Genomic DNA, 45,736 nt, shown 5'->3' on the forward strand with positions numbered 1-45,736 from the left:
GAACCTGCGCGCCGGTATAAGCCGGTTCGCCGGATTTCGAGTCCGGTGCATTACCACTCTGCCAACTCTCCAACTACAACGTTTTATTATAGCAATTAAAAAATAAATGGTAAATACAAAATAACTAATTCTAAAATTAATCTTTAAAAAGTCATCATTCTTTCATAGTTTTTCTGTATCTTAAAGCTATACCAATGATAATGAAAGGACTCGTATTATGGCAAAGATCATTATTTACAAGCCCCGCAAAATCAAGTTGATACGCCAGGCTGTTGAGCGTTATCTAAACTATAAAATTGTTAAACATAATTAGATTTTTAGCCAACCAAAAGTGGTTGGCTTTTTTAATTTAAAACATTTCAATAATCTTTTCCATTAGTGGCGTCACTTCTCTATCTTTACGCCATACTAAATTTAAGTGGGTAATCCAGTTAGTATGCTTTACTGGGATAATCTTACTTTTTGCATAAGTAAGGGCAATCGATTCCGGAACTAAAGCTATCCCTAAGCCTTCATCGGCCCAGTGAATTGCCGTTCTTGCGTCATCACAAGTTACTGAATAGAACGGCCTTATTCCCTGGTGCCGAAAACTACGATTGAATATTTCTTGAAATCTTCGGTATAAAATTATCGGACTATCTTTTAATTCACTAAGATGTCTAATTTCTCTCCTTTCAAAAAATTCCTCTCTTGTCACTGCTACCATGGGTTCTTGATGAAAATCTTTAAAATTTAGTCCTTCAAGATTAAAAGGTGTCCTTACTATTCCTAAATCTAAGATTCCATCTTGTAGCTGTTCAACAATACCAAAAGTGTTTGCTTCATGTATTTCAAATGATACATTAGGATAGTATTTTACTAATTTTTTAAATTGTTCATTTGGAACAACTCCTCCACAAGAAGAAATGACCCCAATTCTAATTTTTCCTAATTCACCCTCTTTAATTTGATAGATTTAGCTTTGAGCAGATATACTCAGAGAAACAATTTTTTCAGCATATTTTTGAAATACTTTTCCCTCTTCTGTCAGCTCTATCCCATGAGCAGTTCTAACAAAAAGCTGCACCCCTACTTCTTTTTCTAATTGTTTTAACTGATAACTTAAAGGTGGCTGAGCAATATATAACTTTTTAGCAGCAGACGTAATCTGCCGCTCTTCAGCAACCACTAAAAAATATTTTAATTGTTTAATATTCATATTAATACCTTTTAACTTATTATCTATATTTTTAATATCTCCTATCTTAATTTGATATTTTCTTAATAACAAGAACTGCGCTAAAATATTTTAAGAAAATAGAGAATTAACGGAGGATTTTTATGGAAAATAAAGAACTGCAAGGGTTAACCGATGCCCAGGCCGAAGAGCGTCTTAAAAAAGATGGTCTAAATGAAGTTCCCGAACCTGAATTTAATTTCTTTAAAGAATTTATGTCCAAGTTATGGAACTTATCGGCCTGGATTTTAGAAGCAGCCTTATTATTAGAATGTATTTTAGGTAAATGGATCCAGTCCTTATTTGTTTTATTAATGCTTTTATTTGCAGCCTTTAATGGAGCTACACAAAAGAAAAAGTCTCGCAGAGTTCTAAATACAATTTCTCATGAGCTAACTCCAACAGTCTCTGTAAACAGAAGCGGTAAATGGAAACAAATAAATTCAAAATTCTTGGCTGTCGGAGACTTAATCAGCTTAAAACGCGGAGATGTTTTAGCAGCTGACATAAAAATTGCTCAAGGGCAGATTACAGTTGATGAAAGCTCAATTACCGGTGAATCAAAAGCAATTAAAAAATCTGTCGGTGACACCGCCTATGCCGGCACGACAGTAGTTGATGGGGATGCCCTAGCAGTAGTAACGGCAACAGGAAGCAATTCCCGTTCCGGAAAAACCATTAATCTAATCAACAATTCTGCTGCTCCTGGTCATTTACAACAGCTATTAACCAAAATTATCTATTACCTCTGTCTCTTGGACGGTGTATTAACTTTAATTTTAGTAATCGCAGCATTGATTCGAGGACAAAATGTCATCGAAATGCTCCCATTCTTAGCCATGATGTTTATCGCCTCTATTCCGGTTGCTATGCCATCTACATTTGCTTTATCTAATTCTTTTGAGGCAACTCGTCTAAGTAAAGAAGGAGTATTAACATCTGACTTAACCGGTATTCAAGATGCGGCAAACTTAAATTTATTGCTACTTGATAAAACTGGAACAATTACTGAAAACAAGACAGCTGTCTCTCAATGGGACAATCTCAGCAACCTTCCAAATGAAGAAATTCTTACCTTAGTTGGAGCAGCTACTGATAAACGTAGTCCTAGTATCATTGATTCCGCCATTGATGAATACCTAAAAGAAAAAGATATTAGTCCTGATACTCCGAAAAAATTTGTCCCTTTCACATCTGATACCGGATATTCAATGGCTATTGTTGGTAACTACAATATTAAGTTAGGTTCTTTTAAGCAACTTTCTTTAATAGATAAAAATGCTGATAAAGAAGCTAAAAATATTGATTTTACTGCTGGTCGTTCAGTTGCTGTTCTAATTAATGACAAATTAGCTGGAATATTCATTTTACGTGATAGAGTCAGGTCAGATTCAAAGAAAGCTCTAGAAGAACTTAAAAAACGCGGAATAAAACCAATTATGTTGACTGGAGATAACCGCAGAACTGCAGAAGCTGTTGCTAAAGAGGTTGGCTTAAAAGGAAAAGTTATCTCGATTCATGATTTCAATGATAAAACTGACGTTAATGATTTAGCCGGAATTGCTGACGTTTTACCGGAAGATAAGCTTAAGATGGTTAAACTATTCCAAAAAGATGGCTATATTGTGGGGATGACTGGTGACGGAGTTAATGATGCTCCAGCATTAAAGCAAGCTGAAGTTGGAATTGCCGTTTCAAATGCTGCTGATGTTGCTAAACGAAGTGGTAAGATGGTTCTCTTAGAAGATGGTTTAACCCCAATTGTTAAAATTCTTGATGCTGGTCACCGAGTTTACCAAAGAATGACAACCTGGTCATTAACCAAATTATCTCGGACAGCAGAACTAACAATGCTTTTAACATTTGGTTACCTATGCTTTAACTATATTCCAATGGCATTAAATGCAATGGTTATTTATACCATTATGAATAATATGGTAACTATGATGATCGGAACCGACAATACGCATATTACCTATAAGCCAGAAAGTTGGAATATGCTTAAATTAGCTAAGATTGCTTTCTCTCTTGCTGCAGGATGGACTGTAATTGGTTTTGGATTTGTTTGGTACCTTGTATCTCACCACTATGCTCAAGGAACTGTTTCTACAATGGTTTATGTTTACCTAGTTTTAAGTGCAATGTTGATTGTATTAATTACTAGAACTAGAAAATTTTTCTGGCAGTCAGCTCCATCAAAATCAGTTGCTATAGTTCAAATTATTGATGTCTTGCTAACTTTTGCTTTAGCATTATTTGGTTTAGCTATGACTCAAATTAGCTTTGCAAATCTTGCCTTAACCATAATTGTGGCCTTAGTTGCAGCAATTATAATTGATTTATTCTATCAACCAATTATGAAAAACAAGTAATAAAATATACTAAATCCATAGAAAAATAGGTTACTTTGATATGTTTATCAGAGTAACCTATTTTTAATAAGCTTTAGTTTTTATAAGTTTCCTTAATAAACAGCACACAAACTACTGCTAAAATACCCGAAATTCCTGCAGTCAACATCATTGCTGGCATTGAATAATTCATTAGTGGAAATAGTATAAAACTTAATAATGAAGCAATTATCTGAGGTAAGCAAATGGAACAATTAAATAACCCTAAATACGTCCCCATGTGTTTACCGGATAAGGCATTAGAAACCATAGTTAGTGGATAAGTGTTCATAGCCGCCCAAGAAATTCCAATTAAAATAAATGACACAATCAAAATATTTTGAGAATGGACAAAGAAGATAGAACCATATCCTATTGTTCCTAACAATAAACTAATACCATATCCAAACTTATGATGGTCATTTGGCACCTTTGCCAAAACATATGACCATATCACTGCGGCAATTGATTGAACAGCTGTTAAAACCCCAAACCAGTTTCCGGCTAATTGATAACCAGCCGAAGATGGGTCGGTTACTTTCCACACATTTTCTGCAATTGCACCTGTAGCATAAGTTGATAAATATTGGAATGAAAACCAACAAAATAATTGTACTAATAAAACTTGCCAGAAAACTTTAGGTGCCTTTTTTAACAGTTCAAACCAGTTTCCGCCTTCTTTGTTATCTTCTTCTTTAATACCATGATAACGAGCATAAGTTTTTGGATCATATTCATGAACTTTTGTTACGGTTAACAAACTTGTAATGACAAGTATTGCGGCTCCTACATAAAATGAAATTACAACTGATTGAGGTACTATACCCTTTTTAGCAGTGTTAGCAACTCCTAAAACTGTTAATAGAAATGGGAAAAATGCTGCAATTACTGCACCTGAGTTTGAAAGCATACTTTGGATACCATATGCATATGATTTTTGCTCATCATTAACCATATCACCAATCATCATTTTAAATGGTTGCATAGCCATATTTGCTGCTACATCTAAAATTGCAATTGCAATAGCTCCAAATACTAATGCTTCAATAGAGCCATATCCTAAGCCTAAACTCCCAATGTTTGGTAAAAATAACATCATAATCACTGCGAAGATCATCCCAATTAATAAGTAAGGTAATCTTCTTCCACCAAGTTTTGGAGCCCAAGTTCGGTCAGAGAATGATCCAATAGCTGGCTGTACCACTAACCCAGCCAAAGGCGGTAAAATAAAGAACCACCCTAACTTCGTTGGATCAGCTCCTAAGGTTTGAAAAATTCGACTCATTTGTGATGTTTCAAGAGTAAAAGCAATTTGAATACCTAAGTAACCAAAATTAATCATCCAGATCACACTTTTTGCAAGTTCTGGTAAGCCAGATACTTTGTTATTTTCATCCATAATTTTCTCCCTCACTTTTTAGCTAAGCGCTTTCAATAGTTTTATATTAAGCAAGAGTGAAAATGCTTTCAATACATGATTAATTGTTACCGGTAACCAAATACATAAAAATGCTGATACCATTACAAAAAAGTAATAGCTATCAGCATTTCTAAATTTATATAAGTGAATCTTCTTATATTCTTTTATATTCTAAAAAGTCGTAATCAAATTTATTATTTTCATCTGGATGATGACTTTCGGAATTTACTAATTTAAAGTCTTCATACTTTAGTTCCGGCATCCATGTATCACACTTAAATATATGGTGAATTTTTGTCTTTTCAAGAATATCTACCTCATCCTTAAATTCTTTAAAAACTTCAGCACCCCCAATAATATCAATTGTTTCTTCAGTGTGATCTTCGATCCAATTTTTCAACTGTTTAATTTGTGAAAAAACTTTAACTCGTGAATTATCTTGATATCTACGTTGCAAAATTGGATTAGTAGAAAGGATGATATGTTTTCTTTTAGGAAGTAATCCTGGAAAACTATCAAATGTTTTTCGTCCCATAACGATAATATGATTACTAGTCAGCTCTTTAAAATGTTTTAAATCAGCGGGCAAATGCCAGGGCAAAGCACCCTGGTAACCAATACGTCCATCTTCATCTTCTGCCCAAATAAATCTAATCATTGTTCTTTCCTCAACACTTAAACGGCTACCGGCGCCTTAATAGTGCCATGATGCCGGTAATTAATTAACTTGATATCTTTCATTTCAAAATCCTGTACTAATTTTTTATCCGGATTTAGCCAAAGCATAGGAGCGTCATATGCAGATCGATTCAGTAATTCTTTAACTTGGTTAAAGTGATTTTTATAAATATGAGCATCCCCTAAGGTATGAATAAATTCACCCGGCTTTAAACCAGTTTCACGCGAAATTAAATTTACTAGTAAAGCATAACTCGCAATATTAAACGGTACACCTAAAAACATGTCACCTGATCTTTGATACAGTTGTAAACTTAAACGCCCGTCATTAACATAAAACTGAAACAAGACATGGCATGGAGGCAAAGCGGATGTTGGTACATCTTCTGGATTCCATGCGCTAACAATTAAACGACGAGAATAAGGTGTTTTCTTAATTTGATCAATTACATTTTGAATTTGATCAATAAAGCCACCTTCACGCTTCTGCCAATGTCTCCATTGAGCGCCATAGACATCTCCCAAATTTCCATATTTTTCTGCAAAAGTTTGATCTTCCAGGACTTTTTGATCAAACTTTTGCATTTCTTCTTGATATATCCTTTTAAATTCTGGGTCCTCTTGACTTCTAAGACCAAAATTAGTCATATCTGGACCCTGATACTCACTGCTCTCTACCCAGTTTTTAAAGGCCCATTCATCCCAAATGTGATTATTATGTTCTAGCAAAAAACGGATATTAGTGTCTCCTCGTAAAAACCATAATAATTCGCTCTTAATAAGTCCAAAAGGTATTTTTTTAGTAGTTAAAATCGGAAAACCATCATTTAAATCAAATCTCATTTGGGCTCCAAACAGGCTTCTAGTACCTGTTCCAGTTCTATCTTCCTTGTCATGCCCTTCATTCATTATTTTACTTAGTAAATCTAAATATGGTTGCTCTAAAGTTGCCATTTTATTTCTTCTTTCTATTCCACGTCTTCATCTTAAAATACCATATATTTTGTGTATTGGTAAATACAAACACTACATTTTGTATATTCGTCGGTATGGTAGAATTATATATTATAAACTTTTTGGGGAGAATTCTAATGATTTTAACTTGGGACATAATTAGAAGGATAATCGAAATTCTTTGGTTAATTAATGTTGGGCTAGCAATTTGGACTGTTTTTCGTAGTCATCGTGACATTGCTTCTACTTGGGCGTGGCTTTTGATTTTATGTATCTTACCGTATGTTGGATTTGTTTTGTATTTATTTACTGGCCGACAATTATCACACGATGATATTTTCTCAATTGAAACTGAACAGAAAAAAATCCGTGATCATTTTCTTAATGAACAAAATAGGCTATTACGAATCCATGACTTGCTGCCAAGTAAATCTCAAAATCCACGTGCAAGACGGTTAGTAGAACTAAACTTAAACAATGATGATGCCCTTTTAACTTTTAATAACGAAGTTGAGACTTTTATCGACGGACAAGTTTTGTTTCCAAATCTTATAAAAAATATTGAGGAAGCTAAAAGAAGCATTAATGTAGAATTTTATACATTTTATGATGACCAATTAGGAAATCAGGTCTTACAAGCTTTAGAAAAAGCAGCCAGTCGTGGCGTTAAAATTAGAGTTTTATATGATGCAAGCGGATCGCGTGGTACACGACCATCTTTTTTTAAAAAACTTCGTCAGTTGGGAGGAGAAGCGCAGCCTTTCATTTCAACAGCTGGAAACCGCCTTTTTACTACTCCTCGTGCTAATTACCATTTACACCGTAAATTAGTAATCATTGATAATAAAATTGGCTATATTGGAGGGTTCAATATTGGCAATCAATATATTAACCGAAGTAAGAAATTTGGACACTGGCGTGATACCCACTTACGCGTAGTAGGACAAGCAGCCTTATTAATGGAAATTCGCTTTGCAATGGATTGGAATACGAGTTGCCGTAAATCTCATCTTCCAAAATATAATATTGATAACTTAATTGAAACATTTAAATTAAAAGTAGTTCAATCTAAAGACTTGGTACCAATGCAAATTGTTTCATCTGGACCAGATAATAGTCATTTTGGTATTCGGCGAGGTTATGAAGAAATAATTGCTCAAGCACAAAATTACGTTTACATTCAAACTCCCTACTTAATTCCAGGTGATTCAATCCTAGAGGCTTTAATTATTGCAGCAAAAAGTGGTGTTGATGTACGAATTATGATTCCTTCTATGCCTGATCATCCCTTTGTCTACCGGGCAACCGAATACTACGCAAAGTACCTAGTTAATCAAGGAGTTAAAGTTTATAAATATGATAATGGATTTATTCATGCGAAAACTATGGTTAGCGGTTCTAATATTGCTTCAGTCGGATCGGCAAATCAAGATTTTCGTAGTTATCAACTAAACTTTGAAGTAAATGCTTTTACATATAGCCCCGCTCTCACCAAGGAATTAAAAGAAATTTTTGAAGAAGATTTAAAAGAGTCAACTTTACTCACAAAAGAGTACTTTGACAAACAATCTCATTGGCGTAAATTTAAACAATACTTTTCAAGATTATTATCACCAATTTTATAAAAAAAAGAGACATCCTCAATTTTTAGTTGAGTATGTCTCCTTTTTTCTTATTTATTCTTCTTCATCAACTACAGTAACAGTTTTTCTTTCTTGATATGAATAATATATCCAAGCAATAATACCAAATGCCACTGGTCCAATAGCAGTCCAGAATGAAGTTGCATAATCACCAGTAAATAATGGCTCAATACAAGTAAAGACGATCCCTACTGCTACTACAAGCCAAACAACAATTGTTACAGCCCACACACGTTTTTTACCCTCAATAAAGATAAATGGACGATCGATATCTTTTTTCATCTTAAAGAATGGATATGCACCAATCAGGAATAAGTACGGGGCAGATGAAGAAACATTCATCATATCCATTAAAATAGTATAGAATTGTCCAGCTGCATTACCACCAAATGAAATAAATAAAATAATGACACTAACAATAACAGCCTGGAGCCACATTGAACGCTCTGGCATTCCGTGTCGATTTAATTTAACTAAGGATTTAGGCAGAAGTTTTGGATCACATCCTTCAATAAAGGACTTAACAGGTGAATAAACCATTAAAAATGCTGCTGAAATTCCTGCTAAGACGTCAGCTAATCCAGCAAAACGGGAAAAAGCAGATCCTAAAGCTAATGATGCTGAATGAGAAAGTCCAAATGCTTTACCTGTTTCAACTCCCAAATTGTTAATTAAAACATATTCAACATTAGCCAAATCAACATTTTTACCACTTAATTGGCTGCTCCAATTAGCAGCTACACCACACATCAAAATATTTAAAACATATAGTGCCGTCATCCAAATCATTGCAGTAATTAAAGCCTTAGGAAACGTTTTTTCAGGTTTATCTACTGAATCAATCACACCAGCTGATGTTTCTAGACCACCGTAAGCAAACAAGGCATAAACAATGAAAGACACAATGGCAATTGGAGATTGGAAAGCCGGATTAGGTGAATGAACTAGTGACTGCGCTGTTAAAGGTTCTGCTAACTTCCCGTGATTCAAAAAGAATACTAAAATTGATACCAAAGTAAAACCAATTGTAATGGCTAAAGTAAAAAAGCCTCCAACGTTACTTACAGCTGCAATTTTATCAACACCTTTAGCAGCAAAGAATGTTACGACTACTAAAAATACTACTTCTAAAATTCCTAAAAGTTGTGTTGATGTCAAATTTAAAAAGTGCCAGCTTTGAGTAGTATCATGGCCTGAAATGGTTGTTGATACCGATACTAAGAAAAATTGTGTCGATGACACAAGCCAAACTACCCAAGCAGCTAACCAAATAAAAGTACCGATAAAGGCTGTTTTTTCACTAACTGAGCCTTTAAGCCAAGAAAAAATTCCGCCCTTAATTCCTTTAAAAGCTGCACCATATTCGGCAAAAATTAAAGCTGATGGTAAAAAGAATAAAATTGCAGTTATGATATACCACACAATACTTGCATAACCCATTTGATAATAGGCTGTCAAAGAATTACTAAAGCCAAAAATAGCTGAAAAGATCATCAAAACTAGACTCTTTAATCCAATTTTGACTGATTTGTCTTTTTTCATAAAAAACTAAAACTCTCCCTCTTTCATACAAACATTAACTATTATGCGCTTTTTGTTAAATTAATACAAAAGAGATTAAAAATAAGCAAAACAAAAAGGAACTCGATTGAGCTCCTTTCAAGCATTAAGCACCATGGTATTTCACTAGTGAATATATGTCTAAATCTGGGAATTGTTCTCTTCCCTTAAGATCAGTTAATTCAATATAAAATGCTGCCCCTACTACTTCTCCACCTAAGTTTTCGATTAATTCCTTAGTTGCGTGAAGAGTACCAGCAGTTGCCATCAAGTCATCACAGATTACAACTTTTTGACCTGGCTTAATTGCATCTTTATGCATTTCTAAGACATTAGAACCATATTCTAAATCATAAGAAGCACTTTCTACTTCGCGTGGCAACTTATGAGGCTTACGAGCTGGTACAAAACCAACTCCTAATTCTGTTGCAACAGGACAGCCAACAATAAATCCACGGGCTTCTGGTCCAACAATTACTTCTGCTCCACGACTTTTAGCATAATCAGCTAATTCATGAGTAGCAGCGCGATATAATTTCCCATCTTGCAAAATTGGGGTGATATCGCGAAAGACAATCCCCTTATTTGGAAAATCCTGTACACTTGCAATGTGTTCTTTAAAATCAATTGCCATTTAAAGAGAAACCTCCATTTTAGACTCTCATTGAAAAATTAGACCTAGCGGTCTTTGACTTGTATATTTTACCAAATTTTTGCTTTAAAATCAGGCTTAAACCGAACTTTTTAATAATTTATAACTAGTAATGATCACTTCAAATATTGTTTAACATAATTAATCAATTGATTTGATGGCATCGTTCTTAACTGATTAGTAAATTTTATCTGAGCGGCTATACTATTAAAATATTTTGAAGCAGTTAGTTTTTTACTTTCAGGGTTCTTATTCCCGATAATTTTTCCATCAGTAAATGAAACAAAATTCAATTCAAAAAATACACGTAAAATAAATAAAACAGCTTGATAATCTAAGCCAAGATAAGAAGATACAGCCTGGTAATCATCAATACTTAAGTTTGGATGTGTATAGATATATTTTAAAGTTGCACCAAAAGCATCCCTACTTGGCAAAGTATTAATTGGTAATTGATCAAATAAAAAGCGTAAATAAAGCTGCTGATACTTTTTCTCCAAAGCAATATTTAGCTCCATTTGATTGCGTGGTGTATCTAGTAAAGCCACTACTTCAGAATCTCCATTGTAATCTTTTGCTAGACTAATCTTTTCTTCTGGGATCCCTAATCCATTCCTAGCCCACGGAATAATCTTTTTATCAAAAATCAAATACTTATCAGCAAATCCCATCACATAGTCTTCTTGCCGCATATCAATTACTTGATCAAAAACAGCTAATTTTGGAGCTCCATATTCAATCCCCGCTAGCATCCCTTGAACATTCGAAATATTTTTCCAACTATTAAGAGAAAGAGTAACGTAAAGTTCTTTAATAAAAGGAAGTAATGTTTGATTTAAAAATCCCTTGTTAAAACCGACAATTGTAAGCTTCCCCGCATTTTTTTCTGCTGTAAACTTTACATGATTTTTATCTTTTCCCATTTTAAATAGACTCTTAATGTGGGGCTCACTAATACTAAAAATTGGTTCAGGATTACCTGTTCCAAATGGACCAACCAGATTAATCTCAGCTATGGTATCAGTCGTTATCTCTTTTAAGTTTAATTCAAAGTCAAAATCTTTTACCTCAAGATCAGTACTTGGTTTAAAACTATCCTCAAAGCGTACTCGTAATTCTTCGATCTTGTCGGCTTTGAAAGATAAACCACAAGCAAAATCATGACCACCAAATTTATCTAAAAGATCCTCCTTCATTGGTTCTAAAGCATTAAATAAATTAAATCCCTTGCTTGATCGGCCAGATCCCTTTAATTCACCTGCTTCATCCTTAGTGAGGACAAGAGTAGGTTTATGCAACTTTTCGACCACTTTGTTTGCTACGAGTCCTAAGACACCCTCATGAAAATCAGGATTATAAATAACTAGAGTATTTCGATGCTGCCAGCCATTCTTTTCAACTTGCGCTAAACAATCTTCATAAACTTTACTTGTAAGTTCTTTTCTCTCATTATTTAATTCTTCAATCCTAGTAGCTATTTTTTCAGCTTGTTCTTCATCATCACTTAAAAGTAATTCCACGGCTAAACTAGCATTTGCCAAACGTCCAACAGCATTTAATCTAGGTGCAATATTAAAGCCAACATCTGTTGCCGTAATTTGGCCCATAGTTAAACCTGCTGGTTTAATCAAAGCGCGTAATCCTGGTCGTTCAGTTTGATTCAGAATATCTAAACCACGTTTTACAATAATATGGCCTTCACCAGTAACTTTTACCATATCGCCAATTGTTCCAATCATGGCCAAATCTAATAGCTCAGGCATTGTATCTTGCATTAATGCACGGCAAATTGTATACGCAACCCCTGCTCCACAATAATCATCAAATGGATATTTCTGACCAGGATAATTACAGTGAACAGTACTGAAAGCTGCTGGTTTTTGATCTTGAAAAGTATGATGATCAGTTAAAATTACATCGACACCATGTTCTTGGGCGTACTTTATTTCTTCTACACCAGTTACACCATTGTCAACAGTAATAATTAATTTAGTTCCATCTTCTACTATCTCTTGATAGCGAGTCATGTTTGGTCCATAACCATCTTTAAATCTATCGGGAATAAAAAAATGAACATCGGCACCCAAAATTTCCAAAGTATCCATCATGATACTAGTTGCTGTGATCCCATCCGCATCATAATCACCATATATGGTTATCTTTTCACCATTATCAATTGCTTGATTAATTCGATCAATTGTCTTTTCCATATCATGCATCAAAAAAGGATCAGCTAGGTCATTTTCATCCGCATTTAACCAAAAATCTAAGTTTTCTGCAGTATTTATCCCTCTTAAAGCAAAAAGTTTAGCTTGAATATCAGTTAAACCATAATCCTTAATTAATCCTTCATCTAAATTATTTGCTTGTCTTTGTTGCCATTTCATTATTTTCTAGTTCACCTAAATCATCTATAAACATCTAAGTTTCTATTATAGCAAAAGTTAAAAAGGATTTACTTCCTTTCATTAAGAAGTAAATCCCTTTATTTAAGCTTGAAAATTTGAAGATTTTTGTCCGTTGCTGGTTCTTCCGCAATTAATTTTCCTCTAATTGCCCAGCGATTAACCCCACCATCAGCACAGGTAATTAAAGTAACAATATTCTGCTTAGTATTATCCACTAGCCAAACTGCTGTTGGATCAACAATTTTTTTCATATATATTCGATAGACATAAATCTTATCTAGATTAGTCAAATATACTTTTTCGCCTATTTTAGTGTTTTCTAGTGGTGAAAATAATACTCCCTTAGCAGTCATATAGTGTCCAGCTAACGGATAGTTTCCCTTTCCCATCACTTGATCAGGTCTCATAGTTCCTCCGCCAGTTGACATGGCATCATCGCTTAACCCTTTCATAATTGGTAAGTACATGTTTACGCTGGGAACCGCAATCGCGCCAATTGCATCCGCTGTATTATTGACACGCGACTTTGTTACTTGACCAAAGTCGATTTCCTCTACCTTAGAAAAATCAAACATTCCTTTTTTCTTTTGATTCTTTTTAACAGTTTCTTTATTCAACTTTTTTAAGGCAGTCGTTTGATTTTGTCTAACCATCATATCTCGGATCTGACTATTGAAAATCATCCCTAATCCGATAATTAATAAAATAATTGCAGCAATTCTAATGATCCAAGTTTTCTTAGAATTATTTTTCTTTGTTTGTGCCATTTTTCTATTCCTTAATTAATTGATACCGTTATAAATTCTAACACAAATTTAGAAAAAGAATATCAATTACCTTAGCGATAGATTTTACGTAGACTTTAGGTAGATTTTATTTTAATCAAAAAAAGACGCACCAAAAGCCTTGGTACGTCTATAAAGTCATGTTATTTATTTACCTTTAATGTCGTCATCGTTCATTTTTAAAACAGCCATAAATGCATCTTGAGGCACTTCTACTCTACCAACTGCTTTCATTCTCTTTTTACCACGACGCTGTTTCTCAAGCAATTTTGCACGTCGATCAGGGTCACCGGTATGAATCTTCCAAGTAACATCTTTACGATATGGTTTAATTGTTGCACGAGAAATAATTTTAGCTCCAATGGCCCCTTGAATATCAACTTCAAAGTTCTGACGCGGAATCAGTTTCTTAAGCATTGTCGTCATTTGACGAGCACGATTTTGTGCTTCTTCACGGTGTGCAATAAAGCTGAGGGCATCGATAGGTTCCTTATTAAGAAGCATATCAATCTTAACTAAGTCCGTTGCACGATAACCGGTTATTTCATAATCAAGGGATGCATAGCCCTTAGTTGAAGATTTTAATTCATCAAAGAAATCATAAATAATTTCGGCTAATGGCATATTGTAAATAACATTTACTCGATACTTATCTAAGTAATCCATAGTTACAAATTCGCCGCGCTTTCGCTGACATAATTCCATTACTGGTCCCACAAAATCATTTGGCACCATAATTTCTGCTTTAACATAAGGCTCTTGAACTTCCTTATATGCACCAGCATCAGGCAAATCAGCTGGGTTATCAATCAACTTAGTTGATCCGTCGTTCATAATAGCATGATAGTCTACACTTGGTGCGGTCATGATTAAATCCATGCCAAACTCTTGCTCGAGTCGTTCTTGAACAACGTCCATATGAAGCAATCCTAAAAATCCACACCGGAAACCAAAGCCCAAAGCTTGAGATGTTTCAGGTTCAAATTCTAAGGCAGCATCATTCAATTGTAACTTTTGAAGCGCTTCTTTCAAATCATCATACTTTTGATTGTCAACTGGATACATACCAGAGTAAACCATTGGTGGAATTTGACGATAACCTGGAAGTGGCTTTTCAGTTGGATTTTCAGCACTAGTAATGGTATCACCAACACGAGTTTCACGAACTGATTTGATGTTAGCAGTTAAATATCCTACGTCCCCAGCAATAAGCATATCTTTTTTAACTGGATGTGGGCTTGAAACACCTACTTCTGTTACTTCAAACTCTTTTCCAGTATTCATAATACGAATTTTATCGCCTGGTTTAACTGTTCCCTCTTCAATTCGAACAGATAAAACAACACCGCGATAATCATCATATTTTGAATCAAAAATCAAAGCCTTTAATGGGGCATTGAGGTCACCGTCAGGTGCAGGTACTTTTTTCACAATTTCTTCTAGTAATTCAGGGATACCTTGACCTGTTTTTCCTGACACTTCTACTGCATCCGAGGCATCAAGACCAATCATCTCTTCAATTTCGTTTTTACACATCTCGGGATCAGCTGATGGTAAATCGATCTTATTAATAACTGGTAAAATTTCCAAGTCATCATCAATAGCTAAATAAGTATTAGCCAAAGTTTGTGCTTGTACACCTTGAGTGGCATCCACTACTAACAGTGCCCCCTCACAGGCCGCTAAAGATCTTGAAACTTCATATGAAAAGTCTACGTGACCCGGGGTATCAATTAAGTGAAAGATATATGTTTCACCATCTTTAGCGTGGTATTTTACTTCTACAGAATTTAGCTTAATAGTTATACCACGTTGCCGTTCTAGTGGCATATCGTCAAGTAATTGATTTTTCATTTGACGTTCAGAAACAGTATCTGTTAATTCTAAAATACGATCTGCAATCGTTGATTTTCCATGATCAATATGGGCAACAATTGAAAAATTTCGAATATGTTTTTGATAATCTTGTAATTTTTTTATATCCATGTTCTCACCCTTTTCGCTTTATTAATTATATCAAAGGCCTACGACTAGATAAAATTCTTAATGCATATTGAAGTAATTATTTATTACAAAAATAAAACGCATACCTCAAGACTTATAGAGATATACGTTTCACTTTTATTCTCCGTTTAACTTATCTTTTAAACGTTCGAAGAAATTCTTTTCTTGTGGGGAAATATTACCGCCACCAGCTTTAACGTAATCAACCAAAGCTTCCTTCTGCTTATCATTAATCTTCTTTGGAATAACTACTTTAACCGTTACTTCTTGGTCTCCATTGCCTGTACCATTTATTTTTGGTACACCTTGACCACGTAATTTAAAGTTAGTATTAGGTTGAGTTCCTGCCGGAATAGTTAAATCAACTGGACCATGAACTGTATTTACACGAATTTTATCCCCTAAAGCTGCTTGAGCAAATGAAATTGGAGCTTCAGTATAGATAGTTGTACCATTTCTTCTAAATTCTTTGCTTGGTTTAACTCTAAATACAATGTACAAGTCACCGTAAGGACCACCATTTTTTCCAGCTTCGCCTTGACCACTTAAACGAATCTGTTGTCCATTATCAATACCAGCTGGAACAGTAACTTGAAGAGTCTGCTTTTTGTCGACGGTGCCCTGACCATGGCAAGTTTGACATAGATGTTCAATAATTGTTCCGCGTCCTCCGCACTTGTCACAAGTAGTTTGTTGTTGAATAACACCAAGTGGTGTTTGACGAGTTACCGTCATTACTCCACTGCCATGACATTTATCACATGTAATTGGATGAGTACCTTTTTCAGCACCAGAGCCGTCACAAGTAGGACAAACTTCACTTCTAGTATAGGTAATATCTGTCTTTTTACCCTTGATTGCATCCATAAAGTCAATCGTCATTGTATAATCTAAATCTTGACCTTTTTGCGGTGCAGTTGGATCTACACGACTTCTGCCTCCGCCAAATGCTGAGCCAAAGATATCACCGAAAATATCGCCAAAATCACCAAAGCCTTGGGATGAGTATCCACCTTGGCCACCAAAACCGCCAAAACCTTGACCACCAAAGCCACCTTGACCATTTACGCCTGCTTGGCCAAATTGATCATATTGAGCTCTTTTTTGTTTATCATGGAGAACCTCATATGCTTCGTTTACTTCTTTGTATTTTTCTTCAGCACCAGGTTCATGGTTTAAGTCTGGGTGATATTTTTTTGCTAGCTTACGATATGCCTTACTAATATCACTTTCACTAGCATTTTTATCAACACCCAGCACATCATAATAATCACGTTGTGCCATCTGAAAACTCCTTTATTCATAAAAGAAAAGAACTACAATCACGCAGTTCTTTTCTTGTTTGATTTAATTATAAAACTTTTTACTTATCAGGGTCTACCTTATGAAAGTCTCCATCAACAGTTGAACCACCTTGACCGTTGTCTGAGCCATTATCATTGTTTGGTTGACCACCATTTTGTGGGCCTTGAGGGCCAGCTTGACCAGCTGCACCTTGAGCCCCACCATTTTGTTGGTAAAGCTTAACAGCTAAATCTTGAGCAGCCTTTGATAAAGCTTCTTTCTTTTCTTTCATTTCATCCAAGTTATTGTCTTTTTGAGCCTTCTTCAAAGCATCTAAAGCATCTTGAACATTCTTAGTTTCAGTTTCAGGAACTTTACCCTTAGTTTCCTTTAAAGTCTTTTCAGTAGTAAAGATTAATTGATCTACTTCGTTACGTAAATCAACTTCTTCTTTACGCTTTTTATCTTCTTCAGCATGCTCTTCAGCATCCTTTTGCATCTTCTTGATTTCTTCATCTGATAAACCAGAAGAACTCTTAATAGTAATCTTCTGTTCCTTACCAGTACCCATATCCTTAGCAGATACGTTTACAATACCGTTCTTATCGATATCGAAAGTAACTTGAATTTGTGGAACACCACGTGGTGCTGGTGGAATATCAGTTAATTCAAAGCGTCCTAACGTCTTGTCATCAGCTGCCATTGGACGTTCACCTTGTAAAACATGAACATCTACTGCTGGTTGGTTATCAGCTGCAGTTGAGAAGATTTGGCTCTTTGAAGTTGGAATAGTAGTGTTTCTGTCAATTAATTTAGTGAAGACACCACCCATAGTTTCAATACCAAGTGACAATGGGGTAACATCAAGTAAAACAATGTCCTTAACATCACCTGAGATAACACCACCTTGAATTGCTGCACCTAAAGCAACAGCTTCATCAGGGTTAATTGAGTGGTCAGGTTCTTTTCCAGCCCAATCCTTAACAGCCTTTTGAACTGCAGGAATACGAGTTGAACCACCGTTTAAAATAACTTTATCAATATCATTTACAGTCAAACCTGCATCACTTAAAGCATTATCAAATGCTACCTTAGTCTTTTGAACTAAATCATCAGTTAATTCATCAAACTTAGCACGAGTTAAATCAGCTTCAAGGTGAAGTGGACCAGCTTCTCCAGCAGAAATAAATGGAAGTGAAATGTGAGTTGAAGAAACACCAGATAAGTCTTTCTTAGCTTTTTCTGCAGCATCCTTTAAACGTTGTAATGCCATCTTATCGTTAGATAAGTCAACACCATTTTCTTCCTTAAAGTTTTGGATTAACCAATCCATAATTCTTTGGTCAAAGTCGTCACCACCAAGGTGAGTATCACCATTAGTTGACAATACTTGGAAGACTCCATCACCTAATTGCAAGATAGAAACATCGAAAGTACCACCACCAAGGTCGTATACTAATACTTTTTCATCATTTTCATCTTTATCAAGACCATATGCTAAAGCTGAAGCAGTTGGTTCATTGATAATTCTTTGAACATTTAAGCCAGCAATTTTACCAGCATCTTTAGTAGCTTGACGTTGTGCGTCATTGAAATAAGCAGGAACAGTAATAACTGCGTCAGTTACCTTTTCACCCAAATAATCTTCAGAGAACTTCTTAATGTATTGCAAAATGAAAGCTGAAATTTCTTGTGGAGTGTATTCCTTATCGCCAACTTTAACTTTGTAGCCTTCTTCACCCATATGACTCTTGATTGAAACAATAGTGTTAGGGTTAGTGATTGCTTGACGCTTAGCTACTTCTCCAACTTGAATTTCACCATTTTTAAAAGCAACTACAGAAGGAGTTGTACGGTTACCTTCTGGGTTAGTAATAATTTTAGGTTCTTTACCTTCAAGTACGGCAACAGCAGAGTTAGTCGTACCTAAGTCAATACCAATAACTTTTGACATATATGGAACTTCCTTTCTTATTGAGCCACTACAACCATTGCTGGTCTTAATGTTCTATCTTTATATTGATATCCTTTTTGTAAAACTTTAACTACGCGATCTTTTTGTTCATCATTTTCTGCTGCTACAGTTTGAACAGCTTGATGAAGAGAAGGATTAAAAGTTTCGCCCTCGGCTTTAATTTCAGTAATTCCTTGATCTTTCATTGATTTAACTAATGAATCAAGAGTCATCTGAACGCCCTTTTGGAGTTGCTTAGCAGCTTTATCATCGGCTTTAACAGCTAATGCTCGCTCCAAGTTATCCATTGCTGGCAAAACTTCTTTAGCTAAGTTTTGAGACTCATATTTTATTAACTGAGCACGTTCTTTTGCATAGCGTGCTTGCATATTTTGAATCTCAGCTTCACTACGTAAGTATTTATCTTCAAGATCCTTATTTTTAGCAGTTAATTCAGCAATTTCTTTTTCATAATTCTCTACTGGATTTTCCTTAACTTCCTCTTTCGGAGCTGCTTTTGGATCTTTTTTTGGTGCCTTATCTGGGGTCACCTCATCCTTTAAATCTTTTTCATGCGGAAACTCTTCTTTACTCACAGCTAACCTCCTTACTTAAATCTACCATAATAATCTAACAATTTCTTTGCTAGTTCATTCCTAAAATACTCGAGTAATCCGATCATCTGCGAGTATGGCATGTTTGTTGGCCCTAGTAGTGCAATTGTTCCTTTACCATATTTACCAACACTATATTGTGCAGTTAACAAACTATAATTTTCAAGTAAATCAGATGGTAATTCTGAACCTAATTTAACCTGAACTTTAGAACTAGAATCATTTTTCAGTTCATCTTCAGGATTAAAACCAATTAAACTTGAAAGTGCATCATTTTGATCAATTAACTTATAAAGTGATTTTATCTTGGTTAAATCATCATTTTCATAATTACTCAAAAGATTAATTTGACCATCAACATACATTTGCTCACTAGCCGCATCTTTAATGACATCTTGTAAGAGATCTAATATTTCCGGTGCAGATCCTCGAGCAATAAGATGAGCAGCAATTCGCTTGAGTAATACTTCATTAATTGAACTAAGTGATTTTCCAACTAATTGATCATTAATCAATCGAACAGCTTTTTCGATTTCTTCCCCGTTAGTGTGGTGAGGCAAAGTATAAATTTGATTCTTTACATTACCATCATCAGTTACTAAAATGGCCATTACTTGATGACTAGATAGAGGAACAATTCTAAAACCTGTAACTTTTACAGAATGGGTTTCAGGTCCTGCTGCAAAAGCTGTATAGTTAGTCAAATCAGATAAAATCTTTGCAGCTTCCTGCACAATTTCATTAACTTGTTGAAAGGGTTGGTCTAACTGGTAAACAATTCGATTATAGACAGATGCTGGTATTTTTACTGGATTAATTAAATGATCCAAGTAGTATCGATAGCCAGCAGTAGAAGGAATTCGTCCACTTGAAGAGTGTGTCTTTTCAAGTAGCCCTTTTTCTTCCAAAACCGCCATTTCATTTCGAATCGTTGCACTTGAGACCTTGACAGGCAGTTGATTCATCACGGTCTTGGAACCTACTGGCTCATGTGTCTGAGTAAAGTCCATAATAATAGTCTTTAAAATAAGTTCTTGCCGTTCAGTCAACATTTTCTCGCCCCCATCATTAGCACTCTTCTTTCTTCTGTGCTAACAATTTATATAATACCATATATTAGCAATTGTGCAAGTAGAGTGCTAAAACAATTTGATTTTTAACAAAAAAGCAAGTACTAAGTACTTGCTCAAATTTATTTAATTGGTAGTCTGATTACAGTTTTTACACGATCTACTCTAGTTCTTCGAGGATCACTTAAATATATTTCATGATGATAGCGTGGATTTTTTATATCAATTTGATAATTTTCTGACTTAACAAATTTATGCATATTTTCAATTGTCATCGGTTCATCATCATAACTACCAATATGCATTTGCTGGACACATAGTCCTTCGTTATATTTGAAAAATTTTACTTTCGAGAAATCTTTTTTCTTCTTTTCACTAGTGGTTTTAACTGCCCAATCCAACTATTTAGGAGTAACAAAGTCGGGTAAACGAATCATTGAAATCCAAGAAAAGTTTTCTTTATGAGAGTAGTCGATTTTGGAATCACATTTCATCCACCAGAGACCTTCAAGAGGTGGAACAACAAAATCAAAATAACCTGGGATTTTGTGTTCTCCCTTTTTACTCATTTTAATTGTATAAGCGACACTATACGGCATTTCTAGAGCATTTTTATATGTTCCATCTTCTTATTTGGATCCCCACTTCCTGAAACTGCTAGATAATTCATTTCAGGAACAGTTATTAATTCAGGTTTCTTTTTTTGGGAAATATAAATCTTTATATTCTTTTTTATAATCAAATACCAATTTTTTCTCCTTTAATTATTTCGCTTTTACATCTCCTAATTTTATTCGTTTATCTGCAATCTGACTAATAAAATACTTATCATGTTCAATTAAGAGCATGGCTGGTTGTTCTTTTCTTAACATGCTAATTAACTGATCCTGGTTAAACACGTCTAAATAATTAGCTGGCTCATCCCATAAATATATATCTGCTTCTTCCACCAATGATTTGGCAATCGCCACTCTTTTTTGCTGTCCCATACTCATTTCTTCAATTTTTGTGGCAAAGCTTTCTCTCGGAAAACCCATTTTTCTAAGAATATTTAATAGATTTTCATAAGATATTTTTTCTTTTTCTGCAAACTGAGATAAAGTACCAGAATATTCAATAAAATTTTGTGGTAAATATGATATCTTTAAGCCTTTAACAATATCAAATTTTCCTTGAGAAATCACATTTTTATCTGGTTTTAAAATATTTTTCAAAAATGTAGACTTTCCAGATCCATTTTTTCCTTCTAGCGCTACAATCACATGATTTTTAATAGTTAAATTTAAATCTTCAAACAATTTCTTATTTTGGACTGTAAGATCTAAATGCTGCGCTTCTAATAGAGTTCCATGATAGTTGGGGTGAAAGTTCATTTCTAATTCAGGAATAGACTCAATATTTGTCATTAAGCCTTTTTTATCTTGAATACTCTTATCCATTCTTCTTTCAAGATTCTTCGATTTTTTCATTATTTTAGCCGCTTTATGCCCAAAGAATCCCTTATTAATATCTGCATGCATTTCATTTTTATGAGCGCTTGCTTTTTTATTGTTTTCTGATTGAAGAGAATATCCTTTTACTCGCTTTCTACTTTCGTTCAAACTTCTAATTTGACCTCGAAGTTTTTCATTCTTATCTTGATTAAACTTATCTCGCTTTGCCTTTGTATCTTCATAACTGGCAAAATTTCCTTGATACAAATGAATTTCGGTATTTTCAATTGCTAAGATATGATTTGTTACTTGATTTAAGAAAGCACGATCGTGACTCACCACAATGTAGCCATTAGAATGTTGTTGTAAATAAGCTATAACCTGCATTCTGGAATCTTCATCTAAATGATTAGTTGGCTCATCGATTAAAGGAAAACCATTTTTATTAATAAAAGATAGTGCTAACAAAATTTTAGTCTGTTCTCCGCCACTTAAAGAATCAAAAGGCTGCCAAATAAGTTCAGGATCAACTTTCATTAAATTTAATTCACGTTCAAGCTCCCACTGTTCAAATGAAATTTGTTCTTGCAGCGCATATAAAGTTAATTGTTTTTTATCATTAACAGTAAGCGGAAAATAGTTAAAATCAAGTTTAGCTTGTATCTTTCCTGTTCCCCTTAAATTACCTCGTAAAAGATTTAAGAAGGTTGTCTTTCCCCTTCCGTTTCTTCCTACTAAACCTAATTTCCAACTACTATCCAAGTCTAAATTTAAATTATTAAATATATTATCTGAGCTATCTGGATATCCAAAAGAAAGATTTGAAATATTAATATTACTCATATTAATCATCTCACGAAAAAAGCCTACACTTTTGACAAGTGTAGACTTTCTCCTAGTTAAGCAAAAAAAGAAGATCCCCGTCTACGTTCCATCTTGTCAAAAGTGCACAGTTGTCCTTATAAAAGAAAAATAATTATTAAAATTCAACTATGCTATTTTGCAAGATTAAAAACGCAATGGAGTAACCTTCTTTCAAATATTAAATTTCAATTGATAAAAATATTCTATCACATAGATTATATAAAAGTAAGCCTAATATTAGTTTTCTAACTCATAAAAATATTGTTTAATATCACGCTTATCCTGATCTAATTGATGTGAAAGTTCTTCTATACCAGAAAACTTTTTATTTTTACGAATAAATTTATACCAGGCTAAAGTTAGCGGCTCACCATAGGCTTCTTCATCAAAATTAAAAATATTAGTTTCAATTGTCAAACCATGATTTGTTTTGAAAGTTTCATTATAGCCAACGCTAGTCATAGCATCATGCCATTTTCCATTTATCTTTGCTCTAGTTGCATAAACTCCCTCAGCTGGTAAAACTTTAGAGCCAGAGATTTCAATATTAGCAGTTGGAAAGCCAATTTTATGTCCACGTCTGAAGCCGTGAACAATAACACCAGAAGTTTCATAAGGCTGGCCAAGTAACTCAACTGCTAGTTCTACATTTCCATGCTGAATAGCTTTTCTAATATAAGTAGATCCCACTTTTATTTTATCTATTGCTTGTTTTGGCTCCACTACAATTTTAAATCTATCTTTAGCAAATTGAGGTAGATTTTCTACATTAGCAATATCTTTGGAGCCATAAGTATAATCAAAACCAACTACTACAGTATCAGCTTTAAGTTTCATTACCACCTGATCAACAAAATCTTGAGGTGAAAGCTGGCTAAATTCTTTAGTAAATTTAATAATCACTAAGTAATCTACTCCTAGCTTCTCCATTTTACGCTCTTTTTCTTGCTCAGTTTCTAAATAGACAAATTTATGATCGTTTTTATAAATTTCTTTAGGATGTTTATCAAAAGTCATTACCATTAATGGTAAGTTCTTTTGTTTCGCTATTAGCTTAGCATCTTTAATGAGTTTTTGATGTCCAATATGCACCCCATCAAAAAAACCTAGCGTTAAGATTACCTTTTTAGTCGTGATAGGTGCAGAAATAGGATAATCTAAGGTTATTACTTTCATTTTTTACTCTCACTATTCATTTTTTAAAAGCATCATTTCAGGACGATAAATTTTACCTTGTCGTTGATAAATAGCTTTTATATGTCCATTATAAACCAAAGCTACCTTAGCATAAGTGGTATTCAATTTAATGCTTGCTCCATTTGAAACTCTTTTAAACTGATCTGGTGATATTTGAAGTTGGGGTAAATCTACGAAAAAGCTATCAATTGGTTGAAGCCATTTTTCAGGATAATCTATTTCTTTTTCAATAGTTTCTAGATCCACCGCTTGACTTAAATCAAAACCTGAACTGCTAGTTCTAGTAAGACTGGTCATTACAGCTGGCGCTCCCAATTCCTCTCCCAAATCATTTACTAGGGATCGTACATAGGTTCCTTTAGAACAGCGAATAGCAAAATTAAAACTTTCAGTTTTTTCTAGTGGATCATATTCTGGATCTTGAGTTAATTCATAACTATAAATGTTTACTTTTCTTTTCGGACGTTCTACTGGGATATTTTCTCGAGCATATTCATAAAGTCTTTTACCATTAACACGGACCGCAGAATATATTGGAGGAACTTGATCAATCTTTCCAGTAAGTTTCTTCATTCCACTAATAATTTCATCACTTGTAAATGGAGTAACTATCTTTTCTTCTGCAGTGGTTGTTCCATCTAAATCATAGCTATCAGTTGCTTTACCAAACATTCCACTTCCAATATATGACTTTGGTTTTTCATGCATCAATTCAATTAGCTTTGTGGCTTGGCCAATTGCAATCGGTAATACCCCATTTACTTCTGGATCCAGCGTACCTGCATGTCCAATTTTTCTAATTTGTAAAATTTTTCGTAATTTATAAACACAGTCACTACTGGTTACTCCGCGTGGCTTATTTACTACTACAATTCCATTTAGCATTATTTAATCTCCAAAATAAAAGACGCCTTTCGGCGTCTTTTTCATTTATTTATTTTTATTCTCGCGTTCTTGATCTTGCTTCTTGACTTGATTAATTAACTTATCAATCTTAGAACCATAAGCAACAGAAGTATCACGCTTAAAAATCAACTCAGGAACCTTGTAAACAGTTAAAGTTTGACCAAGCAAGTGACGCATCATACCTTTTGCTTTATCAAGTCCTTCAGCTACTTCTTTTTCCTTTGCTGGATCATCTGTCAACATACTGTAGTAAACAGTCGCATATGATAAATCATTTGTACATTCTACAGCTGTGATAGTGACATCATTTAAACGTGGATCACGAATATCTTTACGTAATATCTTTGTCAATTCACGTAAAATTTCGCCTTCTACACGACCAATTCTATGTTTCATAATTAAGCTCCTTTTTGTGAAAAAAGATGCCTATTTAACAGGTACCTCTTGCATCTCGTAGGCTTCAAGTTGATCGTCAACTTTAATGTCATTAAAGTTTTCAATTGTGATACCACAATCAAATCCTTGCTTAACTTCCTTAACGTCATCCTTGAAACGCTTTAGAGATGCAACTTTTCCATCATATTTAACAATACCATCACGAATTACACGAATACCTGAATCTCTAGTAACATATCCGTTATCAACAAAGGCACCAGCAATCGTACCAATCTTAGATACCTTCCAAGTTTCACGAACAGTTAAGTTACCAGTAACTTTTTCTTCGTATGTAGGTTCAAGCATACCCTTCATTGCAGCTTCTACATCATCCATAACCTTGTAAATAATGTTATATAGACGAATATCTACACCTTCAGAATCTGCTTGACTCTTAGCAGTATTAGTTGGTCGAACATTGAAACCAACAATAAATGCATTTGAAGCACCAGCTAAAGTAACATCAGATTCATTAATGGCACCAACACCAGAGTGAATAATGTTAACTCTTACACCTTCAACTTCGATCTTTTCAAGAGATTGTTGCAATGCTTCTGCTGAACCTTGAACGTCAGCCTTAAGAACAATGTCAACTTCCTTCATGTTCTCTTTCTTCATTGTATCAAACAAGTTGTCTAAAGTAACATGTTGGACATTTTCACGTTGTTTTTCTAAGGCATTCTTAGCACGTTGTTCACCAACGCTTCTAGCAGTCTTTTCATCATCAAAGACAACCAATTTATCAGCTGCTTCTGGAACATCATTTAAACCGGTAATTTCTACAGGAGTAGATGGGGTAGCCTTCTTCACTCTACGTCCCTTATCATTAGTCATAACACGAACACGGCCAAATGTATCACCAACAACAATTGGATCTCCAACCTTTAATGTACCTTGTTGAACTAAAATATCTGCTACTGAACCACGGCCCTTATCAAGACGAGCTTCAATTACAGTACCAATTGCCTTTTGATTTGGATCAGCCTTAAGTTCCATGACATCAGCTTGAAGTAAAATCATTTGCAAGAGCTCTTCAACATTTTTCCCAGTCTTAGCAGAGATCTTAACAAAGATTGTATCGCCACCCCAATCTTCAGGAACTAAACCATATTTCATCAGTTGTTCCATAACATGATCAGGATTTGCGCCTGGCTTATCAATCTTGTTTACAGCAACAATAATCGGAACACCGGCACTCTTAGCATGGTCAATAGCTTCAATTGTTTGTGGCATTACACCATCATCAGCTGCCACTACTAAAATAACGATGTCAGTAATTTCAGCACCACGTGCACGCATATTTGAGAAAGCGGCATGTCCTGGAGTATCTAAGAAAGTAATTAAACGATCATCGATTCTTACTTGATAAGCACCGATTCTCTGAGTAATACCACCGGCTTCGTGTTCAGACACGTTAGTGTGACGTAATCTATCAAGTAAAGTAGTCTTACCGTGGTCAACGTGACCCATAATTGTTACAACTGGTGGACGTTTTTCTTGATGCTTAGAAGCTTTAGATTCTTCCATTTCCTTAGTGTATAAAGTATCAATATCAGAGATATCTTCATGCACTTTTTCTTCAGCTTCAATACCATATTCAGCTGCTAAAAGCTCAATAGTATCCTTATCTAAAGATTGGTTTTGGTTAGTCATAACGCCTAACATAAATAGCTTCTTAACAATTTCTGCAGGCTCTCTATGAAGAAGTTTTCCTAAATCTTGAGCATTCATGCCTTCTTCATAAACTAATGTTTCTGGCAATGGACGTTCCTTTCTTTGAGTTGGTTGCTTCTTGACCTCTTTACTCTGGTTGATACGCTTGTTCTTTTTATTTCTACGACGACGTGCTTTATCTGAATGTTCGCTTCTTTCATGTTCATAATCTAGCACTTCACGTTTCTTACGAGTAAAGTCTTTCTTACGAGTTGGCTTTGTTTCTTCTTTTTGAGGAGCAGGTACAACTGGAGCGATAGGTTCTACCTTTTTTACAGTAGGTCTCTTAGCCTTATTTCTAGCCGGCGATGGTTTAATAATCTTTGGACCAACTGGTTTTTGTGAAGCTTGAACACGAGCTTTTACAGCTGCAGCTCCTTCGAGTTTTTCTTCTTTTGGCTTACGAGTATTTTCCACTTTTTTAACCTTTGATCTTTGAGGATTTTGTTCTTGATGCCATTTACGGCGGGAAGCCTCAGTCTGAGCGTTTAATTCACTAGCTTCGGCTCTTTGTTTTTTCTTAAATTTATTTAATAAATCACGTGCTGCTGGTTTAGCAGAAGTTGTCTTTTTATCTTCATTTTCACGTCGATTATTTTGTTGTTTTTTAAAGTTATTATTTCTGTGCTTATTATTTCCGTGACGATTATCATGTTCATTTTTATTATCACGACGACGAATTGCATCTACAGAAACTTTTATTTTAGCTTTTTCTTTACGACTTGAATTTTTAGAATCCTTTTCAGTAGATGGCGTAGTATTAGTAGACTTCAAACTATCTACTAACTTAGAAACTTGCTTATCATCTAGGGAGGACATGTGGCTCTTTACATCAAAACCCAAATCTTGTGCCTTTTTTACAACAATTTTGTTTTCAATGTCTAATTCTTTCGCTACTTCATAAATACGTTTTTTAGCCATCAAATCACACTCCTTCGTTTAAATTCTTTATCATTGCTTTACTGAAACCGGAATCCGTAACAGAAACTAATTTTCTTTCTTTTCCAAGGGCCTGTGTTATCTCAGCACTAGAAAAAGTGTCTACTAGCTTGACATCTTTTTTTCTTATAAAGAAATTCAGTTTATCTTTAGTATTTTGACTTACATCATTTCCAATAAAAATTAATTTTGCTTGATTTTTGCTTAAAGATATTTTTACTGCATCAAATCCCGTTGCTAACTTTCCAGCTTTTTGCGCTAATCCAAGTAAATTTAAAGTTTTTTGTTTATTTTGCAAAATTACTTATCACCAAACAATTCTTTTCTTGCTTTTTGATGATCAACATATGCATAAAGATCATCATAAAAATCAGCTGAAACTTTAACACCTAAGCTTTTTTCTAAAACTTGATTTTTTTGTGCTTCAGCAATTTTATCAGGTTCTAAGGATACATATGCACCTCTACCTGATTTCTTTCCAGTCGGATCAACCGAAATATTTTTATCCTTATCAACAACTACTCGCACCAATTTCTTTTTTGGTTGCATAGTATTTGTTAACAAGTCTTTACGCATTGGAATTTTTCTTTTCTTCAAAGAAAGTCACCTATTCCTCATCTTTATCTGCATCATCATTTAATGCTGAATTAACGTCTTCTCCATTTGGAAACGTATCGCTTGGATCGTCTTCAATTTGTTCAGCAATAGATTCTGGTGTTTCTTCATTTGAGACATTATCATTTGTAGTCTCTTGATCTGCTTCAACATCATCACCTTCAGAATCAACAAATTCAACTTGTGATTCAGGTTTAATGTCAATCTTATAGCCAGTTAAGCGAGCAGCAAGGCGTACATTTTGACCACGTTTACCAATGGCCAGTGACAATTGGTAATCAGGTACAATTACCAATGCATTCTTATCATCTTCATCCCCGCTAAATTGAACTGCAATTACTTCTGCTGGATTCAAAGCATTGGCAATAAAATCAGATGGATTATCTTCATATTTTACAACATCAATATTTTCTCCACCCAATTCATTAACGATGTTTTGAACACGAGCTCCCTTTGGTCCTACTAAGGTACCGACTGGATCAATATCAGAATCATTACTCTTAACTGCAATCTTGGTTCTATCGCCTGCTTCACGAGCAATGGATACAATCTCAACAGTTCCATCGTAAACTTCTGGTACTTCTTGTTCAAAAAGACGTTTTACTAAAGCAGGTGCTGTTCTAGAAACTGTAATTTGTGCTCCCTTTGAATCAGACCCTACTCTAGTCACCAAGACACGAACTTTATCTTGAGGATTGTAAGTTTCGCCCGGTAGTTGATCATTATGCGGCATTACAGCCTCTACATTTCCAATCTTCACATAAACGAAGCGATTGTCACGTCTTTCAACTGTACCAGTAACAATTTCATCTTTATATTGAGAGTACTCACTAATAATATGTTCTCTTTCAGCTTCGCGTAAACGTTGCATAATAACTTGCTTAGCAGTTTGAGCAGCTAAACGTCCGAAGTCTTTAGGAGTTACTTCAAAACGAATTTCGTCACCAACTTCGTAAGCACGGTTAATTTCAAGAGCATCTTTCAAACTTACTTCGAGACGACTATCTTGAACTTCATCAACTACAGTCTTAATTGCATTAACTTTGAAGTTGCCTTTCTTTTCATCAAAAACAACTTCTACATTTTGAGCTTGGTTATAATTTTTCTTATATGCAGCTACTAAAGCAGCCTTAATTGCGTCAACAATAACTTCTTGTTTAATGCCTTTTTCTTTTTCTAAGGTTGCAAAGGCTTCCACCATTTCTTTAGACATAAGTTTTTGATCATCCTTTCTAAAATTCAACTGCAAAGCGACTAGAAGCAATCACCTTTCTAGGGATTGTGATGTATTTGCGTCGTGTTTTGATCTTTACTTCTAAGACGATCTGATCTTGATTGAGATCTTTTAAAGTACCTTCAAAAGCCTTTTCACCATCAATTTTTTGATAAAGACTAACATGAATGTAGGATCCCTTGGCACGTTCCCAATCTTTTTCATTCTTGATTGGACGCTCTAAACCAGGAGATGAAAGCTCTAAAATATACGGTTCAGGAAAAGGATCAGGATCTAATTCATCTAGTTTTTCTGATACCAATTCACTTAAATTTGCGATCTCTTCAATATCAATTCCGCCTGGGCGACGATCAACATAAATGCGAAGATAATATTGCTTCTTTTCCTTTACATATTCAACATCGACCAGTTCATCGCCTCTTGCTTCGGCTAAAGGCGTAACTACGTCTGCCACCAATTCGGTAACTTTTGTCAAATCTCTTCCTCCGTAATAAAAAGAGTGAGCATTACTGCTCACTCGAATTTGCTATTCGAACTTCGTTTTTAGGATAGCATATTTACTGCAATTTGTAAATTATCCCACTAAAATAGTGACAATTGATTCTGATCAGGCATTCCCTCAAGAACACCATTATTTTCAAAATACTCCATAATTGTTTGTGATACTTTGCCGCGAGTGGCAAGATCTTCTTTTGAAAGAAATTTCTGTTCCGCACGTGCAGTTACAATTTGCTTTGCAGCATTGTCACCTAACCCAGGAACAGCATTAAATGGTGCTAAGATTGTATGGTCATCAATAATCTTAAAGTCTGTGGCTTCAGATTCGTTTACATCTACCATCTTAATCTTTATTCCACGCTCTAAACATTCATTTGCAATTTCAAGTACAGTAAGTAATGACTTATCTTTTGCAGAAACATCCATTCCCTTATCCTGAATTTCTTTCATTGCAGCTTTAACTGTATTCTTGCCGTGACTCATTGCTACCAAATCAAACAAATCAGCACGAACAGAGAAGTAAGAAGCATAATAAATTACTGGATAATATACTTTAAACCAAGCAATTCTAAGTGCCATCAGGATATAGGCTGTAGCATGGGCTTTAGGGAACATATACTTAATCTTAAGACATGAAGGAATGTACCAATCAGGGATCTTATCGTTCTTTTTCAAGATTTCCATATTTTCATCGCTAATTCCTCTACCATGTCGTACAGATTCCATTGTAAAGAAAGCAACTTCTGGTTTTACACCCCAGTGAATCAAGTCCATCATGATATTGTCACGACAACCAATTACATTCTTCAACTTACAAGTCCCATTATTAATTAAGTCTTCTGCATTTCCTAACCATACATCAGTACCGTGAGATAAACCTGAAATTTGCAATAATTCTGAGAAAGTAGTTGGTTTTGTTTCTTCAAGCATCCCTCTAACAAACTTTGTACCGAATTCTGGTACACCAAGTGTTCCCGTTTTTGATTGGATTTGTTCAGGGGTAACACCTAAAATTTCAGGACTTGAGAAGAGAGACATTACTCCCGGATCATCAGGAGGAATAGTTAACGGATCAACTCCGGATAGATCCTGTAGCATTCTGATCATGGTAGGATCATCGTGACCCAGAATATCAAATTTCAAAATATTATCATGGATAGAATGGAAATCAAAGTGAGTTGTAAGCCAAGCTGCACTTAAATCATCTGCTGGATATTGGACTGGAGTAAAGTCATAAATATCCATGTCATCGGGTACTACAACAATACCTGCTGGGTGTTGTCCAGTTGTTCTTTTTACTCCAGAAGCACCGACTGCTAGACGATCAAGCTCGGCATTTCTTAAATGTAGTTCATTTTCATCTTCATAATGCTTAACATACCCATAAGCAGTCTTATCAGCAACGGTCGCAATCGTCCCCGCTCTAAATGAATTGTCTGGACCAAACATAACTCGAATGTAGTTATGAGCTACTGGTTGATAGTCTCCAGAGAAGTTTAAATCGATATCCGGCACCTTGTCTCCATGGAATCCTAAGAAAGTAGCAAACGGAATATCTTGCCCATCTTTAACTAATGGAGTTCCACATTTTGGACACTCTTTGTCAGGTAAATCATAGCCTGACCCATATTCTCCATTCTCAAAGAATTTAGAATACTTACAATTCGGACAACGATAGTGAGGAGCCAAAGGATTTACTTCAGTAATTCCAGACATCGTCGCTACTAAACTAGAACCAACTGATCCACGTGATCCTACTAAATATCCGTCTTTATTTGATTTGGCAACAAGCCTTTGAGAAATTAAGTAAATAACTGCATATCCGTTTGAAATAATAGAATTCAATTCAAGCTCAATTCTATCTTCTACAATCTTTGGTAAAGGTTTTCCGTATAATTCGTAAGCTTTATTATAGGTTAAATCCTTCATTTCTTGATCCGCATTTTCAATATGCGGTGGATATAGTCCACTTTTAATCGGAGCAATTTCCTCAATTTGATCGGCTAATTTATTGGTATTATCAATTACAATTTCTTTAGCTACATCTTCACCCAAAAAGCTAAATGCATCAAGCATTTCCTGCGTTGAATAAAAATGTAAATCCGGTAAATTCTTATTGCGATTAGGATTTCCCTTTTGAGCCGCTAATAAAATTTTACGATAAATTGCTTCATGTGGTTCAACATAGTGCGAGTCACTAGTAGCTACGACTGGTTTATTTAGCTCTTTACCTAATTTATAAATATTTTGAATAATTTCATGCAGCTCGTCTTCATCTTTAATTAGATCATCTTCAATTAAGGTTTGATAAGCTGCTGGCGGTTGGACTTCAAGATAATCATAAAAACGTGCTTTTTCACGAGCTTCATCATATCCTTTTTGCATCATTGAAATGAATACATCGCCTTGCCAGCACCCACTACCAAATAATAAACCTTTATGATATTTTCTTAATTCCGACTTTGGGGTACGTGGAATACGATAGAAATATTTAGTACTTGCAAGCGATACAAGCTTGTACATATTTTTTAGCCCTTCTTGATTTAGAGCAAGAACACTCATATGACTTGGCTTAGCTCGCTTATAAACTTGCCCATATTTAGCATAGTCATTCATTTTGCCTAAATCTGCTTCATGAAAACGTTCATTAAAAGCATCTAGCAATTTAAACATTAAATATCCTGTAGCTTCGGCATCTTGATTAGCGCGGTGGTGATGTTCAAGAACAACATTGTATTTCTTAGCTAAAGAATCAAGAGTGTGGCGAGTTTGTTCAGGATGCAAAAGTCTTGAAACTTCAAGCGTGTCAACAACAGGTTGCGTAATTTCTTCTAGACCTGCACGGCGTAAAGCCGCATTTACAAACCCAACATCAAATTGAACATTATGTCCACAGAGAGGACGATCACCATAAAATTCTTTAAATTTCTTAATTACATCTTTTTCATCATCAGCTGCACCAACCATTTCATCAGTAATTGATGTTAAGTTAATCGTTGTATCACTTAAGGGATGGTGGGGATTGATAAACTCATCGAATCTTTCCAGTACTTCTCCATTTTTCATTTTTACCGCACCGATTTCAATAATGGTGTCGTAAACAGAAGATAGTCCTGTTGTTTCAACGTCGAAAATTACATATTCACGATCTCGATAATCCATTTCAGTAGGATTAAGTACAAGCAAAGCATGATCATCAATCATATTGGCCTCATAGCCATATAAAATTTTCATTTTTTCGCTTGCACCAGTATGATAAGCTTCTGGGAAAGATTGCACATCTGCATGATCCGTAATTGCAATTGCCTTTTGACCAAATTTTTTGGCAGTTTTGATAAAGTCACTAGCCGTACTAGTTGCATCCAATTGACTCATATTTGTATGAAGATGCAATTCTACACGCTTTTTCTCTCCTTCATACTTTTCTTCTCGACCCTTATGTTCAATTAATTCTAGGTTTCGAATATTAAAAACAACGTCATGTTGATATTGATCATCAGCTGCATAACCTTGCATTCTAGCCCAAACGCCAGGTTTAATTCCCTTTAGATAATCAATTTGATCTTTGTCAGAAACAAATTTTTTAAAGCTAATTGAATCTGTATAGTCAGTAATCTCACCAGTAAAAATTATACTTCCAGATTTTAATTCATGAATATCAGTATTAAAAATATGGCCTTCAATAGCTACGTTTCCACTGCCATCTTCCAAGTCTTTAATTTGAATAAATTTAGCTTTTTTATCGACCTTTTTGTTGCCCATTCTTGTGCTCTTAACAGGCATTTTTTTCTTAGGTTCTGCCGGTTGTTTTTCATAGAATTCTTGCATAGCAGACTCATGTTGAGCCTGCTCTTGTTCTAGACTTCTTAAATTTTCATCAATATTAGTTTCATCAACTTTCGTTGTAAACTTAATATTGAAGAAACCATAACGTCTGAATTCTTTATTTAGTTCTGCTAAAACTTGTTCTGAAAGCAAGCCATTTACTACTTGGTTTTGAGTTGGAATTAGCCATTTTTCTTTTTCTAAATGAGGAGCTTGTCCTTGTAAAAATTCCCGAACAGCTGGTTTTAGGTTAGTTGAATTCTGAACGGCATAAGTCCAGTAGGCCGGTAGTTTTTTACTACTTCCATCGCGTGTTTGAACTAATAATTCAACATTCACAAATGGTTCAAAAGTCTCATGAATAAGTTCATTAAGAGAGCGATAAGTTTCAAAATCTAATGGTGTATCAAAAAAAACGTGGATTTTCCACTTTCTTTCATTAGCGTATACATCCACGTTTTCAATTTCACCATTTTGGACAATATCGTTATCTTCAAACTTATCAGGAAACTTGATTTGATCTAATAGTTTTTTGAAAAGTTCGTTCTTTTTTGTCACAAAAATTATCCTAACTCTTTTGTAATCACAGCATCCAAATCAGAAATATTAACTTCAGTAGCCTTTTCATCCATTGGACGCTTTACTTCTACAATACCATCTTTTGCTTTTCGACCGATTGTAATTCTTAATGGTGCTCCGACTAAATCAGCATCATTAAATTTAACACCTGGTCGTTCATTTCTATCATCGTATAAAACATCATACTTGGCTGAAAGTTCTTTTTCAAGTTTTTCAGCTAATTCAGTTTGAGTTTCATCCTTCATTTTCATTTGAATTAAATGAATGGCAAATGGAGCAATTTCTTTTGGCCATGCGATTCCATTTTCAGTTAAGTGTTGTTCAACTGCAGCTGACAGCATTCTGGTTACCCCAATTCCATAGGAGCCCATGATTACTGGCTTAGCTTTACCATTATTATCTAAGAAATCAGCACCCATAGTATCAGTATAGTAAGTACCTAATTTAAAGATATGACCAACTTCAATACTAGTAGTAAATTTCAATGGTAAATGATCAACTGGATCTGGTTCTCCTTCGTTTGCCGTACGAATATCCGCAAATTCGTCAACTTTAAAGTCGCGATCTAAATTAGCATTTTGATATTGATAGTCGGTTTCATTTGCACCTACAACTACATTGTACAAATCTTTAACTGTTTCATCCGCAATAATCTGATCAGCCCAGTCAGCATTGATTGGTCCAACGCCGCCCTTTTCTGAACCAGTAATTTCTACTAATTCATCAGCATTTGCAGTTCTAACTTCATCTGCATCTAAGATATGACCTAATTTAACTTCGTTAATTTCCTTATCACCACGGATAAGAACTAAGACCTTTTGGTCATCTGCAATGTATAAGATACTCTTAACAATTCTAGTTGAAGGAACTTTAAGAAAATCAGCTAACTTTTCAATTGTATCCATTCCTGGAGTAGCTACTTTAGCCAAGTCTTTTGCTTCTTCTGGTTCTTGTTTAAAAGTATCAATACTTTTAGCCATTTCAAGATTAGCAGCGTAAGTGCCATTTTCATTAGTAGCAATTGTATCTTCACCAATTGCAGCAGGAGCTTGAAATTCAGTTGAGTTCTTTCCACCCATTGTACCTGAATCTGCAATAACCGGGTGAACAGTAACACCAGCACGATTAAAGATCTTTAAATATGCGGATTTTTGATCATCGAATTGTTCATCTAATTGTTCACGAGTTGCTGCAAAGCTGTAACCATCTAACATGACAAATTCTCTACCACGAAGCAAACCGAAACGTGGACGATTTTCATCACGGAATTTAGTTTGAATTTGATATAGAGCAAGTGGCATTTGCTTATAACTCTTTAAGTTCTTAGCAACAATTTCAGTGAAGGTTTCCTCATGTGTTGGTCCAAGCAAACTTTCACGTCCATGTCGGTCTTGAAGCTTAAACATTTCTGCGCCATATTTTTTATAACGACCAGATTCTTGCCAAAGGGTTGCAGGCAAGAGATGAGGCATGATCATTTCAGGTACATTAATATTATCCATTTCTTCTTCAATAATATTTTCCGCCTTGCGTAGGACGCGGTAACCCAAAGGTAAGTATGCATAAACCCCGGCAGTTACTTGACGGATATAGCCACCTCTAAGCATTAATTGGTGACTTTTTGCTACAGCATCAGAAGGTGCCTCTTTTAACGTTGGCATAAAAAATTTTGATTGACGCATTTATTCCTCCAAAAATTTACTTAATAAAATAGCGATAAATATCATTTCCAGTTACTGCAACGATTAACAGTAAGAGAATGACAAAACCGATTACATCTACAATTGCTTCCTTATCTTCAGGAATTGGTTTTCGAATAATGAGCTGAATCAGGTTAAGTAATAATTTTCCACCATCTAATCCAGGGATTGGAATCAAATTTACAATTCCCAAATTAATAGAAATCATTGCTAAAAATGCTAGCAAGTATGTAAAGCCCATGTTTGAAACTTGAACGGTTTGCGAATAAATCCCTACCGGTCCAGAAAGTTTGTTCAAACTAAAATGTCTAAACAAATTGCCTACGGCATTAAAGATTAAACCAGTTGTACTAATACTTGTATTCCATCCACGGCTAATTTTTGCACCAAGACTATTATCAGGCTTTCCATAAAAGCCAAGTTGATAGACTTTTTGACCATCTATCTTATTAACTTTAGGCTTTATGGAGAATTTTTTAACCTTATTATCTCTTTTTACCTTTACTTCAACAGTCTTACCTTTACTTTCAGCCAGTTCAGCAGCAATTTGATTGAAATTACTAATTCTTTTATTATTAATCGCGATAATTTCATCATTAGCTTTGATCCCAGCTATTTGAGCAGGTTGATGAGCAATAGTGCTACCTACCGTTGTAGTCGGTGCACCAGGAGCTGCTAATGACCAAATAATAAATACAACAAATCCTAAAACAATATTCATGAATGGACCAGCAAAATTAGTAGCTAATTTTTTACCAACACTGGCCTCTTGAAATTGTGTATCCCGGGGTGCAATTAACAATTCAGTTCCATTTTGTTCAATGATCGTGGCATCATGATCAACAGAATAAGTTTTTAGTTGATCTTCATCACCATTTTCATATCCTTGAATAGTTAATGCATCTACTAAATCAGCGGCATTGACTTGTACTGGAATTCCTTCAATTGGCACTTGAGATCCTGATGCATCAATTCGTTTAACTTTATTTTGATCATCTAACTGCAATACTACTGTAGTACCAGGATCAATCTTTGCGGCATCATCAGGTCCCGCTAAGCGCACATATCCCCCTAAAGGAAGCCATCTAATAGTATATGTGGTTTTAGCACGCATCTTTTGAAACAATTTTGGCCCCATACCAATTGAAAATTCACGAACTAAAATACCGCACTTTTTTGCAACAATAAAATGTCCAAATTCATGAACAAAAACAAGTATCCCAAAAACAACTAGAAAGATTAAAATACCTTTCATTCAGTAGCTCTCCTATAAAATACCCATAAATGCAACAACAGGCAAAACGAAAAGCATGCTATCAAATCGATCTAAAATTCCTCCATGACCAGGCAAGATCTTACCTGAATCTTTCACACCATAAAAGCGTTTATAAGCTGATTCAACTAAATCTCCCATCTGACCAATAATTGATAAGAAGAAGGCTAGAACAATCATCATAGCATTATTCCGACCAGTAGGAACTAAGGTAACGTAAATTGCTGCGATAATTACTGCACAAATTACTGCTCCAATAGATCCTTCCCATGTTTTATTAGGACTAATAACTGGCCATAATTTATGCTTTCCAATCTTACGTCCCACCATATACGCTGCAATATCAGTTGACCAAACAACTGCGAATACATAGCCTAAAATTGCTAATCCAAGATGGGCATTTCTAATAGCGGCCATGAAGTGAAAGCCAGTTCCGATGTATAAGGCAGCCAAAGTATAAACTCCAGCATCATCAAATGTAACCTTATTCTTAGACAAAACCGTTCTTACGAGCATCAACATTACGAAGATATAAAAAATATCATACTTATTTAAAAACGCAGGTAAAAATTTAAAGAATGAATCAGGGACTGCCATAGTCAAGGTTGCTAATAAGGCCAAGATAAAATCCCAAGAAACAATAATTTGCTTCTTCATAATAAAAATTTCGCTAATTCCAACTGCTGCAAACGCACAAACTAGGACATCAATCCAAATGCCGCCCATTAAAACAATCGGAATAAATAAAATTAAAGCTACAATAGCTGTTATTACACGTTGTTTCATTTAAAATTCTACAGTTCTAATTAAAATTATACTTTTCCAAAACGACGATTACGTCCTTGATAATCTTTAACTAATTCTTCTAAATCAGTTTTATCAAAATCTGGCCATAATTTATCTGAAAAACTAAATTCAGTATAGGCCATTTGCCACAATAAAAAATTTGATAAACGTTCTTCTCCAGACGTTCTAATTAATAAATCAGGGTCTTCATATGGAGCTAAAGAATGAGTCAGCAAGTGATCTGAGACCATTTTTTCACTAATATCATCAATATCAATTTCTCCGACTTTTACCTTACGGGCAATTTCTTGTACTCCAGCCGTTATTTCTCTATGCGATCCATAGTTAAAGGCAAAATTCAATACCATCCCTGTATTATTAGCTGTTTCTGCCATGGCTTTTTGGGTTACTAAATATGTCTTCTCAGGTAATTCGTCTACAAATCCCATGATATTAACCCGAACGTTATTTTCCATTAGTTCCGGCATAAACTTATCAAAAAAGTCAATTGGTAAACGCATCAAATAGTTTACTTCGTCAGTCGGACGAGCCCAATTTTCAGTTGAAAAAGCATAAAGTGTTAAAACTTTTATTCCTAATTTATTGGCGGCAAGAGCAATATTTCGAATATTATCCATACCATGACGATGTCCGACAAAACGTGGTAAATGTCTTTTTTTTGCCCATCTACCATTTCCATCCATAATTATGGCTAAATGATTAAGTGGTTTTTTTGATTCTGACATATCTTATCAAGTCCTAAACTAACCCTGAGTAATTTCTTGACTCTTTTGATCTGCTAATTTATCAATTTCTTTAGTAGCATCGTCAGTTACTTTTTGAACTTGTTTTTCTAAACTACGTTGTTCATCTTCAGTAATATCGCCATCTTTTTCTTGACGCTTCAAAGTATCCATTGCATCTCGACGAACATTGCGGACAGCAATCTTACCTTTTTCAGCAAGCTTGCCTACTTGTTTAGCAATTTCTTGACGACGTTCACCGGTTAATTGTGGAATAACAATTCTAATTACAGTACCATCATTAGCTGGAGTAATTCCAAGATCAGAAGCTAAGATAGCATGTTCAATGTCATCTAAAGTTGATTTATCATAAGGCGTTACCATTAAAACACGAGCTTCAGGAATGCTTACACTAGACATTTGTGTAAGTGGAGTTGGAACACCGTAGTAGTTCACCTTAATTCCATCCAATAAGCTTGCATTTGCAACACCGGCACGAATACCGCCTAATTCCTTTTGGAATACAGCGATAGACTTTTTCATATTATCTTTTGCTTTTTCAATTACTTCATTAGCCATTATTTATCACCTTTGATTACAGTACCAATATTTTCACCCATAACAACTTTCTTAATGTTACCAGGCTTATTTACATTAAAGACAACTAGTGGAATATTATTATCCATAGACAATGAACTAGCTGTACTATCCATTACCTTTAAGTTCTTTGAAATCAAATCAAGTTGAGTTAATTCAGAGTATTTCTTAGCATTTGGATCAACTTTAGGATCAGCTGAGTAAACGCCGTCAACTCCATTTTTAGCCATCAAAATTACATCTGCATTAATTTCAGCTGCTCTTAAAGCTGCAGTAGTATCGGTTGAGAAGTAAGGATTACCGGTACCACCACCAAAAATAACAACACGACCCTTTTCTAAATGACGAACGGCTTTACGACGAATATATGGTTCCGCAATTTGGCGCATTTCAATTGATGTTTGTACTCGTGTTGGAACGCCTAAGTTTTCTAATCCATCTTGTAATGCTAGACCATTCATAATCGTTGCTAGCATTCCCATATAGTCTGCTTGAGCTCTTTCCATACCCAGATTTGCACCAGTTTCACCACGCCACATATTTCCACCGCCACAAACAATACCGATTTCAACACCCATATCGTGAACAGACTTAATTTCTTCAGCTAGATGCTTAATAACCTCTGGGTTAATACCAGTACCTTTTTCACCAGCAAGAGCCTCACCAGAAACTTTTAAAATAATACGTTTATACTTAACTTGACTCATAAATTTACCTCCTCATTGCTTTTATCATTTTACCATAAAATCACTGCAATATATTATACCGAAAAAAAGGAGCAACGCCTAAGCGTTACTCCCATTTTTAAGTAAATAATTACTTCATTTGTTCACGTACTTCAGCAGCAAAGTCTTCTTGCTTCTTTTCAATACCTTCGCCAACTTCATAACGTTGGAAAGCAACTAACTTAGCTCCCTTTTCCTTTAAGAATTCGCCAACAGTCTTGCTGTCGTCCATAATGTAGTTTTGTGATAAAACTGCAAATTGCTTATCAACTTGAGTATTATCATCAATAAAGCGTTGCATCTTACCAGGAATAATCTTATCCCAAATCTTTTCAGGCTTGCCTTCTTCTTTAAGTTCAGCCTTAATATCTTCTTTAGCTTTAGCTAAGATATCATCGCTTAATTGTTTTTCTGAACCATAAACAAGGTGTGGCAATGGTTTCTTGTTTACCAAAGCACGACTTTCGTTATCTTGATCAATCTTGTGGTTCATAACAGCTAATTGATCAGTGATGAATTCATCATCTAATTCATCAGGTGAGATAACTTTAGGACTCATAGCAGCAATGTGCATAGCTAAATGCTTAGCAGTAGCTGCATCAGCACCTTCTAAAACAGTGATAACACCAATTTGGCCACCATTGTGTTGGTATGCACCAAATTCTTGGTCATCAGTTTTTTCTTCTAAAGCGAAACGACGTAAAACGATCTTTTCACCAATAGTAGCAGTTGCATCTACGAATGACTGACCCAAAGTAGTACCATCAGCCATCTTTAATTCTTCAGCTGCTTCCATGTCAGCAGGTTTACCTTCAGCAATAGTTTTAGTAGCTTCATTAACTAATTTAACAAACTTATCGTTTGAAGAAACGAAGTCAGTTTCTGAGTTAACTTCAGTAATAGCTGCAACATTACCATCAACGTAAACGCCAGTTAAACCTTCAGCTGCAACACGATCAGCTTTCTTAGCAGCCTTTGCCATACCTTTATCACGAAGATATTGAACTGCCTTATCCATGTCACCGTCAACTTCTACTAATGCTTTCTTGGCATCCATAACACCAGCACCAGTACGTTCCCGTAATTCTTTAACTAATTGAGCAGTAATTTTTGCCATTAATATGTCCTCCTACAGAACTAACAGTAAAAACAAATTAGTCTTCTGATTTTTCAACAACTACTTCGATGGATTCTTCTTCATCATCTTCAGCTGCTGCTTTATCAGCCATTTCTTTTTCAACATCTTCGCTGTCATCTTGGCCTTGCTTACCTTCGATAATTGCATCAGCCATAGCACCTGAAATCAAACGAATTGCACGAATTGCGTCATCGTTTGCTGGGATAACAACGTCGATTGGATCTGGATCAGTGTTAGTATCAACCATAGCTACTACAGGGATACCTAAAATGTTTGCTTCGTGAACAGCGATCTTTTCTTTCTTAGGATCAACAACAAACATAACATCTGGGATTCTTGGCATATCTTCAATACCACCTAAGAATCTTTCAAGTTTTTCCATTTCCTTAGTCAAAAGTGCAACTTCCTTCTTTGGTAATACGTCGAAAGTGCCATCTTCTGACATTTGCTTTAATTCCTTTAATCTCTTAACACGGCTTTGGATAGTAGTCCAGTTAGTCAAAGTACCACCTAACCAACGTTGGTTAACGTAGTATTGACCTGCACGTGTAGCTTCTTCTTTAACAGCGTCTTGTGCTTGTTTCTTAGTACCAACAAACAAAAATACGCCACCGTCTTGAGCAACTGCCTTAACGTAGTTGTAAGCGTCATCTAACATCTTAATAGTCTTTTGTAAGTCAATGATGTAGATTCCGTTTCTTTGAGTGAAAATGTAAGGAGCCATCTTTGGATCCCATCTTCTAGTTTGGTGACCGAAGTGGACACCTGCTTCAAGCAATTGCTTCATAGTAACAACTGTCATAAAAAATTCCTCCTGGTTAATTCCTCTCAAGAGGTCGTATTAAATTCTGACCATAAATGGCACCTAGGAATTTAATCGCTCTTGATGTGATATAAATTTAATATGCGAAACGCATACTTGAACATTGTAACTAATTAATTTTATAAATGCAATTAAAATTTTACATTATGTTCTTTTAAAAAATCCTCTTTCCATTTTCTTGAATGGTGTTTGAACCAATATTCTCTCTTTAAGGACAGTTTTTTATCATCAAATTCTTCATGATAAATCAATTTTACTGGTCGACGTGTTTTTGTGTATTTAGCCCCTTTTCCTTCATTGTGCATCTTTAATCGATGAGCTAAGTCATTTGTAAAACCACCATAGAAACTTCCATCATTACACAATAGGCAGTAAAAATAATATTTTTCTTTTTTAGGCCCTTCTTCCTTATTTTCAGCGATAACTTTTTTTATTTCAGGTGTAAAGGATCCGTCTTGATTATGAACAACAATGGCATCCCTCAAAACTAGACCATCACTCGCAGTATTTCTAATTGCTTCTACCACAACTAAATTAGCATCTGCCACTCTCTTAGAGACAAATGGTTGCACCCACTTTACACTCAGTTGATTTTCTAAACAATAGTGCATAATTTCACCCAAACGCTCAGGCCGATGAACCATAAACATTTTGCCTTTCATCTTCAGCATATCACTTGATACTTTAATTATTTGCTCAAGGTTAATTGCTAGTTCATGTCTTGCTAAGGCCTTTTTTTCATCTGGATTAACAATATGACCTTTAGGAACTTTGAAATAAGGAGGATTAACAACAACTACATCATACTTATCTTTACCTAATTTTTTCGGGGCATCTAATGCATTCAGACAATGGACTTCTATCCGATTTTCTAATTTATTCAATTTAATACTTCGTCTTGCCTGATCAGCTATTTCTTTTTGAATCTCCACTGCATCATAATGTGCCCGGTTAAAATAGGACATGTAGATACTAGCAGCCCCATTACCACTACATAAATCAACAACTTTATAATTATCATGTATTTTATTTTGCGCAAAATATCCAAGAAGAAGCGTATCTAAAGAAAAAGAAAACGCATCTTTTTCTTGGATGATTTGTAGGTCATCATTGTACATATAATCAATTCGTTCATTAGGTTTCAATAGATCCATTTTCTATACCCTTCTAAAAATTCTTTGCTGTATTGTATAATACTATAGATAAAATTGGAGGAAAGATCATGTTTTATAAAATTATTCGCCCAGTCGGCCGATTTATTGTCTGGGTACTTAATGGACATTTACACGTTCATCATAAAGACCGTATACCAAAAGATAACTATATTTTAGTAGCCCCTCATCGAACTTGGTGGGAACCAATTCTTTTTGCCTTGGCTGCAAGTCCAATGGAATTTATGTTTATGGCAAAAAAAGAACTTTTTAAAAATCCTATTTTGAGATTTATTTTAGTGCATGCACATGCTTTTTCAGTAGATCGCGATAATCCTGGTCCTTCTGCAATTAAGATTCCTGTTAAAGGATTACGCAAAGGTGATCTATCGTTGATTATTTTTCCTTCCGGAACTCGTCATTCTGAAGAGCTTAAAAGCGGCGCATTTGTTATTGCCAAAATGGCTAATAAGCCTTTAGTGCCAGTTGTTTATCAAGGACCGTTGACCTTTAAAGGCTTCCTAAAAAGAAAATCTTTAGACATTTGTTTTGGTGATCCAATCTATATTCCACGCCGCGAAAAGATTAATAAAGAAACTACACCTGCTCTATACCAGCAATTGGAAGAAGCTTGGGACAAGTTAGATAAAGAACAAAATCCTGACTTTCACTATATCGCAAAATAATTTTTTTATTATTCAAGATTTTTAGTGTTAAAATGACATAGTCTAGCGTAGAAAAGGAGAATCAATAATGTTAGAAAAACCTTTGTATAAAATGATGCTTAGTCATTCATTTAACATCCCTGTAAAAGTTACGTACTGGGATGGAAAATCAGAAATTTATGGAAATGGCACACCGGAAGTGGAGGTTATTTTTAACAAAAAGATTCCTTTTAAAGAAATAACAAGTAACGCCTCTTTAGCTTTAGGTGAAGCTTATATGGATAAGGATCTTGAAATTAAGGGCAGTATCCAAAAATTAATTGAAGCAGCATATGAAAGTAGTGAATCATTTATGCGTGCTTCAAAATTTAGAAAATTTTTACCTAAGCAAAAGCATACTGAGAAACAAAGTCAAGAAGATGTTCAAAGTCACTATGATATCGGTAACGATTTTTATAAACTATGGCTTGATCCAACTATGACTTACTCATGTGCTTACTTCACTAATGGTAATAAAGAGGATCTTGAAGCTGCTCAAATCGCTAAAGTTCATCATATTCTTCAAAAATTAGATTCTAAACCAGGTAAGACTTTACTAGATATCGGTTGTGGCTGGGGAACATTAATGCTAACTGCAGCTAAAGAATATGGACTTAAAGTTACCGGAGTTACTTTAAGCCAAGAACAATTTGATTTAGTCAACCAAAAGATCAAAGACATGGGTCTTGAAAATCAAGCCGAAGTTTTACTTGAAGATTACCGTGAATTAGGTAATCGTGATTTTGATTACGTTACTTCTGTAGGTATGTTTGAGCACGTTGGTTCAGAAAACCTAGGAGAATACTTCAAAGACGTTGCTAAATACCTAAAGCCACACGGTGTTGCTTTAATTCATGGTATTACTCGTCAACAAGGCGGGGCTACCAATGCTTGGATTAACAAATATATCTTCCCAGGTGGCTACATTCCTGGCCTAGTAGAAATTGTCTCAAGAATTGAAGAAGCTAACTTACAAATTGCTGACATGGAAATGCTTCGTCGCCACTATCAAAGAACTCTTGAAATTTGGGATAAAAACTTTAATGACCATCGTTCAGAGGTTGAAGGAATGATGGGCGAACGCTTTGTAAGAATGTGGGATATGTATCTTCAAGCTTGTGCAGCTTCCTTTGAATCAGGAAATATTGATGTTATTCAATATCTATTAACAAAGGGCCCATCTGGTAAAACCTTACCAATGACTCGTCAATACATGCTGAATGATA

At 35.0% G+C, this 45,736-nt stretch carries 35 protein-coding genes and 2 pseudogenes; 4 read left to right on the forward strand and 33 right to left on the reverse strand.

What is annotated here, in order from left to right:
* Positions 1 to 349 precede the first annotated feature (349 nt).
* Positions 350 to 1,198, reverse strand: a pseudogene (locus tag HMPREF0528_RS03735) (LysR family transcriptional regulator).
* A 122-nt stretch (positions 1,199 to 1,320) separates the two neighbouring features.
* Here HMPREF0528_RS03735 and HMPREF0528_RS03740 point away from each other — a divergent pair.
* Complete coding sequence (locus tag HMPREF0528_RS03740; protein ID WP_004895236.1) at positions 1,321 to 3,588, forward strand: HAD-IC family P-type ATPase; 2,268 nt, start codon at positions 1,321 to 1,323, stop codon at positions 3,586 to 3,588.
* A gap of 73 nt (positions 3,589 to 3,661) precedes the next feature.
* On the opposite strand, the gene HMPREF0528_RS03745 is transcribed toward HMPREF0528_RS03740, so the two are convergent.
* The 3 genes from HMPREF0528_RS03745 to HMPREF0528_RS03755 all read right to left on the reverse strand — a co-directional run bounded on the left by HMPREF0528_RS03745 (position 3,662) and on the right by HMPREF0528_RS03755 (position 6,658).
* Positions 3,662 to 5,005 carry an SLC45 family MFS transporter gene (locus tag HMPREF0528_RS03745; protein WP_004895237.1) on the reverse strand — a complete coding sequence of 448 codons (1,344 nt, stop codon included), beginning with the start codon at positions 5,003 to 5,005 and terminating at the stop codon, positions 3,662 to 3,664.
* 175 nt (positions 5,006 to 5,180) lie between these two features.
* Entirely contained in the window at positions 5,181 to 5,684 is a 504-nt protein-coding gene (locus HMPREF0528_RS03750; protein ID WP_004895238.1) for a dihydrofolate reductase, read from the reverse strand.
* Between the two features lie 17 nt (positions 5,685 to 5,701).
* Positions 5,702 to 6,658, reverse strand: coding sequence for a thymidylate synthase (locus tag HMPREF0528_RS03755; RefSeq protein ID WP_004895239.1), 957 nt, complete (start codon positions 6,656 to 6,658; stop codon positions 5,702 to 5,704).
* A gap of 137 nt (positions 6,659 to 6,795) precedes the next feature.
* Between HMPREF0528_RS03755 and cls the strand changes: the two genes are divergently transcribed.
* Complete coding sequence (gene cls, locus HMPREF0528_RS03760) at positions 6,796 to 8,283, forward strand: cardiolipin synthase (protein WP_034525130.1); 1,488 nt, start codon at positions 6,796 to 6,798, stop codon at positions 8,281 to 8,283.
* A gap of 51 nt (positions 8,284 to 8,334) precedes the next feature.
* On the opposite strand, the gene yjeM is transcribed toward cls, so the two are convergent.
* The 29 genes and pseudogenes from yjeM to HMPREF0528_RS03905 all read right to left on the reverse strand — a co-directional run bounded on the left by yjeM (position 8,335) and on the right by HMPREF0528_RS03905 (position 43,809).
* On the reverse strand, positions 8,335 to 9,843 hold the full coding sequence (gene yjeM / locus HMPREF0528_RS03765; protein WP_004895241.1) for a glutamate/gamma-aminobutyrate family transporter YjeM: 1,509 nt from the start codon (positions 9,841 to 9,843) through the stop codon (positions 8,335 to 8,337).
* Between the two features lie 124 nt (positions 9,844 to 9,967).
* Positions 9,968 to 10,495 carry an adenine phosphoribosyltransferase gene (locus HMPREF0528_RS03770; protein ID WP_004895242.1) on the reverse strand — a complete coding sequence of 176 codons (528 nt, stop codon included), beginning with the start codon at positions 10,493 to 10,495 and terminating at the stop codon, positions 9,968 to 9,970.
* Between the two features lie 134 nt (positions 10,496 to 10,629).
* Entirely contained in the window at positions 10,630 to 12,900 is a 2,271-nt protein-coding gene (recJ, locus tag HMPREF0528_RS03775) for a single-stranded-DNA-specific exonuclease RecJ (protein WP_004895243.1), read from the reverse strand.
* A gap of 98 nt (positions 12,901 to 12,998) precedes the next feature.
* Positions 12,999 to 13,688 (reverse strand): class A sortase, encoded by a 690-nt coding sequence (locus HMPREF0528_RS03780; protein ID WP_004895244.1) that lies wholly within the window; start codon positions 13,686 to 13,688, stop codon positions 12,999 to 13,001.
* A 165-nt stretch (positions 13,689 to 13,853) separates the two neighbouring features.
* Positions 13,854 to 15,692 (reverse strand): translation elongation factor 4, encoded by a 1,839-nt coding sequence (gene lepA / locus HMPREF0528_RS03785; protein ID WP_004895245.1) that lies wholly within the window; start codon positions 15,690 to 15,692, stop codon positions 13,854 to 13,856.
* Positions 15,693 to 15,827: 135 nt separating this feature from the next.
* Positions 15,828 to 16,994 carry a molecular chaperone DnaJ gene (gene dnaJ / locus HMPREF0528_RS03790; RefSeq protein WP_004895246.1) on the reverse strand — a complete coding sequence of 389 codons (1,167 nt, stop codon included), beginning with the start codon at positions 16,992 to 16,994 and terminating at the stop codon, positions 15,828 to 15,830.
* A 79-nt stretch (positions 16,995 to 17,073) separates the two neighbouring features.
* Positions 17,074 to 18,948: a molecular chaperone DnaK gene (gene dnaK / locus HMPREF0528_RS03795; RefSeq protein WP_004895247.1), complete on the reverse strand. Its 1,875-nt coding sequence runs from the start codon at positions 18,946 to 18,948 to the stop codon at positions 17,074 to 17,076.
* A 17-nt stretch (positions 18,949 to 18,965) separates the two neighbouring features.
* The gene (gene grpE / locus HMPREF0528_RS03800; protein ID WP_004895248.1) at positions 18,966 to 19,544 is read right to left on the reverse strand and encodes a nucleotide exchange factor GrpE; all 579 of its coding nucleotides are present in this window, start codon (positions 19,542 to 19,544) and stop codon (positions 18,966 to 18,968) included.
* An 11-nt stretch (positions 19,545 to 19,555) separates the two neighbouring features.
* Complete coding sequence (hrcA, locus tag HMPREF0528_RS03805) at positions 19,556 to 20,614, reverse strand: heat-inducible transcriptional repressor HrcA (protein WP_004895249.1); 1,059 nt, start codon at positions 20,612 to 20,614, stop codon at positions 19,556 to 19,558.
* 140 nt (positions 20,615 to 20,754) lie between these two features.
* Positions 20,755 to 21,381 (reverse strand): annotated as a pseudogene (locus HMPREF0528_RS03810) (GyrI-like domain-containing protein).
* Positions 21,382 to 21,396: 15 nt separating this feature from the next.
* On the reverse strand, positions 21,397 to 22,908 hold the full coding sequence (gene abc-f / locus HMPREF0528_RS03815; RefSeq protein WP_034525132.1) for a ribosomal protection-like ABC-F family protein: 1,512 nt from the start codon (positions 22,906 to 22,908) through the stop codon (positions 21,397 to 21,399).
* A gap of 258 nt (positions 22,909 to 23,166) precedes the next feature.
* On the reverse strand, positions 23,167 to 24,105 hold the full coding sequence (gene ribF / locus HMPREF0528_RS03820) for a riboflavin biosynthesis protein RibF (protein WP_004895254.1): 939 nt from the start codon (positions 24,103 to 24,105) through the stop codon (positions 23,167 to 23,169).
* 12 nt (positions 24,106 to 24,117) lie between these two features.
* Entirely contained in the window at positions 24,118 to 25,011 is an 894-nt protein-coding gene (gene truB, locus HMPREF0528_RS03825) for a tRNA pseudouridine(55) synthase TruB (protein ID WP_004895255.1), read from the reverse strand.
* Between the two features lie 45 nt (positions 25,012 to 25,056).
* On the reverse strand, positions 25,057 to 25,428 hold the full coding sequence (locus tag HMPREF0528_RS03830; protein ID WP_004895256.1) for a ribosome-binding factor A: 372 nt from the start codon (positions 25,426 to 25,428) through the stop codon (positions 25,057 to 25,059).
* 30 nt (positions 25,429 to 25,458) lie between these two features.
* Positions 25,459 to 28,101, reverse strand: coding sequence for a translation initiation factor IF-2 (infB, locus tag HMPREF0528_RS03835; RefSeq protein ID WP_004895257.1), 2,643 nt, complete (start codon positions 28,099 to 28,101; stop codon positions 25,459 to 25,461).
* Positions 28,102 to 28,105: 4 nt separating this feature from the next.
* The gene (locus HMPREF0528_RS03840; protein WP_004895258.1) at positions 28,106 to 28,417 is read right to left on the reverse strand and encodes a L7Ae/L30e/S12e/Gadd45 family ribosomal protein; all 312 of its coding nucleotides are present in this window, start codon (positions 28,415 to 28,417) and stop codon (positions 28,106 to 28,108) included.
* A gap of 2 nt (positions 28,418 to 28,419) precedes the next feature.
* The gene (gene rnpM / locus HMPREF0528_RS03845; RefSeq protein WP_004895259.1) at positions 28,420 to 28,716 is read right to left on the reverse strand and encodes an RNase P modulator RnpM; all 297 of its coding nucleotides are present in this window, start codon (positions 28,714 to 28,716) and stop codon (positions 28,420 to 28,422) included.
* Positions 28,717 to 28,726: 10 nt separating this feature from the next.
* Positions 28,727 to 29,947 carry a transcription termination factor NusA gene (gene nusA / locus HMPREF0528_RS03850; RefSeq protein WP_034525235.1) on the reverse strand — a complete coding sequence of 407 codons (1,221 nt, stop codon included), beginning with the start codon at positions 29,945 to 29,947 and terminating at the stop codon, positions 28,727 to 28,729.
* Positions 29,948 to 29,966: 19 nt separating this feature from the next.
* The gene (gene rimP, locus HMPREF0528_RS03855; protein WP_034525135.1) at positions 29,967 to 30,443 is read right to left on the reverse strand and encodes a ribosome maturation factor RimP; all 477 of its coding nucleotides are present in this window, start codon (positions 30,441 to 30,443) and stop codon (positions 29,967 to 29,969) included.
* 107 nt (positions 30,444 to 30,550) lie between these two features.
* Complete coding sequence (locus HMPREF0528_RS03860) at positions 30,551 to 34,849, reverse strand: PolC-type DNA polymerase III (protein ID WP_004895262.1); 4,299 nt, start codon at positions 34,847 to 34,849, stop codon at positions 30,551 to 30,553.
* Between the two features lie 5 nt (positions 34,850 to 34,854).
* Positions 34,855 to 36,552 carry a proline--tRNA ligase gene (locus tag HMPREF0528_RS03865; protein ID WP_004895263.1) on the reverse strand — a complete coding sequence of 566 codons (1,698 nt, stop codon included), beginning with the start codon at positions 36,550 to 36,552 and terminating at the stop codon, positions 34,855 to 34,857.
* 16 nt (positions 36,553 to 36,568) lie between these two features.
* The gene (rseP, locus tag HMPREF0528_RS03870) at positions 36,569 to 37,825 is read right to left on the reverse strand and encodes an RIP metalloprotease RseP (RefSeq protein ID WP_004895264.1); all 1,257 of its coding nucleotides are present in this window, start codon (positions 37,823 to 37,825) and stop codon (positions 36,569 to 36,571) included.
* 12 nt (positions 37,826 to 37,837) lie between these two features.
* A complete protein-coding gene (locus HMPREF0528_RS03875; RefSeq protein ID WP_004895265.1) occupies positions 37,838 to 38,629 on the reverse strand; it encodes a phosphatidate cytidylyltransferase in 792 nt (263 codons plus the stop codon).
* Between the two features lie 26 nt (positions 38,630 to 38,655).
* Positions 38,656 to 39,375 carry an undecaprenyl pyrophosphate synthase gene (uppS, locus tag HMPREF0528_RS03880; RefSeq protein WP_004895266.1) on the reverse strand — a complete coding sequence of 240 codons (720 nt, stop codon included), beginning with the start codon at positions 39,373 to 39,375 and terminating at the stop codon, positions 38,656 to 38,658.
* An 18-nt stretch (positions 39,376 to 39,393) separates the two neighbouring features.
* Positions 39,394 to 39,951, reverse strand: a complete 558-nt coding sequence (gene frr, locus HMPREF0528_RS03885) for a ribosome recycling factor (RefSeq protein ID WP_004895267.1) — start codon at positions 39,949 to 39,951, stop codon at positions 39,394 to 39,396.
* Positions 39,951 to 40,676 carry a UMP kinase gene (pyrH, locus tag HMPREF0528_RS03890; protein ID WP_004895268.1) on the reverse strand — a complete coding sequence of 242 codons (726 nt, stop codon included), beginning with the start codon at positions 40,674 to 40,676 and terminating at the stop codon, positions 39,951 to 39,953. The genes frr and pyrH overlap by 1 nt, the downstream gene beginning before the upstream one ends.
* A 109-nt stretch (positions 40,677 to 40,785) precedes the next feature.
* A complete protein-coding gene (gene tsf, locus HMPREF0528_RS03895) occupies positions 40,786 to 41,811 on the reverse strand; it encodes a translation elongation factor Ts (protein ID WP_004895269.1) in 1,026 nt (341 codons plus the stop codon).
* Positions 41,812 to 41,848: 37 nt separating this feature from the next.
* Positions 41,849 to 42,634, reverse strand: a complete 786-nt coding sequence (gene rpsB, locus HMPREF0528_RS03900; protein ID WP_004895270.1) for a 30S ribosomal protein S2 — start codon at positions 42,632 to 42,634, stop codon at positions 41,849 to 41,851.
* A 152-nt stretch (positions 42,635 to 42,786) separates the two neighbouring features.
* Positions 42,787 to 43,809, reverse strand: coding sequence for a GIY-YIG nuclease family protein (locus tag HMPREF0528_RS03905; RefSeq protein ID WP_004895271.1), 1,023 nt, complete (start codon positions 43,807 to 43,809; stop codon positions 42,787 to 42,789).
* Positions 43,810 to 43,877: 68 nt separating this feature from the next.
* Between HMPREF0528_RS03905 and HMPREF0528_RS03910 the strand changes: the two genes are divergently transcribed.
* On the forward strand, positions 43,878 to 44,492 hold the full coding sequence (locus tag HMPREF0528_RS03910) for a lysophospholipid acyltransferase family protein (RefSeq protein WP_004895272.1): 615 nt from the start codon (positions 43,878 to 43,880) through the stop codon (positions 44,490 to 44,492).
* A gap of 67 nt (positions 44,493 to 44,559) precedes the next feature.
* The coding region (locus HMPREF0528_RS03915; RefSeq protein ID WP_004895273.1) for a class I SAM-dependent methyltransferase at positions 44,560 to 45,736 on the forward strand (1,177 nt) is incomplete at its 3' end.

The sequence above is a fragment of the Lactobacillus johnsonii ATCC 33200 genome, assembly GCF_000159355.1.
In the GTDB taxonomy this organism is placed as follows: Bacteria; Bacillota; Bacilli; order Lactobacillales; family Lactobacillaceae; genus Lactobacillus; species Lactobacillus johnsonii.

Bases quoted from the DNA above. Each gene is read 5' to 3' on its own strand.
- HMPREF0528_RS03740 (WP_004895236.1), top strand. From the start codon at position 1,321: ATGGAAAATAAAGAACTGCAAGGGTTAACCGATGCCCAGGCCGAAGAG.
- HMPREF0528_RS03745 (WP_004895237.1), bottom strand. From the start codon at position 5,005: ATGGATGAAAATAACAAAGTATCTGGCTTACCAGAACTTGCAAAAAGT.
- HMPREF0528_RS03750 (WP_004895238.1), bottom strand. From the start codon at position 5,684: ATGATTAGATTTATTTGGGCAGAAGATGAAGATGGACGTATTGGTTAC.
- HMPREF0528_RS03755 (WP_004895239.1), bottom strand. From the start codon at position 6,658: ATGGCAACTTTAGAGCAACCATATTTAGATTTACTAAGTAAAATAATG.
- cls (WP_034525130.1), top strand. From the start codon at position 6,796: ATGATTTTAACTTGGGACATAATTAGAAGGATAATCGAAATTCTTTGG.
- yjeM (WP_004895241.1), bottom strand. From the start codon at position 9,843: ATGAAAAAAGACAAATCAGTCAAAATTGGATTAAAGAGTCTAGTTTTG.
- HMPREF0528_RS03770 (WP_004895242.1), bottom strand. From the start codon at position 10,495: ATGGCAATTGATTTTAAAGAACACATTGCAAGTGTACAGGATTTTCCA.
- recJ (WP_004895243.1), bottom strand. From the start codon at position 12,900: ATGAAATGGCAACAAAGACAAGCAAATAATTTAGATGAAGGATTAATT.
- HMPREF0528_RS03780 (WP_004895244.1), bottom strand. From the start codon at position 13,688: ATGGCACAAACAAAGAAAAATAATTCTAAGAAAACTTGGATCATTAGA.
- lepA (WP_004895245.1), bottom strand. From the start codon at position 15,692: ATGGATATAAAAAAATTACAAGATTATCAAAAACATATTCGAAATTTT.
- dnaJ (WP_004895246.1), bottom strand. From the start codon at position 16,994: ATGGCACAACGTGATTATTATGATGTGCTGGGTGTTGATAAAAATGCT.
- dnaK (WP_004895247.1), bottom strand. From the start codon at position 18,948: ATGTCAAAAGTTATTGGTATTGACTTAGGTACGACTAACTCTGCTGTT.
- hrcA (WP_004895249.1), bottom strand. From the start codon at position 20,614: ATGTTGACTGAACGGCAAGAACTTATTTTAAAGACTATTATTATGGAC.
- abc-f (WP_034525132.1), bottom strand. From the start codon at position 22,908: ATGAGTAATATTAATATTTCAAATCTTTCTTTTGGATATCCAGATAGC.
- ribF (WP_004895254.1), bottom strand. From the start codon at position 24,105: ATGAAAGTAATAACCTTAGATTATCCTATTTCTGCACCTATCACGACT.
- truB (WP_004895255.1), bottom strand. From the start codon at position 25,011: ATGCTAAATGGAATTGTAGTAGTAAATAAGCCACGCGGAGTAACCAGT.
- HMPREF0528_RS03830 (WP_004895256.1), bottom strand. From the start codon at position 25,428: ATGAAACATAGAATTGGTCGTGTAGAAGGCGAAATTTTACGTGAATTG.
- infB (WP_004895257.1), bottom strand. From the start codon at position 28,101: ATGGCTAAAAAACGTATTTATGAAGTAGCGAAAGAATTAGACATTGAA.
- nusA (WP_034525235.1), bottom strand. From the start codon at position 29,947: ATGTCTAAAGAAATGGTGGAAGCCTTTGCAACCTTAGAAAAAGAAAAA.
- HMPREF0528_RS03865 (WP_004895263.1), bottom strand. From the start codon at position 36,552: ATGCGTCAATCAAAATTTTTTATGCCAACGTTAAAAGAGGCACCTTCT.
- rseP (WP_004895264.1), bottom strand. From the start codon at position 37,825: ATGAAAGGTATTTTAATCTTTCTAGTTGTTTTTGGGATACTTGTTTTT.
- HMPREF0528_RS03875 (WP_004895265.1), bottom strand. From the start codon at position 38,629: ATGAAACAACGTGTAATAACAGCTATTGTAGCTTTAATTTTATTTATT.
- uppS (WP_004895266.1), bottom strand. From the start codon at position 39,375: ATGTCAGAATCAAAAAAACCACTTAATCATTTAGCCATAATTATGGAT.
- frr (WP_004895267.1), bottom strand. From the start codon at position 39,951: ATGGCTAATGAAGTAATTGAAAAAGCAAAAGATAATATGAAAAAGTCT.
- pyrH (WP_004895268.1), bottom strand. From the start codon at position 40,676: ATGAGTCAAGTTAAGTATAAACGTATTATTTTAAAAGTTTCTGGTGAG.
- tsf (WP_004895269.1), bottom strand. From the start codon at position 41,811: ATGGCAAAAATTACTGCTCAATTAGTTAAAGAATTACGGGAACGTACT.
- rpsB (WP_004895270.1), bottom strand. From the start codon at position 42,634: ATGACAGTTGTTACTATGAAGCAATTGCTTGAAGCAGGTGTCCACTTC.
- HMPREF0528_RS03905 (WP_004895271.1), bottom strand. From the start codon at position 43,809: ATGGATCTATTGAAACCTAATGAACGAATTGATTATATGTACAATGAT.
- HMPREF0528_RS03910 (WP_004895272.1), top strand. From the start codon at position 43,878: ATGTTTTATAAAATTATTCGCCCAGTCGGCCGATTTATTGTCTGGGTA.